The 57140-nt window shown below is 65.1% G+C and carries 55 protein-coding genes and 3 tRNA genes (1 of these 58 running past the window's edge); 29 read left to right on the forward strand and 29 right to left on the reverse strand.

Going from position 1 to position 57140, the window contains the following annotated elements:
- The first annotated feature begins 78 nt into the window (after window positions 1-78).
- The 7 genes from KNN17_RS05655 to KNN17_RS05685 all read left to right on the forward strand — a co-directional run bounded on the left by KNN17_RS05655 (window position 79) and on the right by KNN17_RS05685 (window position 5586).
- Window positions 79-531, forward strand: coding sequence for a J domain-containing protein (locus KNN17_RS05655; RefSeq protein ID WP_241707847.1), 453 nt, complete (start codon window positions 79-81; stop codon window positions 529-531).
- Between the two features lie 244 nt (window positions 532-775).
- Window positions 776-1051 (forward strand): hypothetical protein, encoded by a 276-nt coding sequence (locus KNN17_RS05660; RefSeq protein WP_241707848.1) that lies wholly within the window; start codon window positions 776-778, stop codon window positions 1049-1051.
- A 469-nt stretch (window positions 1052-1520) separates the two neighbouring features.
- On the forward strand, window positions 1521-2276 hold the full coding sequence (locus KNN17_RS05665) for an HAD family hydrolase (protein WP_241707849.1): 756 nt from the start codon (window positions 1521-1523) through the stop codon (window positions 2274-2276).
- Between the two features lie 201 nt (window positions 2277-2477).
- Window positions 2478-3428, forward strand: a complete 951-nt coding sequence (locus KNN17_RS05670) for a hypothetical protein (RefSeq protein ID WP_241707850.1) — start codon at window positions 2478-2480, stop codon at window positions 3426-3428.
- Window positions 3425-3850: a phage holin family protein gene (locus KNN17_RS05675; RefSeq protein ID WP_241707851.1), complete on the forward strand. Its 426-nt coding sequence runs from the start codon at window positions 3425-3427 to the stop codon at window positions 3848-3850. The genes KNN17_RS05670 and KNN17_RS05675 overlap by 4 nt, the downstream gene beginning before the upstream one ends.
- Window positions 3847-4422, forward strand: coding sequence for a DUF3618 domain-containing protein (locus KNN17_RS05680; RefSeq protein WP_241707852.1), 576 nt, complete (start codon window positions 3847-3849; stop codon window positions 4420-4422). The genes KNN17_RS05675 and KNN17_RS05680 overlap by 4 nt, the downstream gene beginning before the upstream one ends.
- A gap of 93 nt (window positions 4423-4515) precedes the next feature.
- Entirely contained in the window at window positions 4516-5586 is a 1071-nt protein-coding gene (locus KNN17_RS05685; RefSeq protein ID WP_241707853.1) for a YihY/virulence factor BrkB family protein, read from the forward strand.
- A gap of 912 nt (window positions 5587-6498) precedes the next feature.
- On the opposite strand, the gene KNN17_RS05690 is transcribed toward KNN17_RS05685, so the two are convergent.
- The 5 genes from KNN17_RS05690 to KNN17_RS05710 form a co-directional block, all read right to left on the reverse strand.
- A complete protein-coding gene (locus tag KNN17_RS05690) occupies window positions 6499-8010 on the reverse strand; it encodes a PepSY-associated TM helix domain-containing protein (protein WP_241707854.1) in 1512 nt (503 codons plus the stop codon).
- Window positions 8011-8169: 159 nt separating this feature from the next.
- The gene (locus KNN17_RS05695; RefSeq protein ID WP_241707855.1) at window positions 8170-8916 is read right to left on the reverse strand and encodes a YcnI family copper-binding membrane protein; all 747 of its coding nucleotides are present in this window, start codon (window positions 8914-8916) and stop codon (window positions 8170-8172) included.
- A 112-nt stretch (window positions 8917-9028) separates the two neighbouring features.
- On the reverse strand, window positions 9029-9637 hold the full coding sequence (locus tag KNN17_RS05700; RefSeq protein WP_241707856.1) for a hypothetical protein: 609 nt from the start codon (window positions 9635-9637) through the stop codon (window positions 9029-9031).
- A 106-nt stretch (window positions 9638-9743) separates the two neighbouring features.
- Complete coding sequence (locus KNN17_RS05705; protein WP_241707857.1) at window positions 9744-10337, reverse strand: copper resistance CopC family protein; 594 nt, start codon at window positions 10335-10337, stop codon at window positions 9744-9746.
- A 239-nt stretch (window positions 10338-10576) separates the two neighbouring features.
- On the reverse strand, window positions 10577-10978 hold the full coding sequence (locus tag KNN17_RS05710; protein ID WP_241707858.1) for a Fur family transcriptional regulator: 402 nt from the start codon (window positions 10976-10978) through the stop codon (window positions 10577-10579).
- Between the two features lie 139 nt (window positions 10979-11117).
- Between KNN17_RS05710 and KNN17_RS05715 the strand changes: the two genes are divergently transcribed.
- The 8 genes from KNN17_RS05715 to KNN17_RS05750 all read left to right on the forward strand — a co-directional run bounded on the left by KNN17_RS05715 (window position 11118) and on the right by KNN17_RS05750 (window position 16794).
- A complete protein-coding gene (locus KNN17_RS05715) occupies window positions 11118-12056 on the forward strand; it encodes a metal ABC transporter solute-binding protein, Zn/Mn family (RefSeq protein ID WP_241707859.1) in 939 nt (312 codons plus the stop codon).
- Window positions 12053-12886, forward strand: coding sequence for a metal ABC transporter ATP-binding protein (locus KNN17_RS05720; RefSeq protein WP_241707860.1), 834 nt, complete (start codon window positions 12053-12055; stop codon window positions 12884-12886). Before KNN17_RS05715 ends, KNN17_RS05720 begins: the two co-directional genes overlap by 4 nt.
- On the forward strand, window positions 12883-13773 hold the full coding sequence (locus KNN17_RS05725; RefSeq protein WP_241707861.1) for a metal ABC transporter permease: 891 nt from the start codon (window positions 12883-12885) through the stop codon (window positions 13771-13773). Before KNN17_RS05720 ends, KNN17_RS05725 begins: the two co-directional genes overlap by 4 nt.
- On the forward strand, window positions 13770-14702 hold the full coding sequence (locus KNN17_RS05730) for a metal ABC transporter permease (RefSeq protein ID WP_241707862.1): 933 nt from the start codon (window positions 13770-13772) through the stop codon (window positions 14700-14702). Before KNN17_RS05725 ends, KNN17_RS05730 begins: the two co-directional genes overlap by 4 nt.
- Before the next feature lie 91 nt (window positions 14703-14793).
- A complete protein-coding gene (locus tag KNN17_RS05735) occupies window positions 14794-15084 on the forward strand; it encodes an ArsR/SmtB family transcription factor (RefSeq protein WP_241707863.1) in 291 nt (96 codons plus the stop codon).
- 37 nt (window positions 15085-15121) lie between these two features.
- Complete coding sequence (locus tag KNN17_RS05740) at window positions 15122-15421, forward strand: hypothetical protein (RefSeq protein ID WP_241707864.1); 300 nt, start codon at window positions 15122-15124, stop codon at window positions 15419-15421.
- Window positions 15422-15634: 213 nt separating this feature from the next.
- Window positions 15635-15961 (forward strand): ArsR/SmtB family transcription factor, encoded by a 327-nt coding sequence (locus KNN17_RS05745; RefSeq protein ID WP_241707865.1) that lies wholly within the window; start codon window positions 15635-15637, stop codon window positions 15959-15961.
- Complete coding sequence (locus KNN17_RS05750; protein WP_241707866.1) at window positions 15958-16794, forward strand: cation diffusion facilitator family transporter; 837 nt, start codon at window positions 15958-15960, stop codon at window positions 16792-16794. The genes KNN17_RS05745 and KNN17_RS05750 overlap by 4 nt, the downstream gene beginning before the upstream one ends.
- 304 nt (window positions 16795-17098) lie before the next feature.
- On the opposite strand, the gene KNN17_RS05755 is transcribed toward KNN17_RS05750, so the two are convergent.
- Window positions 17099-18154, reverse strand: a complete 1056-nt coding sequence (locus KNN17_RS05755) for a M23 family metallopeptidase (protein ID WP_241707867.1) — start codon at window positions 18152-18154, stop codon at window positions 17099-17101.
- A 1141-nt stretch (window positions 18155-19295) separates the two neighbouring features.
- Between KNN17_RS05755 and KNN17_RS05760 the strand changes: the two genes are divergently transcribed.
- Window positions 19296-21230, forward strand: coding sequence for a polysaccharide deacetylase family protein (locus KNN17_RS05760; RefSeq protein ID WP_241707868.1), 1935 nt, complete (start codon window positions 19296-19298; stop codon window positions 21228-21230).
- 718 nt (window positions 21231-21948) lie between these two features.
- Here the strand turns inward: KNN17_RS05760 and KNN17_RS05765 are convergent.
- The 4 genes from KNN17_RS05765 to KNN17_RS05780 form a co-directional block, all read right to left on the reverse strand.
- Window positions 21949-23406 (reverse strand): cation:proton antiporter domain-containing protein, encoded by a 1458-nt coding sequence (locus KNN17_RS05765; protein ID WP_241707869.1) that lies wholly within the window; start codon window positions 23404-23406, stop codon window positions 21949-21951.
- Between the two features lie 130 nt (window positions 23407-23536).
- Window positions 23537-25804 (reverse strand): transglycosylase domain-containing protein, encoded by a 2268-nt coding sequence (locus tag KNN17_RS05770; protein WP_241707870.1) that lies wholly within the window; start codon window positions 25802-25804, stop codon window positions 23537-23539.
- 255 nt (window positions 25805-26059) lie between these two features.
- Window positions 26060-26950, reverse strand: coding sequence for a prolipoprotein diacylglyceryl transferase (lgt, locus tag KNN17_RS05775; protein WP_241707871.1), 891 nt, complete (start codon window positions 26948-26950; stop codon window positions 26060-26062).
- A gap of 62 nt (window positions 26951-27012) precedes the next feature.
- The gene (locus tag KNN17_RS05780) at window positions 27013-28527 is read right to left on the reverse strand and encodes a DHA2 family efflux MFS transporter permease subunit (RefSeq protein ID WP_241707872.1); all 1515 of its coding nucleotides are present in this window, start codon (window positions 28525-28527) and stop codon (window positions 27013-27015) included.
- A gap of 41 nt (window positions 28528-28568) precedes the next feature.
- Here KNN17_RS05780 and KNN17_RS05785 point away from each other — a divergent pair, with 41 nt between their 5' ends.
- Complete coding sequence (locus KNN17_RS05785; protein WP_241707873.1) at window positions 28569-29108, forward strand: MarR family winged helix-turn-helix transcriptional regulator; 540 nt, start codon at window positions 28569-28571, stop codon at window positions 29106-29108.
- A complete protein-coding gene (locus KNN17_RS05790; protein WP_241707874.1) occupies window positions 29105-29308 on the forward strand; it encodes a hypothetical protein in 204 nt (67 codons plus the stop codon). The genes KNN17_RS05785 and KNN17_RS05790 overlap by 4 nt, the downstream gene beginning before the upstream one ends.
- Before the next feature lie 52 nt (window positions 29309-29360).
- Here the strand turns inward: KNN17_RS05790 and KNN17_RS05795 are convergent, their stop codons facing one another.
- Window positions 29361-31163 (reverse strand): chloride channel protein, encoded by a 1803-nt coding sequence (locus KNN17_RS05795; RefSeq protein ID WP_241707875.1) that lies wholly within the window; start codon window positions 31161-31163, stop codon window positions 29361-29363.
- A gap of 47 nt (window positions 31164-31210) precedes the next feature.
- Here KNN17_RS05795 and KNN17_RS05800 point away from each other — a divergent pair, with 47 nt between their 5' ends.
- The 5 genes from KNN17_RS05800 (at window position 31211) to trxA (ending at window position 36869) form a co-directional block, all read left to right on the forward strand.
- Complete coding sequence (locus tag KNN17_RS05800; protein ID WP_241707876.1) at window positions 31211-31720, forward strand: MarR family winged helix-turn-helix transcriptional regulator; 510 nt, start codon at window positions 31211-31213, stop codon at window positions 31718-31720.
- Window positions 31721-31722: 2 nt separating this feature from the next.
- On the forward strand, window positions 31723-32757 hold the full coding sequence (locus KNN17_RS05805; RefSeq protein ID WP_241707877.1) for a cytochrome c oxidase assembly protein: 1035 nt from the start codon (window positions 31723-31725) through the stop codon (window positions 32755-32757).
- Window position 32758: 1 nt separating this feature from the next.
- Window positions 32759-33679 (forward strand): cytochrome c biogenesis CcdA family protein, encoded by a 921-nt coding sequence (locus tag KNN17_RS05810; protein WP_241707878.1) that lies wholly within the window; start codon window positions 32759-32761, stop codon window positions 33677-33679.
- Complete coding sequence (locus KNN17_RS05815) at window positions 33676-34899, forward strand: redoxin domain-containing protein (protein WP_241707879.1); 1224 nt, start codon at window positions 33676-33678, stop codon at window positions 34897-34899. The genes KNN17_RS05810 and KNN17_RS05815 overlap by 4 nt, the downstream gene beginning before the upstream one ends.
- A gap of 1517 nt (window positions 34900-36416) precedes the next feature.
- On the forward strand, window positions 36417-36869 hold the full coding sequence (gene trxA / locus KNN17_RS05830) for a thioredoxin (protein WP_241707880.1): 453 nt from the start codon (window positions 36417-36419) through the stop codon (window positions 36867-36869).
- Between the two features lie 119 nt (window positions 36870-36988).
- Here trxA and KNN17_RS05835 read toward each other — a convergent pair whose 3' ends face one another.
- Window positions 36989-37321, reverse strand: a complete 333-nt coding sequence (locus KNN17_RS05835) for a DUF4913 domain-containing protein (RefSeq protein WP_078105772.1) — start codon at window positions 37319-37321, stop codon at window positions 36989-36991.
- A gap of 308 nt (window positions 37322-37629) precedes the next feature.
- Window positions 37630-37842 (reverse strand): hypothetical protein, encoded by a 213-nt coding sequence (locus KNN17_RS05840; protein WP_241707881.1) that lies wholly within the window; start codon window positions 37840-37842, stop codon window positions 37630-37632.
- Between the two features lie 793 nt (window positions 37843-38635).
- On the opposite strand from KNN17_RS05840, the gene KNN17_RS05845 reads away from it, so the two are divergent.
- Window positions 38636-39745 (forward strand): ATP-binding protein, encoded by a 1110-nt coding sequence (locus KNN17_RS05845; RefSeq protein WP_241707882.1) that lies wholly within the window; start codon window positions 38636-38638, stop codon window positions 39743-39745.
- Between the two features lie 245 nt (window positions 39746-39990).
- Here KNN17_RS05845 and KNN17_RS05850 read toward each other — a convergent pair whose 3' ends face one another.
- A complete protein-coding gene (locus KNN17_RS05850; RefSeq protein WP_078105775.1) occupies window positions 39991-40293 on the reverse strand; it encodes a DUF4193 domain-containing protein in 303 nt (100 codons plus the stop codon).
- A gap of 67 nt (window positions 40294-40360) precedes the next feature.
- Here KNN17_RS05850 and KNN17_RS05855 point away from each other — a divergent pair, with 67 nt between their 5' ends.
- Entirely contained in the window at window positions 40361-40579 is a 219-nt protein-coding gene (locus KNN17_RS05855; protein WP_241707883.1) for a hypothetical protein, read from the forward strand.
- A gap of 178 nt (window positions 40580-40757) precedes the next feature.
- On the opposite strand, the gene KNN17_RS05860 is transcribed toward KNN17_RS05855, so the two are convergent.
- From KNN17_RS05860 to KNN17_RS05880, 5 genes are all read right to left on the reverse strand, one after another.
- Window positions 40758-40831: transfer RNA gene (locus KNN17_RS05860), tRNA-Ile, on the reverse strand.
- A 102-nt stretch (window positions 40832-40933) separates the two neighbouring features.
- Entirely contained in the window at window positions 40934-42130 is a 1197-nt protein-coding gene (locus tag KNN17_RS05865) for a glycosyltransferase (protein WP_241707884.1), read from the reverse strand.
- Between the two features lie 110 nt (window positions 42131-42240).
- Entirely contained in the window at window positions 42241-43146 is a 906-nt protein-coding gene (locus tag KNN17_RS05870) for a DMT family transporter (RefSeq protein WP_078105778.1), read from the reverse strand.
- Complete coding sequence (locus KNN17_RS05875) at window positions 43146-43769, reverse strand: CDP-alcohol phosphatidyltransferase family protein (protein WP_241707885.1); 624 nt, start codon at window positions 43767-43769, stop codon at window positions 43146-43148. Before KNN17_RS05875 ends, KNN17_RS05870 begins: the two co-directional genes overlap by 1 nt.
- A gap of 50 nt (window positions 43770-43819) precedes the next feature.
- A complete protein-coding gene (locus KNN17_RS05880; RefSeq protein WP_241707886.1) occupies window positions 43820-44665 on the reverse strand; it encodes a phage holin family protein in 846 nt (281 codons plus the stop codon).
- Between the two features lie 176 nt (window positions 44666-44841).
- Between KNN17_RS05880 and KNN17_RS05885 the strand changes: the two genes are divergently transcribed.
- The 3 genes from KNN17_RS05885 to KNN17_RS05895 are packed head-to-tail and all read left to right on the forward strand — an operon-like array spanning window position 44842 to window position 46760.
- Entirely contained in the window at window positions 44842-46071 is a 1230-nt protein-coding gene (locus KNN17_RS05885) for a multidrug effflux MFS transporter (protein WP_241707985.1), read from the forward strand.
- Between the two features lie 43 nt (window positions 46072-46114).
- The gene (locus tag KNN17_RS05890; RefSeq protein WP_241707887.1) at window positions 46115-46294 is read left to right on the forward strand and encodes a glycine zipper domain-containing protein; all 180 of its coding nucleotides are present in this window, start codon (window positions 46115-46117) and stop codon (window positions 46292-46294) included.
- Between the two features lie 58 nt (window positions 46295-46352).
- Complete coding sequence (locus tag KNN17_RS05895) at window positions 46353-46760, forward strand: hypothetical protein (protein WP_078105782.1); 408 nt, start codon at window positions 46353-46355, stop codon at window positions 46758-46760.
- Window positions 46761-46867: 107 nt separating this feature from the next.
- Here the strand turns inward: KNN17_RS05895 and KNN17_RS05900 are convergent.
- A tRNA-Asn gene (locus KNN17_RS05900) sits at window positions 46868-46940 on the reverse strand.
- Between the two features lie 227 nt (window positions 46941-47167).
- Here KNN17_RS05900 and KNN17_RS05905 point away from each other — a divergent pair.
- Window positions 47168-47938 carry an MBL fold metallo-hydrolase gene (locus KNN17_RS05905; protein WP_241707888.1) on the forward strand — a complete coding sequence of 257 codons (771 nt, stop codon included), beginning with the start codon at window positions 47168-47170 and terminating at the stop codon, window positions 47936-47938.
- A gap of 129 nt (window positions 47939-48067) precedes the next feature.
- On the opposite strand, the gene KNN17_RS05910 is transcribed toward KNN17_RS05905, so the two are convergent.
- The 9 genes from KNN17_RS05910 to KNN17_RS05950 form a co-directional block, all read right to left on the reverse strand.
- Window positions 48068-48140: transfer RNA gene (locus tag KNN17_RS05910), tRNA-Asn, on the reverse strand.
- Between the two features lie 61 nt (window positions 48141-48201).
- Complete coding sequence (dnaG, locus tag KNN17_RS05915; RefSeq protein WP_241707889.1) at window positions 48202-50160, reverse strand: DNA primase; 1959 nt, start codon at window positions 50158-50160, stop codon at window positions 48202-48204.
- Window positions 50161-50220: 60 nt separating this feature from the next.
- On the reverse strand, window positions 50221-51531 hold the full coding sequence (locus KNN17_RS05920; protein WP_370873900.1) for a deoxyguanosinetriphosphate triphosphohydrolase: 1311 nt from the start codon (window positions 51529-51531) through the stop codon (window positions 50221-50223).
- Window positions 51532-51644: 113 nt separating this feature from the next.
- A complete protein-coding gene (gene dusB / locus KNN17_RS05925; protein ID WP_241707890.1) occupies window positions 51645-52826 on the reverse strand; it encodes a tRNA dihydrouridine synthase DusB in 1182 nt (393 codons plus the stop codon).
- Between the two features lie 58 nt (window positions 52827-52884).
- A complete protein-coding gene (locus KNN17_RS05930; protein ID WP_241707891.1) occupies window positions 52885-53496 on the reverse strand; it encodes a response regulator transcription factor in 612 nt (203 codons plus the stop codon).
- Entirely contained in the window at window positions 53493-54599 is a 1107-nt protein-coding gene (locus tag KNN17_RS05935; protein WP_241707892.1) for a sensor histidine kinase, read from the reverse strand. Before KNN17_RS05935 ends, KNN17_RS05930 begins: the two co-directional genes overlap by 4 nt.
- A gap of 22 nt (window positions 54600-54621) precedes the next feature.
- Entirely contained in the window at window positions 54622-55398 is a 777-nt protein-coding gene (locus tag KNN17_RS05940) for an ABC transporter permease (protein ID WP_241707893.1), read from the reverse strand.
- Entirely contained in the window at window positions 55395-56333 is a 939-nt protein-coding gene (locus KNN17_RS05945) for an ABC transporter ATP-binding protein (RefSeq protein ID WP_241707894.1), read from the reverse strand. The genes KNN17_RS05940 and KNN17_RS05945 overlap by 4 nt, the downstream gene beginning before the upstream one ends.
- A 103-nt stretch (window positions 56334-56436) precedes the next feature.
- Window positions 56437-57140, reverse strand: partial view of a YibE/F family protein gene (locus tag KNN17_RS05950; protein WP_241707895.1) — the 3' end only. It continues 745 nt past the right edge of the window; the window shows 704 of its 1449 coding nt (coding positions 746-1449); the start codon falls outside the window, past its right edge — the gene reads right to left on this strand; the stop codon is at window positions 56437-56439.

Raw genomic sequence — 57140 nt, forward strand, 5'->3', positions numbered from 1 at the left:
GGATGACTCCCGCAACGATGGTCCCCGGCCGAACAGGCCGGGGACCATCCCCCCGCCCACCTGAACCAAGCACCTACGATGAGGAACAACGGCCCGAATCCCTACGACATCCTGCATATCGACCCGACCGCCACGGCGCGTGAGGTGACCCGCGCCTACCGCACGCTCGTGCGCGGCCGGCACCCGGACACCCGGCCTGCCCGTGTGGCTCGTGATCCCGGTCCGGCGGAACCGGAATTGCAGGAGGAGCTCCAGGAGCTGCAGGACATCATGGCTGCCTATGCCATCCTCAGCAACCGGGAAAAGCGGGCGACCTACGACCGGGAACACCGGCAGCCAACTACGGACACGAAGCGGCAGCGGCCGGACGAAGCCTCCGTGTGGACCTCAGAGCAGGTACTACCCGCCGCCTCGCTGCTGATTGGACCGGTTATCCGGGAGCCGCCCGGCGGACGGTCCCCGGGATCGCCGGGCTGGCACTGTTTAAATCTCCCAAACGGTTACACGCTGATCCTGCGGATAGGGCGCTGAGCGCCCAAAGCCACCCACGCAATCACTAGGAGCCTCCATGAGTACCTGAGCTCATTCGACAATCAATTGATGCACGCGTTCTGCGAACGCTTCGAACAGCGCTGGGGCAAAGGAACAGCGCCAAGGAGTTCGCCTAAGGAACCCAGCACTGAATACCGTACCCGGACTGGCCGGAAGCTTCCTGCCATGGTCCGGGCCCTGATGGACAATACCCGGATGAGAAATCAATGACCCGGAGCGCACCATGACCCCTCCACAGATCAGCCAGTTCCTCGAGGATTGCATCATCAAAGATGACACGAACGATTCAGGACTCAACGCCGACGCGTTCTATGGGCTCTACGTCAGCTGGTGCTCCCTTAACCGCAAAGTCCCCCTCCCCGACCACGCCTTTCGCACGGCCCTCCGGATCGCGGGCCTCCAGACGGAAAAGAACGGGAAAGGCAAGAAGGGCGTCTTCCAAGGCTTGCGTATGACAGGGCCGGCAGCAGTGGACTACATCCTCAACAGCAGCGACTAAACCCGGACACCATGGCGCCCACGGCATGGCAAGTAGGGCAGTACGGCGGACTGAACGCGCCCGCCGCAGCGGGCCGGCCGGGCTGCGCTCAACGGTCCGCCGACCTACTGAGCGCCGTACCTGGGAAATGAAGCGCGCCAATGCCCGGTGTCACCCTGTGCCGGGCATTGGCGCAGCTACCGCCGAGAGCGTCTTCCAGGAAATCGCCCTCGCGCCGATCGTAAACCGCCGAAACGGCCCGGCGATTGAGTAACGGCTACTTGTTTCTACCGTGAAGGTCCCGGCTTGTACTCCGTCCGGTGTTCCACGCGGCCTCCGCAATAAGGTCTGGCGTTCCTTTCAGTAAGTATACTTACAATATTGTGCTGCACCCTGGGGCAGCACGGTCAAGGACCGTCCACCCGCGAATGCTTTACCCGGAATCTCCTCATGGCCCGGGGCCGGAGCAGCCAAAGGAAGGTTGCCACTCATGAATGACCAACCGAAAAGCGCCAAAGACGTCGGGGTCCTGTTCGATGTGGACGGAACCCTCGTTGATTCCACCTATTTCCACACAATGGCGTGGTGGCAGGCCTTCCGGCAACAGGGGCTGGACGTGCCGATGGCATCAATCCACCGTCACATCGGCATGGGTGGAGACAAACTGCTTGAGCGGCTACTCCCCGCGGACTCCGATCGGGATATCCGCGCTACGGTCGAGCGCGCTCACGGCTCGATATTCTCGACCTTTTGGCCCGCTATCCGCCCTTTCGAATCGGCAAGGACACTCCTGCAAGGGTGCGTGGAATCAGGGTTGGCCGTGGCGTTGGCTTCCTCGGCAAACGAGCGGGATCTTCAGGTGCTCCGAGGCATTCTCGACGCCGAACCCTGGATCGATTGTGCGACAAGTTCGGCCGACGCCGCCGAGAGCAAACCCTCCCCCGACATTCTTCTGGCCGCACTTGAGAAGCTGCATCTAAAGGCCGCAGATGTGGTATTCGTCGGCGATTCCGTCTGGGATGTCAAGGCTGCCGCCCGGCTCGGCATCGAAACGATCGGCCTCACATGCGGCGGAATCAGTGCAGCCGAGCTTTTTGAAGCGGGAGCGGTCGAAGTCTATTCGGGACCAAGAGCACTCCTCCATCGACTGGACGCCAGTTCCATTGGAAAACTTGCCCGCCGGATTGATGGTGCGGAATCCCGCGGAACCGCACCAAGGGCACCTACGGACAACACGTCGGCATAGTCGCCGCAAAAGCATCCCCATCCTCGGCCAGGAAATGCCCCGCAAAGCGCGGCCAAGCCGTTCCCCGGCGCAGTTCGCGGACCTTTCCCACCGGATTCATGGACAAGGGGTTACGCTCGGAAGGTAAGCATGCTTACTATCTTAACTGCCAGTATTTCTGGTTCTTGATCCGCAGCCGACCTTCTTGGAAAGAGAGCGAAGATGACAGAGAACCAATGGGACGGGAATGACACGCCCCCGCCGGCCACCGAGCGACCAGCGGATGCGCAAGTTCACCCGCCGCAGACCCAGAACAGCGGCATGCCGCCGACGGAAACCATCAAGGACGAAGCAGGGAACGTGGCCGAGCAGGCCGGGGACTCTGCGATGAACGTCGTCGAAACCGCGAAATCCGAAGTTGCGAACGTTGCCTCTGAAGTGAATTCAAGCGCAAGGGATCTGTTGGAGCAGGCCAGGCTGGACCTCACGGACCAGGCCGGAAGGCAACAGCAAAAAGTCGCGGCAGGCCTTCGATCCATCTCGGAGGAACTGCATTCCATGGCCACCGCTTCGGAACAACCCGGCGTCGCAACGGATTTGGTGCGGCAAGCCGCCCAACGGTCTTCGTCCGTGGCGACCTGGCTGGAAGACCGGGATCCGGGCTCCCTCCTGGACGAAGTGAAGACCTTCGCGCGACAGCGTCCCGGCGCGTTCCTCCTTCTGGCCGCCGGAGCAGGCGTCCTGGCCGGCCGCCTGAGCCGCGGACTGAGTGCCGGCGCTGAGCGCACTCCGCAAAGAACGGCCCCCGGGCGGGCAGCCGTCCAGCCGAACCGCAGCGGGGACCGGTCTTTCGTCCCCGGGCCAGGGATGACAGTGCCCCCTCCTCCGGTCCAGCTCCCTGGACCCGCCACGACGACCGCTGGATACCCGAACCCCGGCACCGGCCCGGGGGATGGGACCTTTGCGCCTGCAGGCGATCCCGGAACCCTGCCTCAACCCGCGCCGGTCACCGAGCCGGAAGCCGATCCGTGGCCTGACGGCGGGACAGCCGAGGATCCATTCATCCGTGACCGTTCGCACCGTCTTGGTTCTCCTGCTCCCCTGGCAGGAAACGACGCAGCCGACGGCGGGAGCGGGCCCGGCGTCGAGCCCACCAGCGGTGAGTCGCGATGACCGAGAGCCACATCCCGCCGACGCCCGCGCAGGCCAAAGCGGAATCGACATCGCTGGGAGACCTTCTGGGCGAGGTCACGCGGGACATTTCCACGCTGATGCGCCAGGAAGTGGAGCTGGCCAAAGCTGAACTGAAGCAGTCCACGGCGCAGGCAGGCAAAGGTGCCGGAATGCTGGCAGGCGCCGGCGTTGCCGGACATTTTGTCCTCCTCTTCCTTTCCCTCGCCCTTTGGTACGCACTAGGCGAGCTGATGGGCCTGGGCTGGTCCGCCGTCGTCGTGGCTGTCCTCTGGGCGATCGTGGCCGCTGTACTGGCGTCGATAGGCCGAAAGGAACTCAAAGCCGTCAAAGGCATGCCCCAGACAGCCGCAACAGTCCAGGAAATCCCAGAAACACTCAAACCACGCGAGGAGCAACGATGAGTGAAAACCCGGATGATATCCGTTCCGAGATAGAGGAAACCCGCCGGCGCCTTGGTACCAACGTTGACGCAGTGGCAGATAAAGTGACGCCATCTCACGTAGTCCGACGCCAAACCGAAAAAGTCAAAGACGCCGTCTTCGGCGTGAAGGAGAACGTCATGGGTGCTGCGGATGGGCTGGCAGAAGGCGGGCGATCAGCGTTCGACGACGCCGGTGCGGCCATAGGCGACGTGCCGCACCGCCTGGCCGGCAAGGCCCAAGGCAGCCCGTTGGCGGCCGGGTTGATAGCCTTCGGCGCCGGGCTGCTGGTGGCTTCCCTGATCCCGGCAAGCGATAAGGAAAAGGAGGCAGCTGCGGCCCTGAAGGAAGCGGCCGAACCCCTGACCACCGAACTTTCCGCGGCGGCTCAGGACGTGGCCCGGGATCTCCAGGAGCCGGCCCAGGAAGCGCTGGACAACGTGAAGTCCGCGGCCACTGAGGCAGTCGAAAACGTCAAGGAAGAATCCCAGACCGCCGTTTCCGACGTAACGGACAGCACCACAGCGGCCAGGGACAGGATCCATCCGGCCTGATCCACACGGATCCACCACACGGAGGCGTGCTGTCAGGCCAATGCGGCATACAGGACAGTACGCCTCCAGCCCGCTCTGGAATGAGGGACATCCATGACGACGAACAGCCCCGCCGAAAGCAGCAAGGCCAAGGCAGCAACAGCCCCGGATGCCGATGATGCCAGAAAACCGGACAGGCCCACGGACATCGCCAAGCCAACCTGGACCTACATAACCAAGAGGACTTTCCGGGAGTTCGCCAAGGACCAGTGCCCGGACGCCGCCGCGGGGCTGACCTACTACGCGGTGCTTTCCCTTTTCCCTGCATTGCTTGCGCTCGTCTCCCTTCTCGGTATTTTCGGGCAGGCAGGCAAGAGCACCTCCGCGCTCCTGGACCTCCTCCAAGGCATCGCCCCGGGATCCACCATCGCCACCATCCGCCAGCCCATTGAAGAGCTCACGACCTCGACGTCGGCCGGCTTCGCCCTGGTACTCGGTCTCGCCGCTGCGCTGTGGTCGGCGTCCGGATATGTGGGAGCCTTCAGCAGGGCCATGAACCGCGTCTACGAAGTGGACGAAGGGCGCGGGTTCATCAAACTCCGCGCAACCATGCTCGGCGTCACTGTGTTTGCGGTGATGCTCGTGGCCCTGATCGCCGGCATGCTCGTGCTCAGCGGACCCGTGGCCGACGCCGTGGGGAGGGCAGTCAACCTTGGCGGAGACCTCCTGACGGTCTGGAGCTTCGCAAAATGGCCCGTCGTCGTCCTGCTGGTGGTCTTGATCATCGCGGTCTTGTACTACGTCACCCCTAACGTGAAGCAGCCGCGGTTCCGTTGGATGAGCATCGGCTCCTTCATCGCTTTGCTGGCATTCATCCTTGCATCGCTCGGCTTTGGCTTCTACGTGGCCAACTTCAGCAACTACAACAAGACCTACGGGGCAATAGGGGGTGTCATCGTGATGCTCCTGTGGTTATGGATATTGAACATGTCCCTCCTGTTCGGCGCAGAGTTCGACGCCGAAATGGAACGCGGGCGGGAACTGCAGGCAGGAATCGACGCCGAAGAAGCCATCCAGCTCCCGCCTCGCGGAACGAAGCGCAACGGGAAACTTGAGAAACGGGAAGAAGAAGATGTGGTCGACGGCGAAAGGCTTAGCGCGCGACACACCCGGAACGCGGATTGACCCGGACCCGGCCGGCAGCGGACCCGGACCCGGCAGCAGTGATCAGGGTCCGGATCGACGGATGAGCACCAAACGCCAGGCTAATGGACCAGTCCGCCGTTGGCGCCGGCTTTGAGGATGGCTCGGCGTCCGACCTGCGTCCAGCTCCTGACTGAAGGAGGAGGGCCTGGGCAACCTCACGTGGATCATCGTCATGCTGGTCCCGTCACTGAGCGGTCGGGAACGGGCTCAATTCGATTCCGGTGGGTGGCGACCTTGGAACCCCAAAAGTCAAAAGGGCCCCTGAACTGCGTTTCCGCAGCTCAGGGGCCCTTTTCGGGTAGGGCTACCCGGACTTGAACCGAGGACCTTAGGATTATGATTTGGCGTTTTTCATCAGTATTCGGTGGATGTCCAAATTGCCTGGATTCCGGGGCAGAATGGGCCAAACGTGCGCTTTGGGTGCACATCCTTTTTCATCGTGCTTCGTTGTTTCCGGTGGGTAACCGGTGGGCGAATCGCCCCCCGGCGGGGCATGTCGCAGGATTCCGGCGAACCTCTTGAAGTGGCCCAGATCTACCGCCACCGAGTTTCCGCGGTCATGCCGCCTACGTCTTCGCATATCGGCCCTCGAGCATATCGAATCGGGCGACATCTGCGGATCAGCCTGAGCGCGTGGTTGTCTTCGCGCCTGGAAGCCTGGAGCCCAGCGGCTCCAGCATCCCGACGTCCGGGTGGACGGGTCCGCCCCTACCGGCACCGTCACCTGCTGACAGGTGCGCACACCACGGCCCAGCACACGGGCAGCCAGGAGCTTGCTCGGGGCGCCAGGCCGGGTCATGAAGCAAATTGATGCTGCCCGCAGGGAGCCGGGCCGTGAACGAAGCCCCGGGCAGCTGCTGCCCGGGGCTTCAAGGTTTCAGTGATCAATGGTTATTGCAGGGGCTGTGCCCCCGGCCCGTCGCTTGCTGCGACCAGCGGCATAGCCGACGGTCGGTAACGCCGCCGCTTGACCGCCCCTATGGCTGTGTCGAGGATGATGAAAGCCAGCAGGCTCCAGCCCAGCAGCGGCAGGAGCAACCCTAGGGCGACCATCACGGTGAGCGCGGCGAGGACGCCCGCCCAGTGTGCGCGCAGGAATGCCCCGCGGGGTGCGGGACGGCCGAGGGCCCAGTTGCCGCCGCGGGTTGGGCGGCGCTTCCACCACATCACATATCCCCAGACGACCATGGCGGCCAATCCGACGGCCACGGCGAGCAGGAGAAGCTGGTTCGGGAGCCCGAAGAGCAGTCCCATGTGCGCGGCGATGGTCCACCGGGTGAGTTTGGCGGCCGGGCTGAAGTCGTTGAAGTCAGCCCTGCTGGTGATCGTGCCCGTGGAGGGGTCGATTGCGACGGCGCTGGCAGTGCCTGGCCATTCCCTGCCTGCTTCGGTCACGGTCCAGGCCGTGCCCGGCTTGGCCGGGGGTTTGATGTCGATCAGCGGGGCGGTGATGATGTCGGCCCGGGCAATCCGGGCGACATTGTCGTACAGGGCCGGGTCGATGGCTGGCGCGGCGGACGGCGGGCCGGCGGCTCCGTGGCCGGCGTGCTCACCGGCAGGCGCTGAGGCCGTTCCTGTCAGTGCGGTGGAGATCGTGGGTGTAGCCCAGCCCAGTGCGGTGCGCAGGGTCCCGATGTTGGCCCCGGCGTTCGCGGACCAGGTCAGGCCCGTCGCCGAGAGGAACACGAAGGCAACGAGCAGGACGGTGCCTGTGGTGCCGTGCAACCAGAGCAACCGGGCACGCCCGGACGCCGGGCGCGGCTTCGACGCACCTGCTTTCTTGGCGGTGGCCCGGCGGCGGCGGATCCTGTCGATCCACAGCAGCAGGCCTCCGAGGGCGATCACCCAGAGCCAGGACGCCGCCAGTTCACTGTAGACCCGCCCTGGCTCGCCGAGGCCGAGGGAACGGTGGAGATTGTCTATCCAGGTACGCAGGGGCAACGCCCCGCTGCTGCCATAGGTCGGCAGGTCGCCGCGGATTTCAGCCGTGCCGGGATCAACGAACAGTGTCCGGTACTGGGAATCACCCAGGCTCGAGTCCGCGAAAAGGACCCGTGTGGTGTCCTCAGGCCCAGGGGCCGGGCGGACGGTCACCGGGGCGGCACCGCCAACATGTTCGACGGCGGCCTCCACCTGGGCGGAGAGCGGCAAGGGGTGGGTAACGGCCGGGACGTGCAGCTCCCGGGCATAGATGACCGGTTCGAGTTGCGGGGTCATGGCGTACAGGCCGCCAGTGACGGCGGCGACGAGCAGGAACGGCCCGGCAAGGATCCCGGCGTAGAAGTGGATCCGGAGCAGGAAGGCCCGGAACCAGCCACGATCCATCCCCGGACGGGGCAGATCCGGCCCGGTTTGGGGCGGCGTGGTTCGTGCCCCGGCAGGGGGCTTGGTCAAAAGGGTCATGGGTTTTGGTCTTTCAGGAGTTTTGGCAGGCGGCGCAGGGCACGCCTGGGTGCCGCGCCGCTGTCCGCGGGCGGTTGTAGGCCAGATGTTTGGAGACAACCCGAAGGGACCCGTGCCGGTGGTCCGGCACGGGTTGCTTCGGGTGCGTCTGGTGGCGGGTTAGTTGCTCTTGGCCGGGCGGGTGCGGGCCAGCGCGGTGACTCCTGCGGCCAGGCCGATCAGGCCGGCGGCGAGGCCGTACCAGCCGGCCGTGGATCCGCCGTCGCCGGATGCTTTTGCCGCCGCGGGTGCCGCGGCCGCCGGGGTGGCTGCCGGGGTCGCCGAGGCCGAGGACGTGGAGGCCATCGCGGCGTCATCGCTGGCGGTGGTCACGAACGAGGGGGCCGGGTGCGCGGGCTCGGGCTGGCCCTCGACGGTCTTCTCGTCCCACTTCACGACAGTGCCGTCCGTGTAGGTCTGGGTCGCGGGCAGCGTCACGGTGGTGCCGGCGTCGGGCAGGATACCCACGGAGATCGAGAACGTCTGGTATTCGTTCTGCCCGATCTGGTGTGCTGCGTCGGAAGTCCATACCACCGACGTGACGGCCTTGGTCACGGTGGTGCCGGCAACGGTGACCGGTTTTGGCAGCGTGCTCGTCACGAGCTGGGACGTCCAGCCTTCGACGGGCTTCACGGAAACCGCGTTGAACGGAGTGTCCGTGGGAAGTGACACTTCGAGTTTGTTGGTCTTGGCGGTGGGCGATTCATTGGGGACGCTGAAGGTCAGGTGCGTGGAGCCGCCGGCTGCGGGGTCGTCCGGGTCGACGTGGACGTGCGCGGAGGCGGCGGAGACGCCGAAGGCGAGCAGCCCGGCGGCCATCGTGGCGGCGCAGGCGGTCTTGAGGGTACGACGGAAGGAGGTCTTCATGGCAAGGGTGCCTTTCACAAAAAACGGTCTGGGACCCGGCCGGGACTGTGTCCGGCCGGCATAAGCAGCAGTTCTGCCGCCCGGTCCCTGCCCGTATATGAAAGGGTGGGTTTCAGGCGGCGGACACCAACGCCGGCGGGCCCCGCCGGGACGGCAGTCGAAGTCCCAGACGATCCACGGGTAGAACGGCAGGCACGAAGGACGGTCCTGGAAGCCGCGGCGTTTGGATGGCAGGCGCCTCGGGCAGCTGGACGAGGGGGCGCAGCCAAGCCGCCAGCGCCGAAAGCGCATGTTCACCGCGGGCAAGCACCAGCGCGGTCACCAGTGTCGCCACCGCGTGGGCGGCGAACATCTGCCACCCGCTTTGGTCCGCGGGGGTGGCAGCGGCAGCACCGAACGCTTCCGGGGGCAGTGCGGCGGGCGCATGTCCGGCGTGGCCGGATGCTGGCGGCACGCCTGGGGCAGCCCCGTCGGACAGTGCGTGGAAGGCCCAGTGAAGCCAGGCTTGTCCGGCGCCGAGGATCGCGGCGAGGACGGGCATCGACAAGCGGAAGCGCGTGAACACGGCGACCGGGAGCACCGTCAACGCGCACAGCGCCGCCAGAATGGCAGGCTCGGGCAGGCGACCGCCGCCAGCAAGGTGCCCACCCGCGGCCAGGCCCAGGATGAGGGAGCCGATCACCCCGGTGCGGAGGATCCGGAAAGAAGCACGCGTCGTCATCGGCGGTCCTTTCCGGGTTCACAAGTCAGTGCGGGATTCCCCAAAATTCTACGGTCGCCCCGGTGCCTGGGCGTCAACGGGATCAATCATGACAAGCCAGGTGGTCCTACCCGTCGTCCCCCGACTCGTCCGCTGGTTCGTTGCCTGTTTCATTCCCGGAGAGGCGGCGGCGCACATACATGCCTCCAGCCAGCAGTCCGGCCGCCAGCACACCCGCCACTACTACGGCCACCGGCCAGGGAAAGCCGGTGGACCCGGCAGGCTCGGGAACCGCGCCTGGGCTCGCCGACCCCGCAGTGGCGCCCGGCCCCGCCGTGAAGGTGAAGGACCCCTCGATCGGATGCGTATCCGAGGACACAATCCGCCAAACCACGGTATACCGCCCGGGAGGAGCGTCGGCCTTCACGGCCTGCGAGACAAGGTTGTCCACGATCGACACCGGCCCGTCGGCCTGGTTCGTCCCGTTCGCGTCCTTGACCAGGATCTGGGAACCGAGCGCGATCGGCGTGTTGTTGAACGTCAACCGCACCACGGACGGAACCGTCGCAACCACCGACCCGTTCGCCGGTTCCGTACCCTCAAGCACGTCATGCGCAAAGGCCGATGACACCGGCGACAAAGCAAGAACCCCCAACAGTCCCACCAGGAAGAAGCCCGCTAACGCCCGCGGCAACCGCCCGGCACGGTATCGAGCGCCCATGCCCAACCTCCTCCATCACCGACCCACAATTTCTACCCAGTGTGGAACGAAATGGGCGTTGACGGGCAGTGCGTGCATCAGCGTGACAACATCCCGGACACCGGGCGAGGCGACGTTCCCGGAAAGTGTTCCTTCGGAAGCGTCTTCGCGAGGTATATAAAACCAACCTCGGACGGTTCATGCACAGGACCGTGTCGAGTCAACTTCTCCTCCGGTGTCCGTTGTGACCGGCCCGTTGCTCATCGGGCGTCCTGTGTGCTGCAGAGTGCACAGAGGCCGAAGACATCCCAGGCGGGGTCCGCCTGGACGAAACCCCGTTCTGCGGCAGCCGTGCGGAGGGCAGCGTCGGCTTCCGTGAGCTCCAGTTCGACGGTCCGGCCACAGGAACGGCACACGAGGTGGTGATGGATTCCCTCGGGCGAGTGGCAGGTGTGGTAGAGGGTGGTGCCGTCGGGTCCGTGGAGCACATCGGCGAGCCCTGCTTCGCAGAGTCCGGCGAGATTCCGGTAGACGGTGGAGAGGCCGATCGGTGTGCCCTGCTGCTCAAGGATCCGATGCAGGGCCTGGGCGCTCAGGTATCCTTCCCGCCCCTCCAGTGCCGCTCGCACGGCCTCCTGCTTGCGGGTCTTTCGTCTATTCACGGCCGCGACGCCCCCTTCCGTGCGCTCCGGCCCCCCGACCGAAGGGCGGTTCAGTTCGATTGACAATGATAACCATTCTCATGTAACTAGTTGAGTGTAAGGCACACACCGGCCCCCAGCCCCGAAGAATGGACCCCTGATGTACCGTCGATTTCCCTCTGCTATTTTTGTTGCCGCCCTCGCGGCGATCGCCCTTGCCGGCTGCGGCACGGGGGCGTCCGCTTCGTCTCCGGCCACCGGGAGTTCTGCCGCGTCGGTCCAGGTGATTCCCGTGGCTGCCAGCACGGATGCGTGGGGAAGTATCCTTTCGGAACTCGGGGGGACACACGTGCAGGCGACCTCGATCATCAACAACCCGGACACGGACCCCCACGCCTACGAGCCCACCCCGGCAGACGCGCGCACGATCGCGGCCTCCAAGGTTTTTGTTGAGAACGGGATCGGCTACGACAGCTGGGCGGCAAAGGCCGTGGCCGCGAACCCCACCGCCGACCGATCCGTGGTGGAGGTGGGGGCGGTGACCGGCACCCCGGATGACGGCAACCCGCACCAGTGGTACGCACCGGAGAGCGTGGGCAAGGTCGCGGACGCGATCACTGCGGCACTGAAGAAGGCCGATCCGTCGAGCGCGGCCTACTTCGACGCCCAGCGGGCCGATTTCGATTCAAAGGCACTGGCGGATTACCACGCCACGATCGCCGAGATCAAGGCAAAGTACGCCGGAACGCCGGTCGGGGCGAGCGAGAGCATCTTTGCTCCGATGGCATCCGCGCTTGGGCTGAACCTCATCACACCGGCGAGCTTCCTGAAGGCCATCAGCGAGGGGACGGACCCTTCGCCGGCAGATCTGGCGACGATCAAGTCCCAGATCACGGGCAAGCAGCTGAAGGTATACGTGTTCAACAGCCAGAACTCCACTCCCGACGTCGCCGCGCAGGTCGACGCGGCCAAGGCGGCCGGTATCCCGGTCAGCGCAGTCACCGAGACCCTGAGCCCCAAGGGCGCCACCTTCCAGGACTGGCAGACAACGCAACTCAAGGCCCTTGAGACGGCGCTAGCGCAGGCCACCGGGAAATGACAGATGAACCGGCGGTCCGCTTCCGCGGCGCGGCCGCTGCGGTCGGGGGCCGAACCGTCTGGACCGGCGTCGATTTCACGGTCGACGCTGGCCAGTTCGTGGCCGTCCTCGGACCCAACGGGGCCGGGAAGTCGACCTTGCTGAAGGCCATCCTCGGCCTGGTCCCGGTCAGCTCCGGAACCATCACCGTCTTCGGCAGGAAGCCGGGGCAGGACCGGTCCAGGACCGGCTACCTGCCCCAGCGGCACGCATTCGGATCGTCCGTGCGCATTCGCGGGACCGACATCGTGCGCCTGGGCCTGGACGGCGAACGCTGGGGCACCCCCCTTCCAGGCTGGCTCCGGGGCTCCAAGGGCCGCGGGGCCACAGCGCGGGTCAAGGAAGCCATCCGGGTCGTCGGCGCCGAGAGCTACGCCAACCGGCCGATCGGCCAGTGTTCCGGCGGCGAGCAGCAGCGGCTGCTCATCGCCCAAGCCCTCGTACGCCGCCCGGAGCTGCTGGTTCTGGACGAGCCTCTAGACTCCCTGGACGTCACCAACCAAAGGTCCGTCAGCGCCCTCATCCAAGGCGTGTGCCGCAGCAAAGGTGTCACTGTGATGATGGTCGCCCACGATGTGAACCCGATCCTTCCCTACCTCGACCAGGTGGTCTACCTCGGTCACGGCAGCGCAATCACCGGCACCCCCGAGCAAGTGATCACGCCCGAGGCCCTGACCACCCTCTACAACACACCGGTAGACGTCCTGCGCGACCGGGCGGGCCGGCTTGTCGTCATCGGCCAGCCCGACGCCCCTCCCGAACACCCCCACGGCCCGCAGGTGCATACATGAATCCCGCAGGCTTCCTCGCGGAGCTCTTCGCCTACCCCTTCATGGTCAACGCGTTCCAGGCCGGCACCATCGTGGCCGTCGCGGCCGGAGCCATAGGCTGGTTCATGGTCCAGAGACGGCAATCATTCGCCGGCCACACCCTGGCCGTCATCGGATTCCCCGGAGCCGCAGGAGCGACGCTGCTTGGCCTGAGCCCGGCGGTTGGATACTTCGTGGCCTGCATCGGCGGCGCGATGGTCATTGCTGCGCTTCCGGCCACCGGCCGGGCCGGGAGCGAGCTCGGAGGCGCCAGCGAGGAATCAGCAGCCATCGGCACAGTCCAGGCCTTCGCCCTGGCTTGCGGGTTCCTCTTCGTCAGCCTCTACAAGGGCTTCCTGGGCGGCCTGAACAACCTCCTCTTCGGAACCATCACCGGGGTCACTACCGGCCAGGTGACCCTGCTCGCCGGCGCGGGCCTCGTGAGCCTCGCGGTCCTGGCAAGCATCGCCCGGCCACTGCTCTTCTCTTCGATCGACCCAGCCATCGCCGGGTCACGCGGTGTCCCCGTCCGGGCGGTCTCGGCCGCTTTCCTCGTCCTCCTGGGAGTCGCCGCGGCCGGCACCAGCCAAGTCACCGGGAGCCTTCTCGTGTTCGCCCTGCTCGTCGCCCCCGCAGCCACCGCAACCCGGCTCACTGCCAGGCCGGTTCTAGGGATCGCCCTCTCGATCGTGATCGCCCTGGCCGCAACCTGGGCAGGGGAAGCGATCGCATACTTCTCCCTGTATCCCATCGGGTTCTGGGTTGCCTCCCTGGCCTTCGCCGCCTTCGTGGCAGCCAGTGCCTGGCAGGCAGCCCGCGAGCACCGGGGCCGCCGCCGGGCTCTCTCCAACGCGGGGGTGTGGGCGTGACCGGCATCGCGACCCTCGGCACCGGAGCGTGGATACTCTCCCAGCCCTTCATGCAGAACGCCTTCATCGCCGGGACCGCGGTGGCCCTGCTAGCGGGGCTCGTCGGGCATTTCGTGGTCCTCCGAGGACAAGTATTCGCCGGCGACGCGCTCTCCCACGTCGCCTACACCGGAGCCCTCGCCGCCCTCGCCGCAGGCCTGGACCTACGCCTCGGACTGTTCACCGCGACGATCGGGATCGGGTTCGCCCTCGGCCTGTTCGGCGGACGCGGAGCATCCGACGACGTCGTCATCGGCACGACCTTTGCCTGGATCCTCGGACTCGGGGTGTTCTTTCTCTCGATCTACACCACCCGGAGCAGCACGAGCGACAGCACCGCGAACGTAAAGGTCCTCTTCGGCTCGATCCTGGGCATCAGTTCCGCCGCAGCCCAGTCCGAGGCGTGGACAGCGGCAGGCCTGATCCTGGTGCTGCTCGCCATCGCCAGGCCCCTGCTCTTCGCCTCCCTCGATCCCGCCGGGGCCTCGGCACGAGGGATCCCCGTGCGGTTCCTCGGCCCTTTTTTCCTAGCCCTCCTCGGCGCGACAGCGGCAACGGCCAGCCAGCTCGTCGGCGCGCTCCTGGTCTTCGGTCTCCTCGCCGCTCCCCCTGCGGCAGCCCGCAAGCTGACAGACCGGCCATGGACCGGCTTCTGGCTCTCCGGCGCCCTTGCCGTTGCCGCCGTGTGGGCCGGGCTGGCACTCGCCTACTGGGTGCCCGCGTTGCCCTCCAGCTTCACCATCACAGGTGCAGCTTCGCTCGAATACGCCATCGCGGCAGCAGCATCCTGGATCCTCTCGCGCCGCTCGCCCATCCCGGCGTCGCCGGATTCCTCGAACCCCGAAGCCAGGCAGGACGCCGGCGAGACAATCGGCTCCCGACACCAGTAGCGTGTCGCTTGGTGTCTGGGTTTGGGGGGGGTCCTCGAGCCCTGCGCGGAAACCGTTGCCCTCTGGCATAAGAACATGCTTATATCTTTATATGGGTCCAGACGAGGAGTCCCTTGCCGGGGCGGCAGAGCTGTTCAAAGCTCTGTCGGCCACATCGCGGCTTCTCATCCTGTCCGCGCTTGCCCACGAGCCCTCGTCCGTAAGCGCACTGACTGAGGCGACAAAGTTGTCTCAGCCCTTGGTCTCCCAGCATCTGCGGTTGCTCCGGGGGGTCAACCTGGTCACGGCATCCAGGTCCGGGCGCGAAACGATTTACTCCCTGACCGACCATCACGTGGCCCACGTCATCCAAGACGCCATCACACACAGCCAGGAACGCTAGAGCCGGTCCACGCCCGGCGCAGACAAAGGAGGACACCATGACCGAGGAAGTCAAGGCTGAACATACACTTGCCGAGCACCAGCACGGCGGCCCGGACTGTGGGCACGCCACGGTCCAGCACGGCGACCACGTGGACTACATCCACGACGGCCACCGGCACGCCGAGCACGAAGGCCACTACGACGAACACGACGATCCGGCCGAGCACACCCCGGCCGAGCACCAGCACGGCGGCCCGGACTGCACGCATGACGCTGTCCAGCATGGGGACCATGTGGACTACGTCCATGACGGCCACCGGCACGCCGAGCATGAGGGCCATTACGACGAACACTAGTACTGCACAGTGAGCGGCGCGGCGGCAACGCTCCGTAGCCCTTCACCGTTGTTGGCGTCCAATTTGGTAGCGGAATGGTGCTCTGGGCGCGCAGACCTTCCCCTTCATGGACCACGTTCGCATTGCGACTCACTCAGGTCCTGTTGGCATGGGGGTTGAACTGCCGAATAATACATAGTTGCGTGTATACATCCGTCGATGTACTTTTACTGCATGGAAACCCTCACCCACGCCCCGGTGCTGGCTCGCTTCGGCTACGCCGTCTCCGACCCCACCAGGGCGCGGATCCTTCTGGCCCTGGCGGCGGAGCCCGGCTACCCGTCCGATCTCGCAGTCTCACTCGGGGTATCGCGTCAGAGCATGTCCAACCACCTGACGTGCCTTCGTGGTTGCGGACTGGTGGTGGCTGTTCCTGACGGTCGGCGGACCCGGTATGAGCTCGCCGACGCCCGGCTGGGCAGCGCGATCACGGATTTGCTTGGAGTGGTGCTGGCCGTGGACCCGGCGTGCTGCGCCCCTGACGGCAAGTGCCTGGCATGACATCGAGCAGCCTTTCGTCGCCCTCCGTCGTCCGGCGCGCCGTGCTGAGCCGTCGCGTGCGCCTGTTCGCATCAGCGACCATCACCTACAACGTCATAGAGGCCATCGTGGCACTCTGGGCCGGTGGCGTGGCGGATTCGTCGGCACTGATCGGCTTCGGACTCGATTCGGTGATCGAAGTGGCCTCTGCCGCTGCTTTGTCCTGGCAGTTTTCCGCCAAGGACCCCGAACGACGCGAGCACCTGACGCTGCGCATCATCGCGGTCTCCTTCTTCGCGCTGGCCGCGTTCGTCACCGTGGACTCGCTCCGCTCCCTGACCGGTGGAGGCGAAGCGCAGCGCTCCGCACCGGGCATCGTCATCGCGGCCCTGAGCCTTGCCGTCATGCCCGTCCTGTCCTGGCTGCAACGCCGCACCGGCCGTGAACTAGGTTCACGGACTGCCGTAGCAGATTCCAAACAGACCCTGCTTTGCACCTATCTCTCCGCTGTCCTCCTCGCTGGTCTGGTGCTCAACAGCGCCCTGGGCTGGTGGTGGGCCGACGCGGGTGCCGCCATGGTCATCGCCCTGGCCGCGGCCCGCGAAGGCATGGACGCCTGGCGCGGAGAGGCCTGTTGCGTTCCTCAACCCGGCAATCAGGAATCGGCTGTCGATCCAGACGCAGCTGACGGTTACGGCGTGGTTCAGCCAGACACAGCGAAGTCAGCCGGAAACGACGTGGAACCAGGGAGCAGCACCGGGACAACCAACGGGTGTTGCCCCGAATGTTCAACGGAAACGGCCCACCGCGGCAGCCCGCCATCGCCCCGATTGGGCCTCCGGAAGATCCCGTAGACCAAGGTTTCGCAGTCAGTGCTGCGGGCAGAGCCCCTGTTCAACAAATCCTGGGACCTCCGCCCCCAGCAAGGGGCGTCAATCCTGCCGCCTTAAGCGGTACACACGACCAGAAAGAGACACTTCATGCCCGCCAGTAAAGAACAAGGTAGCCGCGGAACGGGAGCGCCGCCGCGAGCGAGAACTCGCCTGCACTTCTTCCTGCTGCCCACTTGATGCGCCGGCCCCTGCCGCATCGACGCCGCGCCACCACTTAGGGCCCTCAGTCGGTGGCCGGCCATATTGCGCTGACCCGCAGCCGGCCTCAGGAGGGGGCATTCGTATTGCCGGCCGTCCCCGTCGGCGTCGGTGTCGGTGACCCCGTCGGAGTCGGTGTCGGCGAGCCCGACGGCGTCGAAGTCGGCGAGCCCGTCCCCTTCGGCGTCGAAGTCGGCGAGCCCGTCCCCTTCGGCGTCGAAGTCGGCGAGCCCGTCCCCTTCGGCGTCGAAGTCGGCGAGCCCGTCCCCGTCCCCGTCGGCGCCGGCGTCCGTGAACCACTCGGTGTCGGTGTCGGTGAGCCCGTCCCCGTCGGCGTCGGAGTCGGCGAGCCCGTAGACGTCGCTGAACCCGTGGGGGTGGCTGTCGGCGTTCGCGTCGGCGTGCCTGTGGGGCTCTGCGTTGCGCTTGGTGACGCGGGAGGCGGGGTACTCGGCTGGGCCGGGACCTTGCCCTCCTGGACGCCGCCCGTGACGGTCTGTGTGGGCGGCGCGGCCCCCGGGTCAGTGGGCACGGCTCCCGGGACGGACCAGACAGACCCCGGCGAGGTGGCAGTTCCGGAACCTGGCTGATAGCTGACCATCGGGATGTCGCCGAGGGGATCCACCTGCTTGGTGGGCAGGAACGTCCAGTTCATCGGGTTGGTGTAGACGCCGTTGAGATGGGTCTCGAAGTGCAGATGGCAACCAGTCGAGGAGCCCGTGGTTCCGACTTTGGCGATGACCTCGCCTACCCGGACCGATTGCCGGTTGGCGACGGCGATTCCTTGCAGGTGGTTGTACGTGGTGACGAGGCCGTTGCCGTGGTCGATTTCCACGCGATTGCCGCCGCCCCACGGGTGCCATCCCACGGCCCGGACCACGCCGGCGTCGGCTGCGTAGACGAGGGTGCCGCAGGGCGCGGCGAAATCCTGGCCCCAGTGGAACTCTCCCGGCAATCCGGTGAAGGGGTCGATCCTGAACCCGAAAGGAGAGCTCCGAACCAGCACTTTGAGCGGCGCGTACAGTTTTCCGGCGCCCGGCCGGTCGAGGGAGCTCGAAGCGACGTTGAGGTTCCCGGTTCCGTCCTTGCCGAGCGCCTGGACCGCAGAGCGCTCAAACGACACGGCGCCGTTGTCGGACGCCGGCACAGGTCCCGACGACGAACTTGTGGGGGATGTCCCCCGCACTACGGGAGCGGCGCCACCGGTGACACGCCTACCGAGTTCGCCCTGACCAGCGCCAGCAGCAATGATCACGGTGGCTGTGACGAAACTGCGTCGCGAAAGGACGACGCGGATTATCCGGCCCGACTCATGATGCTTACCCACAACCACCCCCGGAAACAGGCGCACTTCCCAGACCGGGAGCGCTCGTCATATTGTCGCCGCATCCATAGGGAATGTGAACACTCGACTTGCTACTTGGCTGGCACACCTGCCACTTATTGGACTACTTCCAGGGTCCTCCTTCCAGGAAGCCCGCGCAGTCCTCACCATGCCTATTCGGCCGTATCCTCAGAGACGGACCCAGCCCGGGCCCTGGCGAAGCAGCTGACTGTGCGGTCGGCTATTGCGCATCCTCTTGGCAATGCTCACAACGGTTTTGGAGTGCTCTGATGTCCCTGGCCGCGGATGTCCTTAAAGCAGTCGTGGTTGTTAGCGGCTCGGTGGTCGTGGCTGTCCCGCCCGTAGGGTGGTTTACGTTCAACAATCCTTCCGCTCGCCCCAGACGTGAGCATCTTCCGGATATGATCCAAAGCCGGCTGGCGTATTCCAGTAGCCCTTAGATTGTGTTTGCCCGGGTTCGCTCAACCGCACCAGCTGGGGAGGAAACCGGGAACGTATTTAGGGATGGTGCCTGATTTTAAGTCCACGAGGTCCATCCGGATGGGGGTGGTTTCGGACCCGGCCGGGCGCGCGCTGGCGATCGCAAGAACGCCTCACACCAACTCTAGGTACCGGTCCCACGTGCAGACAGGCCCCTCGGACCTGAAAACCACACCTCAAGAAGCCGATTTGGACACACTAACTAGCTACATCAGAAGTTCTACCTAACGGAAGCGTCAGATGAACGAGTGTCGGCTACTCGTTTCCATGGCTAGTGCTGGTCGTAGTCTCTCAGGTACGAGTGCGAGCGATTCCCGGGCACCAGTTACCGCCGGTTGGGAACCATGATCGGAATCCCTTTCAAACGGCACCGTCTTGGAACGCCCAGAAGGGATCACCGGGCTGCTTTTGCGTTGCCGAGGCTGGGGAGGAATTGACCATGAAGACCATGAATGAGCAACAGGAGGCGGTGGTACCCCCACGTGATGGCCGCGCGGGACCCGACCACCGGGGATTGCGGAACGATAGACACTTTGGCAAACGCTGGACCGCTTTCGGCAGCACGGCGCTGGTTGTGGCCGGCCTGCTGGCCGCGGTGGGATTCGCCGCTCCGGCACATGCTGCCCCGAACACTGTGGTGTCGCTGACGTTCGATGACGGCAACGCGGACCAATTGACGGCCGAAGCCACGATGAAGAGCCTGGGCTTGGTCGGCACGTTTTTCATCACCACCGGGTGGATCGACCAGCCCACCTACCTGACCACAGCCAACCTGCACCAAATCTTCGCCGACGGCAATGAGATCGGCGGCCACACCGTGACCCACCCGGATCTTGTGTCCCTGATCCCCGCTGAAGCGACACGGCAGATCTGTGACGGGCGCGTGGCGCTGATGAACATGGGCTTTAAAGTCACTAGTTTCGCCTACCCCTTCGCCTCCGAAGACGCGAACACCGAAGCCTTGGTAAAGGGGTGCGGCTTCAACAGCGCCCGCGGACTGGGCGATGCCGCCGGCCCGGACCCGGCCTCGGCGACGCTTCCCGCGGCAGACACCATCCCCCCGGCCAATCCCTACGTCACGGCGGCACCGGATGAGGTAGACAGCACCTGGACCCTGGCGACCTTGGAGAACCAGGTGACCCACGCCCAAACAACCACCGGCGGATGGGTCCAGCTGACCTTCCATCACATCGCCGTCGGCACGGACCCGACTCTGACGATCACCCCGACCCTGTTCAGCCAGTTCGCCAGCTGGCTGGCACAGCAAAAGGCAGCCGGTACGGTCGCGGTTCAGACCGTGGACCAGGTCATCGGCGGGACCCAGCAGCCCGCTGTCCAGGGCCCTGCCGTACCCCCACCGCCCCCTCCGGGGACGAACATGATCCAAAACCCCGGCCTGGAAACCCTGGTCAACACAATCCCGCAGTGCTGGGCAGCCGGCGGGTACGGCACCAACACCCCTGCCTTCGCCGTTGTCTCCCCCGGCCACACCGGTAAGAACGCGGAACAGCTCACCCTGACAGGCTGGGTGTCCGGGGACGCGAAACTCCTGCCCGCCCTGGACCTAGGCGGCTGCTCGCCGACAGGAACACCCGGACATACGTATCAGCTGAAAGCCTGGTATAAATCCACCGCGGCAACCCAATTCGAACTCTATTACCGTATTGGTAACGGGTTCTGGAAGTACTGGACCGCAAGCCCCTTGATCGGCGCCGCGGCGAACTGGACCCAAACCACCTGGACCACACCTCCCCTGCCGGCCGGCGCCTCAGGGATCAGTTGGGGCCTGAACATCCAAACCAACGGCACCATCACCACCGACGACTACGAGATGTACGACGTCGCCGTCGTCCCGCCTCCGCCGCCACCACCGGCCGGCGGCAACCTGGTACAAAACCCCAGCCTTGAAACGGCCGGTACGGGTTCGTTCCCGCAGTGCTGGCAGGCCGGCGGATACGGCACCAACACCGCCACATTCAGCACGGTAGCTACCGCGCACACCGGCACCAAGGCGGAGAAACTCACCATCACGGGATACTCGAGCGGTGACGCGAAACTTTTGCCCACCATGGACACCAGCACCTGCCCACCCGCAGCCGTCGCAGGCCACACCTACTCGGTGCGTGTCTGGTACACCTCCACAGCCGTCACACAGTTCGCCCTGTATTACCGTGACGCCTCCAACAACTGGGTGTATTGGACCTCCGGACCCTGGCTGGCCGCCTCCAGCACCTACACCCAGGCAAGCTTCACGACGCCGGCGCTCCCCGCCGGGGCCACTGCCATCAGTTTCGGGTTGAGCTTGTTCAGCAACGGATCGGTCACCACCGACGACTACGCGATGTACGACTCCGTAGGAGCTCCGCCCCTCTGATGACAGCCTTCCACAGACCTCGGAAACTGCTGAGCGTCGCAGACCGCTGGTGTGACAGATCCTGCGTGAACGCCGAGCTGTGATTCGGGCGTGGCGTCCAGCGGGCGCACCTACATCAGCTTCGGAGGCGATGTCGGGGTCGACCCAGTCTAGTAAATATCCGGGGCGAATCGCCGTGGCTGGGTGGCCGTGCCAAGGTCGAATCGATCACTTGGCCGCGCTCTCAGCCCATCGTCATGCCGCCCCGAAAGACATCTGCACCCATTTGCAAATTCCTGAGCAGACGTTCTACCAGTGGCGGGTGAAGCACGTCGGCCCCCGTGCCTACCGAATCGGCCGCCATCTGTGGATCAGCCGGAGTGAATGCAATTCGTGGTTATCCTTGCGCATGGAAGATTAGGCGCTTTACCAGCGGCTTTTGTCGTTCTGATGCTCGATCATCGCTGGGCGGGTCCTCCGCGCAACCAGGGCGCTGCGCGCCGCTCGCAATCCAAAACTTCCTTCGGCGCTCCGCTCATTTCCTCCCGAAGTTTTGGATTGTTCCCGGTCCCCCAAGTTGCGCTCCTGCCCCTTATGCCCAGCGGTAGATCCTTTGTCACAACGACGCAGAAATCTGACCGGGACGATGTAGCCCGTTCAAGGAAACCGCGTTGAACTATCCGGTGTTCCGGATAATTCCCGATGGTCCATGAGGCCCCGGGCTACGGCTCGCGGGGCTTTACCCGGGTTGTTGGAAGAGTCGTGCGAGCCCGGTTTCCGAATCCGAGAGGGCGAGCACGACGTCACCGGCATGCAGTGTGGTTTCGCCGCGGACTTGGATGAGCTGGCCGTCTCGTCGGATCATGCTGATCCACCCTGATTCGCCCAGGGCCATCTCCGCAATGGTCGAGCCATCCGCCGGGGATCCGGGCTCGACGACGTGGCGGTGCAGTCCGTGCGGTTCGTCGGTGAACCGCAGGCCAATGCCCCAGGGTTCCGGGTCGATGCGGCGCATCGGCACGTGCAGGAGTGCGGCTAGGTAGGGCACGAGTGTGCCTTGAACGATGACCGAGGTCAGGACGACGATGAAGATAATGGAGTAGATGCGTGACGCATCGGGCGGTCCGGCGCTGAGGATGAACATGCCCAGCAGGATCGGGACGGCTCCTTTGAGGCCGGCGAGCAGGATGAAGGCGCGTTCGCCGCGGCGCAGCCGGATGGGTATTGTGAGCAATCCGACAAGGGCGGGGCGGATGATGAGGATGAGCAGGCCGGCAAGGGCCAGCCCGGTCCCCAGCTCGCCGGAGCGGAGGACCTCCAGGAGCGGGACGCTGAGCCCCAGAACTGTGAACGCGACGATTTCGGCCAGGCTGGCGATGCCGGCGCTGAAGCGTTCGATGTCGCGTTTGTGAGGGGCGCGTTGGTCGCCGATGATGATTCCTGCCAGAAACACTGCCAAGAACCCTGAACCGTGGAGCAAGGTCGTTGCGGCATAGATGAAGGCAACAGCCGCCATCGTTCCCACCGAGTGCAGGGCTTCGTTCGGCAGGGCAACCTTGCGCATCAGCGCCAATAAGCCATGTCCGGCCAAGAAACCGATGAGAGCACCGACGGCCATTTGGAGCATGAAGTCCGCTGTGCCGACGGCCACGGCGTCAAGCCCGCCACCTGTGGCGCCGAGCAGGCTGATCATCAAGGCGATGCCGACCGGGTCGTTCGCCCCCGATTCACCCTCCAAGATGGTGCCTGTGCGGCCGGTGATTTCCCGGCCGCCCAGGACGGAGAACACGACGGCGGGATCTGTCGGGGACAGGGCCGCACCGATGAGCAGGGCCGCGCCCCAACCGAATCCAAAAAACGCATGAGCGGCCAGTGCCAGGGCGGCTGCCGTTGCCGCGGTTCCGGCGATCCCGATCCACGCTATGGCCCCGGCTGATTGACGGAACCGGTGCCAGCCGATGTGCATGCCGCCATCGAAGAGGATGAATACCAAGGCAACGGTGACGATTCGTTCATCCACAGTCACCGGGATGTGTTCGAGCCCGGGTACAACATCGGAGGCCAGGGACGCGGCCAAGAGAAACAAGGCCGGCGCGGGTACACGGAGCCGGGCGCTGAGGCGATGGGTCAACACGGCGGCAAGCAGAGCGCCCGCGACCAAGAGCATCATGAGGGAAAACGGCTCGAGGTCGATCACGTGTTGAATGCTACGCCGCGAACGGGCACCGGGAACTGAAGCCGGTGTCAGAAGCCAGAGCTTGACCTGTCAAGAATCGCTGCCACGCTCCGTCGACCGAGGCCCGACCTGGCCTGCCGCGATGAGGGCATCAGCCCTTCCCGTTTCCGTTGCCGGGTTTCGACGGGGCTGTCGGGGCCTGGGGCGCCCTCGGCTGCGGTGCCTGGCTCGGGGTCCCTCCGGTGGCCTGGTCGCTGCTGCGGGTCTGTGCCGCGGAGCCGCCGATGAGGCTCTGCGGCGGGGCGTCGAAGTCGCCGTGGTCGTAGAGACCGACGACCTGCTGCATGTACTGCGCCCACTGTGGTCCGGCGATGTAGGCCCCGTCGACCACGGGGTAGTATCTGCCGTTGACCGTGATGTCGCGTCCGAGCCGGGAGGGACCGCCGTTGAAGGGGTCTCCGAAGAAGGACGCCGTTGCCAGGCCTTTGGTGTAGCCAAGAACCCAGGTCTGGTTGTTGTACTGGTTGGTGCCGGTCTTGGCGGCGTCCGGGACGCCGAGCTTCTGCGGGATGAGCAGGCCGGAGCCCTTGGTGAGGACGTCCTGGAGGACATTGGTGGTCGCCTTGGCGACATCCGGTTTCAGGGCGTTCGGCTGGCACGCCGATGCCTGCCCGCCGATTCTCTTGCCCGAGGCGTCGTCGACTTCGGCGATCGAGATGGGTGCGCAGTACGTGCCGTCCGCGGCGAAGGTAGCGAAGGCGTTGGCCATCGTCAGGGGGGCGACGTTCTGGCTGCCCAGGATATTACCCAGGGTCGAGAGGTCGATCTTCTTGTCGTTCCCGTCGCCCAGGTGCAGGCCGATGGCGTCGGCCGCCCGCTGGACGTCGCAGAAGTCGTTCAGGCCGGCCAGGGACGCGAACGTCGCGGTGTTGATTGAGTTGTAGATGCCCTGCCGGACGGTCATGGGCCGGTACCAGCCGGGTTCGTCGTTCTGCAGGTCCGTGGAGGGTGGAAGAGTGCTGTCGAACCAGCCATGGACGGCCCCGCATGTCGTCTTCCACGGGTAGTTGACGCCGTAGCGACGCCTTGACGCGTCGACAATCTGGTTCGTTGTTTTGCCTTCGCCGAGCCAGGCCGCGAGGGTCACCGGCTTCATGGTCGAGCCGGGCTGCATGCCGCCCACGCCGCCCAGGTCGTTGCCGTTGGCGTCCGCGCGGTCGACGTTGAAGTTGTAGGTCGAGACGAAGCTTGTGCCCTGGCCGGCGAGCGTACGGGAGTTCTGTGCCATGGCGAGGACCTTGCCTGTGCCGGGCTGGACCGTCACGAGGGAGGCGCCCCATTTGTCCGGGTTCGTCCCGGTCGTGGCGTCGACCTGGGCCTGGGCGGGTCCTTGGAGGCGCGGGTCCAGGGTGGTCTTGATGGTCAGGCCGCCGCGCATGATCTTCTGGATCCGGTCCTCCTGTGTCGCGCCATAGGCCGGGTCGTTCTGGATCTGGTGGAGGACGTAATCGCAGAAGTACTGGGCCTGGACGGCGTAGGCGCAGCCCTGCTTGGGCGGGTTGACCTTCAGCTGGATCGGGGTGTTGACGGCGTCGTCGTGCTGCCGCTGGTTGATGTAGCCGTGCTGGAGCATCGCATCGAGCACCAGGTCCCGCCGCGTTTTGGACGCCACCGGGTGCTGGGTGGGGTCGAACAGCGAGGGTCCGTTGACCAGGCCGGCGAGCAGGGCCGCCTGGGGCACCGTAAGGTCCTTGGCGTCAACGGAGAAGAAGTACTGGCTGGCGGCCTGGATGCCGTAGGCGTTGGCGTTGAAGCCGACGATGTTGAGGTAGCCGGCGAGGATCTGGTCCTTCGTGAACTGCTTCTCGAGGCCGATGGCGAGCTTCATCTCCCGGAGCTTGTCGTTGATGGTCTTCTGGCCGTTGAGCACCACCTGGGCGTCCTTGCCCTGGGCGATGAGGTTCTCGTTGAGCACGTTGGTCACGTACTGCTGGGTCAACGTGGAGGCGCCCTGCCGGGCCCCGCCGCTGTTCGTCACGAGGGCGCGCAGGATGCCGGTCGGGTCGATGCCGCCGTGCTGGTAGAAGCGGTAATCCTCGATCGCGACGATAGCGTTCTTGATGTTCGGGGACATCTGCTCGAGGGGAACCTGGGTGCGGTTCTCGTTGAACAGCGTCGCGATCTGGGATCCGTCTGCTGCGAGTACCCTCGTCACCTGCCCGGCAGGTGCCACAGTCAGCTCACTGGGCAGCCCGTTGAAGAACTGGGCCGAGCCGCTCGCTGTGATCCCGGCCACCGCTGCGGCGGGGACCATCAGGCCGGCCACGAGCATCCCGCAGACGGCGCTCACGCCGAGGAAGAGCAGGATCCGGCCGAGCGTTGTTCCCGTGTCCAGGAGCGGGTTCCTGCCGGAAGTCACAGCGGCCGGCGCAGGGCTCCGGGCCGGATCGGACCCAGCACCGTGCGGAAGCATGCCTCGTTCACGGGGCCAAGGCCGAATTCGTATCCGATTGAACATATCTTCCTCAGGTTCTCTGGCGATGGATCGGGTTGGTTGTCGGGCGTCGTGCCCCGCGTCTCTCAAGTGCCCGGGTGGTGAGCATTGCCCGCAAATCGCACACGTGGGCGGGGTGCGGGCTGGGTCGGTTCCGCGCCGTCATGCGGGCTCTGAGGGTCAGCTGCCTGTAGTCAGCGGTTCAGAGGAGTCCGGCGCGGAATCCCCAGGCACGGCCGTCGAGCGTCTGCGCCGGAACAGCAGGACGAACGCGACGGCGCCCGCCAGGAAGATGAGGCCGGCAACCCAGGTGTTCACCCGGAGCCCGAGGATCAGGTTGGCATAGTCGGAGCGCATCAGTTCAAAAGCGAAGCGCCCCGCCGTGTAGCCGGCGACATACAGGGAGAACACGCTTCCCGCCCCGAGGGTGAAGCGCCGGTCCACATACAAAAGAAGAAGCCCGACGACGACGCACCACAGGGACTCGTAGAGGAACGTGGGCTGGAAATAGCCCAGGACCACCGGCGCGCCCGAGGGATCGGTCACCGCCGAGCCAGTTGCAGCATCCATCTGATGGATCTGGAGTTTCCACGGCAGAGCGGTCGGATCCCCGTAGAGCTCGTTGTTGAACCAGTTACCCCACCGGCCCAGGGCCTGGGCAAAAACCACACCTGGCGCCACTGCGTCCAGGAACGCCACCAAAGACACCTTCGCCCTGCGGCAGCCGATCCATGCCCCCACGACGCCCAAGGCCACGGCGCCCCAGATCCCCAGGCCTCCGTCCCAGATAGCAAAGGCATTCCACGGATTCTTTCCCGGAAGGAAGTAGAGCTCGGGATCGGTGATGACGTGGTAGAGCCTGCCCCCGATGATCCCTGCGGGCACCGCCCAGAGGCAAATGTCCAGGACCTGCCCGGGCGCACCGCCGCGGGCGGTCCAACGCCGGGACGTCAGCCAGACGGCCAGCACGATCCCGGCCAGGATGCACAGCGCGTAGAAGTGGATGGTCAGGGGGCCTAGGTGAAAGGCGCTGACGGTCGGCGAGGGGAAGAAGGAATCAGAGGCAGTCATGGAGATTCGGGATCCTGTTCGGGAAGTTAGGGCAAAAACAGTGTTGCTCGGCAACCTTGAGGTCAGCCGGGTTCCGAATGGTCCTCCGGAGCCGGAAGAGCCTTGGGGCGGGCGCGCCGTCCCAGAAACGACAGTATGGCTGCCGCGGCACCGAGCACCGCGAAGAGCGCCACCGCGATCCGGAAACCGAGTCCGGGGACCGCCGGGGCTCCGGCACTGTTGCCCAGGGCGTTGGCGAGGGAGTACGCGACGGCGCCCAGGGCGACGCCCAGGGAGGTTCCGACGCCCCGGGTCATGTTCAAGACGCCGCTGACCATGCCGGCCTGGTGGTCGTGTCCGGCCGCTGCCACGGAGGCGTTGTTGGCTGGGGTGAACAGGCCAAGCCCCAGACCCATGGCCGCGAGGGCGGCTGCCGTGACCCACAGATCATGGGAGGAGAAGACGAGCGCGGCCAGCGCGGCTGCGGCCAGTCCCATGCCTGCGGACGCCGGCAACCGGGCGCCGAATCGGTCCGCCAGCAGACCCGCAACCGGTGCAACGAGTCCCAATGAGACCGGCAGGACCGTCAGCAGCAGTCCGGCCTGGGCCGGGGGAAGGAAATACTCCGATTCCAGATGCAGCGGTGTGACGAACAGGACCCCGAACAGCACGAGATAGCCCAGCAGACCGGTCGCGACGCCCCGGCTGAATGTCCCGGACCTGAACAGCGACAGGTCTACCAAGGGGTGTCTTGCCCGGCGTTCCCGCAGGGCAAAGAGAACGAAAAGAACCAGCGATGCGCCCAGCAGTCCGAGAACAACGGAGTTGCCGAAACCGAGCCTGGCCGCCTCCGACAAAGCCAGGAGCAGGGCCCCGACGGCCGGCATCAGGGCAACCAGCCCCAGCCAGTCCAGCCGGGCACGGGGGGCCTTGAGGTGGGTGCGCGGGAGCAGGAACCAGCCCAACAGCAACCCGATAATCCCTGCGGGGATGTTGACGAAGAACACCCACCGCCACCCACCCAGGCCGATCAGGAGGCCTCCGACCGAAGGGCCCATGGCCAGGCCGATGGCCTGCGCGGCACCCTGGAGGCCGATGGCCTTACCAAGCTTCCCGGCAGGCATGCTCGTCCGGATCAGGGCAACACTGTTGGCCTGCAACATGGCCGCGCCGACCGCCTGGACAGCCCTGGCCACCAGGAGCCAGGTGATGTCGGGGGCAAGCGCGCACCCCAGGGAAGCGAGGGTAAACAGGGCGAACCCATAGGTGTAGAGCAGCTTCCGCCCCACCATGTCCGCCAGTCGGCCGACCGCCGAGATGCTGCCCACCAGCACCAGAAGGTAAATCAGCGCCACCCACTCCACCTGGGCGAGGGTGGCGTTCATGTCAGTCCTGATGGCCGGCACCGCCAGTGTCACGATGCTGGCATCCAGCTGGCCCATGAACGCGCCGATACACACCGTTGCCACGACCAGCCACGGCGCACCGGGTCGTCGCCGGATCCAGTCAGGCCTGGCCGGTTCCCGCCACAGCTTCCCCCAGCCGGTGGGCGGAGCGGAGGAGAAAGGGGCTGTGCCTGAAGAAAGTTGTTCGGTCACAGAACTATTCTATAGGGGGAATACCGGGTTAGGCTAATGGCATGAACACCGTCAATGCGTCCGACCCGGCCACCGACCCGGCGGTCCGTGACTATGCCGGCGCCGATGCCTGGTCGCTGACCGGGGTGATCACGCGTCTGCGGCGGGTCCTGCGCTCCAGCGTGCGGCAGGAGTTCCCCTGGGAATCCCTGCCCATGGCCCAGGTGGAGGTCATGCAACGCCTTGCCGATGAGCCCGGCATGGGGGTCAGTGACCTCGCCGACCGCCAACGGCTGGCGACCAACACCGTCAGCAGCCTGGTCCAGCAAATGGTGACCGCAGGATTCGTGGAACGCACCCCCCGTCCGGGGGACCGCAGGGCCGTGAACCTGATCCTGACGCAGACCGGCACGGAGATACTGGCAGCATGGCAGGCCGCCAACGACCGAAGGCTCGGCCAAGCCTTGGAACGGCTCCCGGAGGCCTACCAGAACGTAATAGAAAACGCCGTCCCTGCCCTGGCCGCCCTCGCGGCGCTGCTGGAAGCCGAGGACCAGACCCGGAACCGGGACCAGGCACGGCAAAGCGGGACACGGCCGTGACGGGCACGCCCCGGCCGCCACGCACCGACAGGTATTGGCCGGTTCTCCTGCTCGACATCACAGCGGTCACTGTTCTTGTCGTCCTCGCCCTGGCACTGCCCGCCGGTCCCTGGTGGTGGAACCTCGCCGCCCTCTGGACCGCCGTCGCCGTACTGCGGGCCCTCAACCAACACCAAAGCCTCGCGCGGGAACACCCCTAGAAACGCGATTATCCGCGGCACAGCACCGTAGGCCGACTCGGCGATAAGACGACTACTTTCCGGGAAGGGTGGATCCGGTCGCGCCGGGACCTGAGAGGATACGCAGGACCGAGGTCTGGTCCAGCCAGCCCCGGAGGATGCCGTCGTCATCAGTTACCGGGGTTCCTGCGCTGGCCGAGGAGTCCAGCAGGGTGTCGAGAACGGATTCAAGGCTCGCGCCGGGCAGGACGGTAGCGGGCATTTCGGCGGCGTCCGAAAGGAGGATCCGCTCCGCGTCCTCGTCGTTGCTGAGGACTTCGGAGAGGGAGTGCACGGTCACTATTCCCTTCAATAATCCTTCCCGGTCCGTGACCGGCAAGGCCAGGTGTCCCTCGGCGAGCAGCCTTCGTGCTCCTTCGGTGACGGCCATGTCCGAAGGCAGCGGCTGCAGCCCGGTGTCCATGATGGCTCCTACGTTCATGCTGCGCAGCAGTTCGGTGCCGGGGTGCCGTTCGAGGTCGATCCCGCGGCGGCGCAGCTTGAGCGTGTAGATGGTGTCCCTGGACAGGGCCTTGGACACTCCGGAGGCGACCACAATGGCCAGCATCAGGGGCAGGATGATCGAATATTCGCCGGTCAGTTCGAACATGATGAGTACCGCCGTGATCGGTGCCCGGGCTGCGCCGGCGAACACGGCACCCATGCCGACCAGGGCGAAGGCCCCCACCTGGCCGTGCAGGGCCGGATCCAGGAAACCGGCAACCTCGCCGAACGCGGCGCCAAGCATGGCTCCGATGAACAAGGACGGGGCGAACACGCCCCCGGATCCGCCGATACCTATGGTCAGGCTGGTAGCGACGATCTTGCCCACGAGCAGGAGCAGCAGAAAACCGACCGCGTAGCTGCCTGCCACCCCGGCCTGGAGGACCGGGTAGCCCACCCCGTACATCTGCGGCAGCACCAGCAGCAGCGACCCCAGCAGCAGACCGCCCGCGACCGGGCGCAGCCACTCCGGGCCGCGCCAGGCCCAGTCGCACAGGTCCTCGATCTTGTACAGGATCCGGGTGAAGCCGATGCCGGTAACGGCCGCCAGCAGGCCCAGCAGGATGAAGAGCGGATACTCGACCCCCGAGGAGACGCTGAAGGCAGGCAATTGGAGGAACGCTTGGTTCCCCAGGAAGGTCCTGCCGATGATCGATGCGGTGACCGAGGCCAGGACCACGGCGCCGAACGCGCCGGCGGCAAAATCGGCCAGCAGCAGCTCCAGGGCGAAGAACACCCCAGCGATGGGGGCGTTGAACGTCGCGGCAATCCCGCCGGCGGCTCCGCAGGCCACCAGGGTCCGGACCCTGGATTCGGGCAGCCTGAGAGTCTGGGCAAGCCAGGACCCCAGGGCCGAACCGATCTGCACGATCGGCCCCTCCCTGCCCACGGATCCTCCGGAACCGATGCAGATCGCCGAAGCCAGCGCCTTGACGACGGCGACCCTGCCCTTGATGCGGCCCCCGTGCTGGCTGACCGCATACATGACCTCCGGGACGCCGTGGCCCCGGGCCTCCGGGGCGAAGCGCTTCACCAGCGGCCCGTACAACAGGCCCCCGGCCGCCGGGGCCAGGACGACGAAGGCGCCTCCCAGCCACGGAACCCACGGATGGGCACTGCCACCCGGAGCGGCCGAGTAGTCGGTGGTGCCGCTAAAGAACAACGTCGCCGCGGTGATCAGCCAGCGGAACCCGACAGCCGCGAACCCGGCCCCGGCACCCACCACGACAGCCATGGCCACCAGCTGGTAGGAGGAGCGCGCCAATGTCCTCCGGAACACAGCCGCCCGGCCGGGCAGGAACCAGCGACTGGAATGAGCGGGCTGCGCGGTCAAGGAAACTCCGATTCATTACGTGACACAACATATGTACTATGACAAGTATGAAGAATACCACCAACGCCGTCGGACCCTCCGGTGATGCACGGACCAGGCACCGGGACGACGCCGCCCTCGAGAGCACGTTGACAGCCTCCCGGGCGCTGCTGGGGGTGATCGCCCGGTCCCTGGCGCCGGTGATGGACACGGTAACGTTGCCCCAGTTCCGGGTCCTGGTGATCCTGTCGAACTTCGGTCCGCTGCGCATGGGTGAACTGGCCCAGCATGTAGGTGCGAAGCAGTCAAGCTTCAGCCGTTTCGCCGACAGGATGGTCGCCGGCGGTCTGATCGCCCGCGCGGCCAGCCCCGACAGCCGGCGCGAGGTGATCATTTCCCTCACCGAGAAAGGCGAAAGGGTCTACGCCGAAGTCACGGATGCGCGCCGGCGCGAGATCTCCTTGGTTCTTCAGGATCTCTCCGGCCCGGATCTGGACGCGGTCCGTGCAGGTTTTGAGGTTTTTGCCCGTGCCGCCGGGGAGCCCTCCGCGGACGAGACCCTCATCCTGGGGATCTAGGGGTGGCGCTGCTGGCCGCCATGCCGGACCCCGGTGCCGGGGATCCGGGAGCAGCGATGACCGGGCCCATGTGGATGCCGGACCCGCCACCCACGCTGGAACGCGTGCTGGCCTGGCACCCCCAGCCCGTCCCCCTTCTGCCGTTGTTCGTCCTGGTCCTGTTGGTCCTTTACGGCCTCGGCGTCTTCATTCTCTTCCGCCGGGGTGTGCGCTGGCCGCCTGCCCGGATCATCTGGTGGCTTCTGGGGACGGCGACCGTACTGCTCGTCACCGCCACCGGGATCGAGGGCTACGGGATGGAGCTGTTCAGCATCCACATGGTCCAGCACATGGTCCTGAACATGCTCGCCCCGGTCTTCCTGGTCCTCGGGGCCCCGGTGACCCTGCTGCTCAGGGCATTGCCGGCAGGGCCGGGGCGGCGCGGCCGTGTCCGCAGGATCGTTCTGCGGGTCCTGCACAGCCGGGGCGCCGCCGTCCTGATGCATCCGGCCGTGACGTTCGCCCTGTTCATCACCAGCCTGTACGGGCTGTATTTCACACCCGTCTTCGACTACCTGATGGGCACCTGGTGGGGGCACAACCTGATGCTCGTCCACTTTTTACTCATCGGATTCCTCTACTTCTGGGGGATCATCGGCGTCGACCCCTCCCCGCGGAAAGCCCGGGGCGGGCTGCGCGCCAAGGCCGGGCCGGTACTGCCCGTGCTCGAACTGGCCGCTACCGCGCCCTTCCACGCCTTTTTCGGGGTTGTGGTCATGATGTCCACGACGCTGCTGGTGAAGTTCTACGCGATGCCGATGCCCGGCTGGCACGTGTCTCCGCTGGCTGACCAGGCCGCCGGCGGCGGCATCGCCTGGGGATTCACCGAACTTCCCACCCTCCTTGTCCTCGGGGTGCTCGTGGTGAAATGGCAGAAATCGGACCAACGCACCACCGGGGCCGCAGAGAGACGTGCGTCCCGTGAAGGCGACACCGAACTTGCCGACTACAACGCCTACCTCCTCTCCCTGGAGACCCGCAACGGGGGCCGGCGCTGACATGACTCCTTCCGGCACCGGCGCAGGAGCGGTCCTGTACGCATTCACGCTCGGGCTCGTCGCTGCCGTGAACCCCTGCGGATTCCCGATGCTCCCGGCCTACCTCGCACTGTTTTGCGGCAACCGTCCCGGCCGCCTGGGATCCGGGACGGCCCGGGCCCTGCTCGCCGGGGCCAGTGTCAGCGCAGGGTTCGCGGTGGTGTTCGGCGTCCTCGGGTTCCTCTTCGAAGCCGGGGCCCGGCTCGCGACAGGCTGGCTGCCTCCGATCATGGCCGCAGTGGGCCTGCTGATGGCCGTCGCCGGAGTGTCCACCCTGTTCGGCCACCCACCGGTCCTGCGCCTTCCCGCCCCGCGGATGCGCGCCGGAAGGTCGATTCTGGCCATGGCCCTTTACGGGGTGGCATACGCGACCGGGTCCCTGAGCTGCTCGCTGCCGCTGTTCCTGGCCGCGGTCGCCGGGTCATTCACCGGCCAGGGCTTCTTCGGCGGACTCCTGAGCTACCTTGCCTACGCGCTAGGCATGGCCTTGTTCGTCACCGCCGCCGCCGTCGTCGCGATGGTCCTTGGCGCCGCCGCAGTGCGGCGCATCGGGGCCGCCGGACGCTGGCTTGGGCTGATCTCGGGAATCACTTTGACCCTCTCGGGCGCCTATCTGGCCTATTACTGGCTGACCGAGCTGCTGGATCCGGTGGGGGTCTCGACCGTCACGGCTTCCGTTCAAGGAGCTTCCGGCTGGCTTGCCTCCCTCATCGGCGCGGCACCGGCCCTGTCCGCGCTGGTGCTGGGCGTCCTCGTGCTCGGCCCGATCGCCTTGATCATCCGCCGGATCCTCACCGAGCCGCACCCTCAACCAGCGCCGCAGCATCCACCTGCAGCACCAACGACCACGTCCCAACAGGAGAAAGGGAACACCGGACCATGAGAACCGCCCCGCCATCCACCGATCCAGCCACGAACAGGCGCCGGCTGATCGCAGCCGCGATCTGGGCCATTGCCGGCCTCGCCATCGCCGCGTCCGTTGCCGGAATCTTCCTGGTGGCCCCGTCCAAGCCAGGCACGACGGCGGCCACCCCGGCCCCCGTGACGGTCGAACCGGGCATCGACGCCGCCACGGCCCGACTCCTGCAGCTGGACGTTCTGCACCCCCCGCTGGATAACGCCCCGGATTTCACCCTCACCGCGCAGGACGGCAAGCCAGTCAGCCTCTCCCAATACCGTGGAAAGTCCGTCGTGCTCTCCTTCAACGACGACCAATGCCAGGACCTGTGCACTCTCCTGGCCCAGGACGTCACCGAGGCCAACCGCGACTTGGGCGCTGCCGCGGCCGACGTCGTCTTCCTCTCCATCAACGCCAACACTGCGCATCCGGCGGTCGGGGACGTCAAGGCCTGGACCGAGGACCATGGACTCGCCTCCGAGACCAACTGGGTCTTCGGCACCGGAACTCCCGATCAACTCACGGCCGTGGCCGCGAAATACCACGTACCGATAGGCGTCGACCCGCAGACCCATGACGTTGTCCACGGATCCGAACTGTTCTTCATCAATCCCGCAGGCAAGGAAGCGGCGATCGGGCAATTCGGCACCGAATCCGCGAACACGGCCCTCTTCGCCCACGGCATGGCCCAAATGGCCGTGGACCTCGTTCCCGGACGTCCCGGTGCCACGGTCGGCGGGCCCGCATCCTCCAGTGCCACCGCGGCGAAACCCGCCGAACTGGGGCAAGCCGCCCCCGGCTTCACCCTGCCGAGGCTGGGCAACCCAGGAACCCGGACCTCCCTGGACGGAACGAAAGGCAAATACACGGTCGTCAATTTCTGGGCCAGCACCTGCACCGCCTGCACGCAGGAAATGCCCGATCTCCAACAAGCCCACCAGGACCTGGGATCCTCCACAGCATTCCTGGGCATCGACGTCGCAGACCCAGCCGGCCAGGCAACGGACCTGGCCGCACGCAGCGGCACCACCTACCCGCTGCTGGCCGACACCAACGGAACCACCGCCGGGGCCTACCAAATATCAGGCCTGCCGTTCACCGCCATCATCGCCCCGGACGGAACACTGCTCGTCCGCCACCCCGGAACGTTCACCGCCGAACAGCTCGAATACGTCCTGCACACCCTGGAAAACAACCCACAATAACGACAGGCCCGCACGGGCATGGATCGCTCAATCAGCGGCAGGAGCCCCCATGGCGATGCGGTTCCGATAAGGCCACACCTGGTCCTCGATGTAACAACCCTGCGGGTCGCTCCTGGGGTGGTGACTCTGAGCCTGCTGATTCTGTTCTGCTTTTCCTCGAGCCGCACCCGATCGCCCTACAACGGCTGGTGGTGCGTTGCCTTGCTGCTTTTCCTTCTGGGGAACATCGCGTTCCTTTCAAGGGAACGGAACAGCAGATCTGGAACAACGAGACGGCGCGCCTCCCGGCCGCCTCCACCACAGGCCGCCAGCGTCGCTCGAATTCCGGCAGGGCCGGCCCGATCCGCCTGCGCGAGGCCACCGGTCCCACGATGTCCCGCGGCAGCGCGGCACCGGCGATAGCGAGCGAGCCGCCTTGGCCAGCCAGAAGCGACACGGCTCCACAGGCGTCGCCCAGGAGAACAGTCCGCCCGTCAGGGGGACCTTGGCCCCTGTTGGAGTGGCTGGCCCGGTCGTACACTAAGAGCGCCTGCAGGTAACCATCAGATGACGCCGGGTTGTTCAGGACATGAGAATGTCCGAGCCTTCTCTTAGCGAGATCGCGAAGGTACCTGCAGGTTCTGCGGGTAAGACTGCAGGGCGGTCCCGGAGCGACATTAGCCGCGGGGCTCAAGCGACCGTTCATAAAGGACGCCGACACTGGGAAATTTGGCTCTTGCGTCACCAGAAAATCAGGCGTAACACTGTTAGTACGTTCTTCGAAAGAAGAACGGGAACGGACAACAGGGGAACCCTGGAACACACAGTGGATCTGATCCGCCTTGGTCTGCCGGTGACGAGGCAGGAAGCACCAGGACTCCGCAAGTTCGGGAGATGATGTTCGTCATAACAGAATCAAAACAGTCGAAGCCCCTTCAGCATTGCTGGTGGGGCTTCCCCTAGTACTACCCTTCAACGTCCAACTCCTGAGCCCCACAAGCCGACATTCGCCGCCCCACATCGGGGACTTGCCCGGCCAGAGTCGAATGCCGGTCCTGACCGTCCTGGTCAGCTTCTGCCGCGGCGAAACCTACCGCCTGGCGAATTACTCTGACCCGTCAACCCCAACAATGGCTCATCGTCGGGGCCTTTCGCCCCTACAGCACGGATGGGTCACGGCAGATACTGGGCATGGGCCTCTTTTCGGACCTAATGCCGAAGCCGGTTCCACGGTCACAATGAAAGGACACCACGATGGCACGATGCGACGTTTGTGGAAACGACGATCCAAGGACTTTCACGGTCACCAGGGCTGACCAAAAGGGCACGTTCGACAGCTTCGAATGTGCCATCCATATGATGGCACCGGCGTGCGAACATTGTGGCTGCCGGTTGTTGGGACACGGCGTCGAGACCGACGAAGGAATCTATTGCTGCGAGCATTGCGCGCGCGAAGCGGGAGCACAGCATCGGGAAAGATCCCATGCCAATACTGACCTCGTTGTTCCGGCCGGCCCGCCGTCTGAAAGCCGGCAGGAATGACAGAAAACATCACCGTCTGCCCGCACTGCGCAAAGTCAAACAGGGTTCCGTCCAGCGCCGGCGGCCAGCCGCGATGCGGGCACTGCCATCAGTTGTTGCCTTGGATCGTTGCCGCCAGCGACGGCGACTTCGCCGAAGTCGCCGAGGGGGCAACTCTTCCGGTACTTGTCGACTTCTGGGCTGTGTGGTGCGGCCCGTGCCGGACAGTCAGCCCGGTGCTCGATCAATTGGCGCGGGAACGGGCCGGAAGGGTGAAACTCGTCAAAGTCGACGTGGACAACTCCCCCCATCTGGCTTGGCGTTTCGGCATTCAGTCGGTGCCCACGCTCATGATCCTGATCGGCGGAAAGGTCCTCGCGCGCCGCGCCGGGGCCGCACCGGCAGCAGCCCTGCGCTCATGGATTAATGGCGTTCTTTCCCAAAATCACATAGTCAGCAAGAGTGGCTGAGTCTGCAGGACCGGGTCCGCGATCTGGAAACGGCCCAAACCTCAGCGACGTACTTCCAGACGCCCATTACAGCGGCGTCCGGCAGGCTCGATCAACCCGTCCCGGGCCATAGCCGGGCATCAAAACCATCCGGGCAGGGGTTCCTCGCACGGCAGGGGATCGAGTTCGGCAAGATGGCCGCCGTCCGGGCTGCACCCCTTGAACGGGCCGTCAACCGAGAGCAGCACCGACATGTGATGGTCCGCGTGGTCGCGCCACCACACGCTCATGCCTGTGGTTTCGTCGAGGCGCAAGAATTCCCACGCACGCCACAATGCATCCAAACGACTGATTGCTTCGGCATGCTTCCACCATTGCGGGCACCAAATCACACCGCCGCCGACAATGAACTTCCTGCGATAGGTTGTGGCCAGATTGTCGCTGACAAACTCGGCAACATTTGAATAGAACATGGGCTATTCTCCCATCAACGACACCCCATTCCTAAGCACCGACCACACCGTGATGGTGATACATCTCGGGATCGGAAAGAAGACGCGAGAACCGATGGCAGCCATTCGAGATCCTCAGAACCTGGCCGCCGGAAGGAAGCAATAAGAGATTCGCAGGCAAGGCAGTGGATCCTCGGTACTGGCCAGAAGAAGCAGCAGGGACGTGCCGCCGGTGGTCGGGCACCCCTTAGCCGGTTGCGTATCGAAGCGGATCTTTTGGATCCCCGCTAGTTTGTCATCTGTGCCGCGCTTCGTGATCTCGTTTCCAATCACTTCGCGCTGGGCCGCGATCGCGTCTGTCGCGCGCTTTTCAACTCGGCTTCAGTCTCGTCAAGCTCCATATCTTCCCCGCTCAGGTCAGTCACATCAATCTCAAAGCCCACAAAAATTCCGAACGTATTGTGCTTCTTGATGGCGTCGTCCCCGCCGTCGGCCGACGGCAGCAAGATCACTGCCAGGGCTAAGAGTCTTTCCTCGTCCAACTCCTCAGTTAGAACTGCCCCTCGAGCAGTGAGAAGAGAATGACCTCGCCACCTCGCCGGACTTCTCTTCTGGGGTGCGGAACTGCTGCGACTGAACCCTGGCTGCAACTTCCATCATTCGCCCTGGGTCCCCAATGAGCTTTTGATAGTCGAGACGCGAAAGCACATTCGCAACGCTGTTGTTTTCAGTTCACGGTAGAGGCCCGGAAGGAGTTCGGGGATCCTGTCATCGCGACCTCCTTAGCCCTTAGGATCAGTTGGTTAGAGCGAAGGACTGAACATATTTTGGACTCGGCAACTTTTTCGTTGCCGAGTCCAGCTATTTCCAGACGTTCCCCCTGCCGGGGAACGTCTGGAATTGCGACACTTGATGTCAGGCTGGGGTCTAGGAGTTTCACAAGTCGTTGCCAGAGAAGGAAGCGATGAGCCCTATTCTGACAGCTCCACACCAATCACCTGACGTCCAGCTGGGGTGCGGGCTCTGAGGACCTTCCGCCCCGTCAATTCAGGTGACTGATGCCTCCCCCGTGTTTTGGCCATGTCCACAAGTTGGTTGGCCGTTGGGCGGCTCCGCTGACGCCGGCCAGCGGCCCACGCGCTACATCCCTCGTGCCGCGTGTGAAGAGGAGAGCCGGCATGCCGATTCTCTGCGCCGAGGAACGGATCGAGTGTGCCGCGCATCAACGCCCAAGGAAGATCAAATGGGCTAGCATGTTGGTTATTCACCAAACTCACCATACTCGCCAAATTAACCAAATTCACCCCGATTCACTTGTTTCCTGGAGGAAGTAGCGTGCCCACGACGGAGAACCCGTTTCGACCCACGGCCGGCGCCACACCACCCGAGGTCATCGGCCGTTCCGGGCTTCTGGACGAATTCGAGTACGGGTTGGAACTTGGCTCGGGCGCGCCAGGCTTGCTGTCCATCTTCACCGGCGCCCGAGGCATCGGCAAGACCGTCATGCTCGGCGCAGCCCACGACGTTGCCCGCGAACACGGATGGGCCGTCATCGCCGAGACTGCCACCACTGCGTTCATGGGCCGCATTGGGGAGAAGATGCGTAGATTGACTCAGGAACTGGCCGACCAGCCCGAATCGCGCCGCCGCATCACAGGATTATCGATCGCCGGCTTCAGCATCACCTCGCAGCTGACACCCGAACGCCAGGTCGACTGGCGGGAACTGGGAGAAGCTCTGCTGGCGCTCCTGAACGAACATGGCACGGGCCTGCTGATCACGGTGGATGAGATTCACGCAGCTGACCGCGCCGAGCTTGCCCAGCTTGCTGCCAACGTTCAGCACTTCATCCAGGATCGGCTGCCCATCGCGTTGATCTTCGCGGGATTGCCCTCAGCGGTATCAGACCTGCTGAACGAAGGTGTAGCGACATTCCTTCGAAGGGCCGACAAAATCGACTTGCATGCCCCGGCCGTGCGCGACGTCGAGAAGTCCTACACCGGCACGTTCGCCGCCGCTGGCATCAGTATCCCGCCGGAACAGATCCAGAAGGCAGCAGCTGCCACGGGCGGCTACCCCTTCCTGATCCAACTCATCGGCTACTTCCTCTGGCGTGAAGCTGAGAAGGAAAACGGCCCGCTCTCCCCCGACGCAGTCGACAGAGCGATCGCCGCCGGCATCCGGCGCAACGAACGCGTTGTCATCGAAGCAGCCCTCGCAACCGCCTCAGCCAAGGACCGCGAATTCCTCCATGCAATGTCCACCGATGACGGGCCGTCGACGACCGCGGACATCATTCACCGAACCGGGTCCCGACCAACCCTGGTTGCGAAATACAGGAACCGCCTCATCGATGCAGGACTCGTCGAATCAACCGGGCACGGAAAGGTTGACTACGCCATTCCTGGGCTGCGGGAGTACCTCCGCAAGAACCCCGGCTCCTGAGTCCGTAAGGATACTCCCGTGGTCAAAAGCGCTCTGGACTACCGACACGACAGTGAGCAAATTGGGAAAGCACCCACGAAAGACGGTATTTCGCCAGCGACCGGCTCCCGGAATGAGCGAAGCCCCGGTCAAATAGCGGTTGACCGAAGCTCCACGAAGATCTTCCCCGGGCCGCCTTGAGGTTTGCTGGGAAAGCTGAGCGTGTCCCCAAGCACAACCACGCTCAGGCCATAAAGGGGACTGTCTTAGCCCTCGCACTCGATGCAGTATGCGTGTCCGTCGCTTTCACGAGCGAGTTGGGACCGGTGCCGAACCAGGAAACAGGAGTAGCAGGTGAACTCATCTTCCGCTTGAGGAACTACTTGGACGACCAGCTCTTCGGAGATAAATTCTCCGCCTGGCGTGAGGCCCTCATCGAGGGCATCAGCTTCGTCGAGTTCGTTGACGACGCTGCGGGCATCCGGGGCGGCGGCGGACTGCAGAGCCTCCAGGGAGCGGTCTTGGGATTCCTTGACGTCGGAACGGACTTCGTCATAGTCGGTTGCCACTTGTTGGTTCTCATTCCTTACGGTCGTTGAAACTCGTCACTCTGACGACTCTGAAACGTTCACCACGATGCACTCGTTCCCTTGGTCGAAGATCGGCTTGGCACCATCGACCGGCCCGCTCAACTGCACTATCGGTTCAAAGCACGCCCCAGCCGGCTGCACCTTCGGCGCGGGCCAGTACAAGGATGCCGTTGACGGCGCCCTTGTGTCCGAGCGCGCAGACCAGGACCGGCCCGGCTTCTCGGCGACCGCGAGGTCCTCGTCCTCGTCCGTGAAATCCACTTGAGCGAAAACATGACCAGGAAGCACTACCTCCAGAAGACACACGAGGCGCCGGATAACACCTCGCTGCTCGAGGCGTTCGGCAATTAGTTCAAAACGTTTCCGGTGGGTGGCTACCTTGGAACCCCAAAAGTAAAAAGAGCCCCTGAACTGCGTTTCCGCAGCTCAGGGGCTCTTTTCGGTAGGGCTACTCGGACTTGAACCGAGGACCTTAGGATTATGAGTCCCGCGCTCTAACCAGCTGAGCTATAGCCCCGAGTCGGCCAGGGGCCGCCTTGTCAGCGTCCTCCCGGCCAAAACACTCTAGCAAAACTATTCGGCTCCCAACGCCAAGCTGGGGTCAAGCCGATCCGCGTGGCTAGATGACCTTGTCCTCGTAGCCCGCTCCGCGGTAGAGGTCCTCGAACGTCTGGAGAGTGCCTTGGATGCTGTGTGGTTCCACCATGGCGCGGCTCGCCTTGCCCATGGCTTCGAGTTCGCCGGCCGGCAGGCGGAAAAGCTCTGTGATCCTGGCTGCCAGCTCGTTGCTGTCCCCTGGCGTGAACAAGTGTCCGTTTTCGCCGTCGCGCACAAGGTGCGGCAGGGCCATCGCATTGGCGAGAAGAACCGGCGTCGACGCCGACATCGCCTCGAGCGTCACGAGGGACTGCAGTTCGGCGGTTCCGGGCATGCAGAACAGATCAGCTCGAAGGTATGCCTTCCTGAGTTCCTCATCGCTTGCGAGCCCCAGGAACTTGACCCGCCCGCTCAGGCCCAGGCGTTTGGCTTGTGCCTCCAATGCGGGACGGACCTCGCCGCCGCCGACGATCTCAAGATGCACATTGAGTTCGGCAGGTGTCTTGGCGACCGCATCGATCAGGACGTCCACATGCTTTTCTTCAGCAAGGCGGCCGACGAAGAGAACGGTGGGGTCGGGATTCCGCTCGATCTCTTCGCCCGGCCCAAGTTCATAAGCGGCTGCGTCAATACCATTGGACAGAGGCAGGACCTTGCGAAGGAAAGCGTGCTGGTGCATGGCCTTCGCAGCGAGCGGCGTGGGGGTGGTGACGACGTCGGCCTGGCCCATGACTTTGCCCATGTCTTTCCACGACACTCGCCCGATGATGTCCTTGAACCACTGCGGGAACGGCAGGAACGGATTAAGGTTTTCGGGCATGAAGTGGTTGGTGGCGATGATCCGGATGCCGCGTTTCTTCGCCTCGTAGAGAACGTGCTCGCCGATCGAGTAGTGGCTCTGGATATGAACGACGTCGGGCTGGACCTTGTCGAAGAGCAGCCGAATGTCGTTCTTGATTTCCCAGGGGTAGCAGATGCGGAAGTATTCGTGCGTGAAGACTCCGTGGGACTTCAGGCGGTGGATCGTGCCTTCATCCCCGAATTCGGTGAAGCTCTTGCCGTTGTCCGCCCGGCAGGCCAGCACATGGACATTGTGTCCGCGCGCCTTCATGCCTTTGGCAAGCCGGTACCCGAACTGAGCAGCACCGTTGACCTGCGGGCGGTAGGTCTCGGCCGCAATCAGGATGGTGAGGGGTTTGTTGGTTTCGGGAACGGTCACGTGGAGAACTCCTGATGGTCACGGTGCGAACATCGCAAAACGCCTGGCCCTGCGGTGTCTTCGCCGGTTGCCTGCCGCGGGTGTGCGGGGCACGGTTGTCGAACGTTGCCCTAGGCCTTCCGGCTTGCAGCCGCCTTCGCGTCACGCTTTCGCTTGGTGACCTCCGGATGGTGCCGGCTCAGGGCAATAACCCCCACGATAGCAAGGGAAGCGGCCACAGCCATGCCGATTGCAAGCACGGCGTGGACATCGGGACGAAGCTCACCCAAAATTGCGATCCCGATGGCAATTCCGACAATGGGGTCCACCACGGTCAACCCTGCGATCACCAAATCCGGCGGCCCGCCCGAGTAGGCACTCTGCACGAACCAGGAGCCGAGGCCGCCTGCCGCGGCAATGGCGACCACGGTGTACCACTGCACATTGAGCAGAAAGTGCCCGTTGGGGTCCAGCAGGTGCCGGCCGATGATACGTGTCAGGACCGCGACGAATCCGAACAGCACCCCGGCTCCCAGGATGTACACGAAAGCACTCAAGCGGTGACGGAACATGACGGCCAAGGTTCCGAAGAGCCCGACGGCGAGGGTCAACAGCAGCACGATGGTTATTTCGTCCTCGCCGCTGACGTGATGGTTCTCCTGGGTGGCGTTGACGGCCAACAGGACGAACATTGCCGAGCCGGTCACGCAGGCAGAGATCGCCACCACGGTGCCGCGGTTGATGCTGAGTCCCTGGTCCTTCGCGTTGACCACCGTGGTGATGACCAAGGCGATGGCGCCGATGGGCTGGACCACCGTCAAGGGTGCCGACACCAACGCAATGGCGTTCATGCCCATGCCCAAGGCAAGGAGCAGAAGGCCGAACATCCAGCGCGGATTTCGGAGGAGCCTCAGGAAACCATGGGAACTCAAGGCGAGGCCACCGGTATCGGCTTTGACCGCGCTGCCCTGCCGCTGGGCCCCAATGGCAAGGCAGAAGGCGCCGAGCACCGCAAGAAGGACTGCCAACCAGACCATCAGCTGCGGCCGCCGTCGTGGGCTTTGAGCTCTTTGCCCTTGCGGAGGATTGCCCAGAAATAGTTGTAGGCCGCCACCCAGTGTCCTGCCAGACCCAAGCCCAGGCAGATCCAGGCGATCACGAAATAGACACTGGCGAAGGGAACCGCGAGCTTGGAGAGGACCAGGAGGGGCGTGCCCAGGAGCAGGAACGCGGTGCGGATCTTCCCGATCCGGCTCACCGGGAGGTCGGGGTGGCTATGGAAATAGAACAACGAGGCTGTGGCCAGGACGACGTCGGGCACCACCAGGGCGGCCAGGTACCACCAATCCACCACCCCGGCGATGGCGAGCGTGACAGCGACCGTGATGAGTGCCAGGCGGTCCGCGACGGGATCGAGGATGCGGCCCAGTTTGGAGGTCTGGTTGAAACGCCGTGCGACGTAGCCATCCACCCAGTCGGTACCGCCCATGATGGCAAGAACCAGGACCGCGAAACCGTATTCCCTTTGCCAGAGCACCAGCCACACGAACAGCGGGACGCCCATGAAGCGCAAGACAGTCAGGAAATTGGGGAAGGTGAAGATGAGATCGTGGTCGATCTGTGGCTGGCCCCGGCGTGCGCCTGCACCGATGAACTTCACCTGTCCCCCTTTCCGTAGTCCGCAGCTGACGCTGGTGATTGCCGTCCCGATTACTTGAACAGCTTCCGTAGGCCGACTGCGGCCACCGTGGCGGAAGCGGCGAAGAGCAATAGCTCCTTCCAGCGCGCGGCGAGCCGTTCCCGCAAGCCGGCCGGAACCTTCTCACTGAAATCTGTGAACTTGTCGGCAGCGAACCGGCGTCCGTCGTCGAACTTGTGCCCCGCAACGTCGAGGAGGACCTTTCCTTGGGTCTTGACGTCGAGCTCGACGCCGAGCTGATCGCGAACGTCGGCGAGATGCTCACGGCGCTGCTCCAGACGGCGGAGCAGCTCGGCTTCGCTCGGGGCGGGGGGCTGCTCGGCTTTGCGTGCTTCTTCCTTGGCGGCCTTTTCGGCCTTGGCCTTCTCTGCCGCAGCGGCCTTCGCTGCTTCCGCCGCCTTGTATGCCTCCGACGACGGGTCAAGGACGCTCGCGTCGAACGACGTACCCTCCTTGACTATGCCCAGATCGTGCTTGATGCTCCGCATGGTCTTTTCGGGTACCAACGGCATGGCCGCCTTGAACGCACGGAAGGCGACAAGGGCTCCGATGAGAATGATCACAAGGAACGCCGCCGCCACCACAAGCGCAGCCAGCCACGGGGGCATGACGGTGGCCAGGCCCAAGATTGCCGCCACCACCAGGGCAATGACAAGCAAGGACAAAAAGACCAGCGCAACGCCAACGAACGCGCCGGCAACTCCCAGGTGCTTTCCCTTGCCCTTGAGCTCGAGCTTGGCCAAGCTGATTTCGTCGTTGAGCTGCCTCGGCGCGAGCCGGGCTGCAAGCTTCAGGGTATTCGGCAACGCCGAAATGCCCGGGCGTTGGCCGGCCCGGCCGCTGTGACGTCCACTCATAGGTCCCGCCTCACTGCTTCCTTCTTGCTCCTACCCGCTCCTGCACGCACACGATGACAACCGCCCACGCGCACCTGTCCACAAAACTACCATTCAGCCTCAGCCTCAACTTCCGGGACAGGCCTGCGGCGCGCCCCGCTATCGCTGATAAATATGATCTGTGGCACATAGGATTGATAATCGTGAACACTCCCCCTGTACCGGGCGATTCCCTCAGTCGACGCGAAAAACTCCTCTATATCCTGCTGCTTGGCGCCTTGACCGCGTTGGGTCCATTTACCGTGGATCTCTACCTACCGGCGTTTCCCGCCCTTGAGCGTCATTTCGACGTATCAGCGGCTGCGATCCAACTCACACTGACCGGCACCACGGTGGGCTTCGCAATCGGTCAATTGGTGGTGGGCCCGTTCAGCGACAAGTTCGGACGCCGCATGCCCTTGATCCTGGCCACCGCACTGCACATCGGGTCTTCCCTCGGCGCAGCGCTGTCCACGGATATCAGCACGCTTGCCCTGTTCCGCGTCCTGATGGGCGTGGGTGCCGCCGGCGGTGGCGTGGTGGCCATGGCCATGGTCAGGGACCTCTTCGCCGGCTATGCGATGGTGCGGATGTTCTCCCGGATGTCCTTGGTGAATGGCCTGGCGCCCATCCTGGCTCCGATCATCGGTTCACAACTGCTTTTGGTAGTGCCATGGCCCGGGATCTTCTATTTCCTGGCGAGCTACGGATTCCTGGTAATCGTTGCCGCAGTGTTCCTCATCCGGGAAACGTATCCCGCTGAGCTCCGCCGGCAGACGACCTCGACGGCGGCCCAACGCTACAGGGCCGTGTTCGCCGACCGGATTTTCGTCGGGATGCTCCTCGTAGGCGGGTTCAACTTCGGCGGCCTGTTTGCCTACCTTTCCGCGTCCACTTTCCTGTTCCAACAGGTCTACAACTTCTCACCTCAGGAATACGGCCTGCTGTTTGGTGTCAACTCGCTGGGCATCGTCGCCGGCGTCCAGATCAGTTCCAGGGTTATCCGACGGGTGGCACCCCAATGGATCATCGCTTTTGCCACAGTCTGGATGCTGCTGATGGCAGTGTTGATCGTGGTGTTCGACCTGCTCCACTTCGGCCTATGGGGCGTCATGGTCCCGCTGTGGTTCTACATCCTCGCCACCGGATTCATGTTCCCCTGCGTCCAGGTGATTGCCCTGGCCAACCATGGTGCACAGGCCGGGACGGCAGCTTCCCTGCTGGGTGCCTCCAACTTCCTGATGGCCGGAATCATCCCGCCCGTGGTCGGCTGGCTTGGAGTCGGCTCAGCCATTCCCATGGGTGCCGTCCAGGCCGTGTGTCTCGCAGGCGCCGTGGCGGCGCTGTGGCTCGTCGTGCGGCCGCGGTCCGTCCCCTCCATCCACTGATGTGTGACGGCGGGCCGTCCGCAAGGCGAAGTAGGCTCAAGTCATGACGCGCAAACCGCACCGCAACGGCAGGGGCCTTTTCCTCGGGGCGATGCTTGGCGCCGTCGTCGGCTTCCTGCTGGGCCGCGGGGCCGGAAACCCTGTGTTCGGAGCCCTGCTGGGCGCGGTGATCGGTTCAGCACTCCTCTACCGGATCAATCCCGGGCCGTGGAAAAAGGACTAGGGGCCTTCCGTTGCTGCGGGGCCTGTTGCCGGTCATGGCCCGGCGATAAAGTTGAGATGTGCCCCGTTGGCAGGAACTGCAGCCTATTCCAGCTCCATGGCAGCGCAAGGATGATGGCATCCTGCCGCTGTGGTGGGATCGTCTATGCACGGTGACTAGCCCGCAATCGGCAGCCCTCTATGCGGCCGGCCTCTTCACGGAGGACCGCCGCCGCCCGATTGCGCAATGGTTCAATCCGAGCAACGGCGCGGCCCTGCTCGTGGCTCCCGAGACCTCTCCCGAATGGCCTGTCCAGCGCTTCGGAATCTTCTACGCACCCCCAGGGGGCGGATTCACCCGCGTCCACTCCGCCGCCCACGAATGGCACCCGAGGGAACCGCGGACCCCGCCCACCGAAGATGACGCCTTCCAGTCCGCCGTGGCTGAGGCAGCGAGGTTCCTCCAGGTGGAGATGGACTTTGTCTGAAGTCGTGACGGCGGAATTCTGCCCGTTCGAATAATCGCGCAAAATCAGGCAAAACGAAGCAAAAAACAGGCCCCGCACCAAATAAAACCGGTGCGGGGCCTTTCGCGCTCCTCCGACTGGACTTGAACCAGTAACCCTTCGATTAACAGTCGAATGCTCTGCCAATTGAGCTACGGAGGAATGAAGCGGTTATGACTTTAGCAAAGGTTTTGCCTCAAGTGAAATCGAGCCCCGGGCACTGCGGGAAGGACGGCAAGATACCCCTCCCGGGTATCTTCGATGGTGCCATGCCGACTCCCTCCCCGAGGATAGGATGGTCCGGCGCGCACGAGGCGCTCACGATCCGCGCACGGGGCTCGCGAGGTGCGTCCACGGCGCATCCGTGACGCACAGGAACAGAAGGAAGCATGTCGAAGAACTGGTCAGCCGAGGACAACGTGAAGGAAGTTGCCGAGGACGTCTTTTTCGTCCAAGGCCCGGCAGTCAATTGGACCATCCTCACGCGGGGCGAAGAATTCACCCTCATTGACACGGGCTATCCCGGGAACTGGCCGCTGCTCCAATCCAGCGTGAATTTCCTGGGACTGGCCATGGAAAATGCCGCCGGAGTTCTCCTGACGCATGGCCACTCTGACCACATCGGCAATGCGGCGAGAATATCCGCAATGGGCATTCCGGTATTCGCGTCCCAGGCGGAGTTGCCGAACATCCGCCGGGAGGTCCTCGAGCAGGTCACCATCAAGGATCTCGGTGTGCGGATGCTCCGGCCCAGGGTCGGCGCGTGGGCCCTGCACGCCGTCCGATCCGGGGGCCTGTCCGACGTCGCGGTCCCGGGCGTCGCTGCGATGACCCCGGACACCCTGGACGCGCTCCCGGGATCTCCCCGGATCATTGCCACGGCAGGGCACACCAGCGGCCACGCGTCTTTCTTCATCCCTTCAGCCAAAGCCGTGGTCACCGGGGACGCGCTCGTCACAGGCCACGCCGTCAGTCCGGTCTGCGGGCCACAGCTGTTGCCCGCCGTCTTCCATCACCTCCCGGCGCAGACCGTGGCCAGCATAGGGATACTCGGGGAGTTGGGCGCCGAAACGATCCTCCCGGGCCATGGACCGTTGATGAGCGTGCCCGACGGGACAATCGAGCTCGTCTCTGACGGCACGTACTCCCCTTTCGGCTGAGTCGGCGGCCCTTCCGGCCGGGTACGCGCACCGCAGCTTGAGTGGACGAGTGGAAGACCCGGTCCGACACAAATGCATAGACGCCAAAAATCCCCGCCCTCTGCTGAGGACGGGGATTTTTGAGTAGCGCTCCTCCGACTGGACTTGAACCAGTAACCCTTCGATTAACAGTCGAATGCTCTGCCAATTGAGCTACGGAGGAATGAAGCGTGTACAAGCCTAACAAAGGGCTGACGGGAAACGAAATCGGCGCCGGGGAGGCCCTAGCTGTCCATGCGCAGGGCGCGGCGCTGCATTTCCAGCTGCATGAGTTCCCGGTTGAGGCGTTGGAACTCTTCCGGCTGGGCCGAGGCGTCCAGGCGCTGCAACTGGCCCATCTTGTCCGCTTTGACCCTGGTGATCTGCAGCTCGAAAAGGCGGGCCAAAATGTCGCGGCAATACCGCTGAAGCGCTTCGGGCGTGCTGGCGGGCAATGGAACCACGGCAAGCTCGGAAACCAGGCCCTGGAGCGGCTCCGGAACCTCCTGCCGGATCCCTTCCACCCAGGCCACAGGGTCCCCCGCGTGGACCAGCCCGGCAGCCCGGATGGCGGTGTGCACAGCTGAGTAGGCAGGAGTGACGAAGTGGCAGGCCTCAAACCGTTCCCAGGCTCCGCCGCCAAGGGCAGCCTCGCCCCCAAGAACAGCAGGGTTCTGGATGACCACTTCGAGCGCCTGCCGCTCCATGGCGGCGATGGGATCCCGGGGATCCGGCCGCATGAAGGCGATGTGGGCGTCCGACGGCGGTGCTGCCGCCGGCTGGCCGGCTTGGCCCGGCTGCGTGCCCTGCCCGTGCCCCGGCGTTCCTGGAGTGCCCGCAGTTCCCGCGGCGCCCGTTGCCGGTACGCCCGAGGCGGCACGTTTGGCGGCCAGGCCCACTGCGCGGCTGACTTCCTCGATGGGCATGCCGAGCCAGCCCGCCAACTCCCGCACATAGGCCGGACGGATGCCGGAATCCCGGATCTGGGCCACGACAGGGGCGGACTCCCGCAAGGCGGCCACCCGGCCTTCCACGGTGTCCAGGTTGTGGCGTTTAAGGGAGGCCCGGATGGCGAATTCGAAGAGGGGCCGGCGGGTGCCGATCAGGTCCCGGACGGCCGCGTCCCCCTTGAGCTGGCGCAAATCGCAGGGGTCGGCTCCGCTAGGTTCCACGGCAACATAGGTCTGGGCGACGAAACGCTGGTCCTCCTCAAAGGCGCGCAATGCCGCTTTCTGCCCGGCGGCGTCGCCGTCGAAGGTGAAGATGACTTCTCCCCCGGTGCCGTCGTCGGACAGCAAACGGCGCGCGATCTTGATGTGGTCTGTGCCGAAGGCCGTACCGCAGGTGGCCACGGCGGTGCCGACGCCGGCAAGGTGGCAGGCCATGACGTCCGTATACCCCTCCACCACCACCAGTTGCCGGTCCTTGGCGATGTTCCGTTTGGCGAGGTCGATGCCGTAGAGGACCTGGGACTTCTTGTAGAGCACGGTCTCCGGAGTGTTCAGGTACTTCGGGCCCTGGTCGTCCTCGTAGAGCTTGCGGGCACCGAAGCCGATGGTGTCGCCGGCGATGTCCCGGATGGGCCAGATGAGCCGGCCCCGGAAGCGGTCGTAGATGCCCCTGTTGCCTTCGGAAAACATCCCCGTCAGCTTCAGCTCAGCATCCGTGAATCCGCGTCCCCGCAGGTGTTTCAGGAGCGAGTCCCAACCCTGCGGCGCATAGCCGACGCCGAACTGTTCGGCCGCGGTCCGATCGAAGCCGCGGCCGTGGAGGAAGTTCCGGCCCTCGGCGCCACCCGCAGTGAGAAGTTGGGCACGAAAGAACTCATCAGCGATCTTGTGGGCATCGAGCAGCCGTTGGCGCTTGCCTACCTCTTCGCGGTTGGGACCTGTGCCGCCGTCTTCATAGCGAAGCTCGTAGCCGATCCGGGCAGCGAGCTTCTCCACGGCCTCGTGGAAGGAACTGTGATCCATCTTCTGGACAAAGGAGATGGCATCGCCGTCTTCTCCGCAGCCGAAGCAATGGTACCGGCCTACTTGGGGACGGACTGTGAACGACGGCGAGCGCTCGTCGTGAAAGGGACAGAGACCTTTGAACGTGCCCAGGCCTGCGCCCTTGAGGGTGACGTAGCCGTCCACGACTTCCTTGATATCGGTGCGCTGGCGTACTTCGTCGATATCTTCACGTTTGATCAGGCCAGCCACGTCACCATCCTAGTCGCTCCGCACGGGCAACCGTGGGCCGCCGTCGGTGTCGCCCGGGGCCTACCAGAGCGACGGCAGGCTGCCTACAAGCCGTTCGTACATCGCCAGCGCCGAAGCGTCCGTCAGCGACGCCACCTGGTCGATGACGACGCGAAGACGGGCGCCGTCGTCGGGCGCGTCCCGCCAGTCCGCGGCGAACATCGGTTCAAGATGCCGGTCTCCGCTCGCGTTCAGCACGCCGACGAGGGCGTGCAGGACTTCGCGCTGGCGCTCATAGACGGGCTGCCGATGGTCAGTGGAGATCACGAACGTCGTGGCAAGTCCCTTCATGGCCGCGATCTCGGTGACCGTGTCCTCGGGGACCATGAGTTCCGCGGCGTATCGGGTGAGGTGGTCCGGGCCGAAGTGCGCCCTCGTGGTCTCCAAGGCGCTTTGGCAGAACCGGCCGATCAACTGGCTGGTCATGTCCTTCAGCGCGGCCATCGACTTCCGGCTGCCGTCGGCCTCACGCACCCACACGCTGGTGGCTTCGAGGCGGGCCAGCGCAGCGTCGATTTCAGCGGGATCATTGTGGGGCAAGTACCACTGCTTGGTGTACCCCACCACGCGGGCCCGGTGGTCCGGATTGTCCAGCCACTTCAGCTGGAAATGGCCGGCAACGATGGCGTCCTCGACGTCGTGGACGGAGTACGAGATGTCGTCGGCCAGGTCCATCACCTGGGCCTCGATGCAGGAGCGGTTGCCCGGCGCTCCGTCGCGAAGCCACGCAAACACGGGCAGATCGTCTTCATAGGCACCGAATTTGCTGCTCCGCTGCCCGTGGATGACGGGGGCGTCGACGGCGGACCACGGGTACTTGGAGGCGGCGTCAAGGCTGGCGCGGGTCAGGTTCAGGCCCGCGGGCCGGCCGTCGGCGGCAAGGACCTTGGGCTCAAGGCGGGTCAGCAGGCGCAGGGTCTGGGCGTTGCCCTCGAAGCCGCCGATTCCGTGGGCTACCTCGTTGAGCGCGGATTCCCCGTTATGCCCGAACGGCGGGTGGCCAAGATCGTGGCTCAGGCACGCCGTGTCCACAACATCCGGATCGCAACCGAGCGCGCGGCCCAACTCGCGGCCCACCTGGGCCACTTCAAGGCTGTGCGTCAGGCGGGTGCGGACAAAGTCGTCGGTGTCCGGGGCCACCACTTGGGTCTTCGCCCCGAGCCGCCGGAGTGCTGACGAATGCAGCACCCTTGCCCGGTCCCTCTCGAAGTCCGAGCGGTAGGTGTTCTTGCGGGGTTCCTGGACCCAGCGTGCCGAGTCGGCTTCCACATAGCCTGGAATGCCCGTTGCGTTTTCGGCCGGGCGTGCTGCAGACATCGCTTCAGTTCCCATGGGTATCTGCCTCCTCCGCTTGCCGTGCGCCGGTGTCTCTTCAGCCGGTGCCTATGCAGCAAGTTTTCCACGACTCGGGCCGTGCGCGTGCACGCGCCGGTCCGGGCCGCGCCCTAGCCGCCTGAGACGTCGAGTTCGGCTGCGGCGATATCGCGGGTCTGGTCCGCGTCCATCTGGCGGCTGAGCAGCCAGTCCTTGGGCAACGCCGGCTTCTTGGGGGAACCCGCACGCCCGCGCGGGCCTTCCGAGTCCGTTCCCGGATACGGCAAGTCCATGTCCAGTTGGTCCAGCAGTTCGCGCAGTACCTCGAGGGTCGGCACGGTGGCCAGTTTGGCGCGCAGTTCCCCGCCCACGACGTAGCCCTTGAAGTACCAGGCCATGTGCTTGCGGATCTCGCGCAGCGCCTTGTACTCGTCGTTGCCGAAGGTTTCGATCATGAGCTCGGCGTGGCGGTAGACGCCGTCGGCCACTTCGCGCAGCCCGGGACGATGGCGGTGATCGCTTCCCTCAAACGCGGCCTGGAGGTCGCCGAAGAGCCACGGGCGGCCCTGGCAGCCGCGGCCCACCACGACGCCGTCGATCCCGGTTTCGCGCACCATGCGGACGGCGTCTTCGGCGGACCAGATATCGCCGTTGCCCAGAACGGGAATGTCCGGGAGCGCCTCACGCAAGCGCGCGATGGCGGACCAGTCGGCCTGGCCGGAGTAGAACTGCGCGGCCGTGCGGCCGTGGAGCGCGACGGCGGCAACGCCGGAATCGCGGGCGATGCGTCCGGCGTCGAGGTACGTGAGGTGGTCCTCGTCAATGCCCTTGCGCATCTTGATGGTCAGCGGGATATCGCCCTTGGACGCTTCCTTGACGGCCGTCTGGACGATGGAGGTGAAAAGGTCGATCTTCCAGGGCAGTGCGGAGCCGCCGCCGCGCCGGGTGACCTTGGGCACGGGACAGCCGAAGTTGAGGTCGATGTGGTCCGCCCGGTCTTCTTCGACGAGCATGCGCACGGCCTGGCCCACGGTGACAGGATCCACGCCGTACAGCTGCACGGAACGGACCTTTTCATCATCGTCGTGGGAAATGATGCGCAACGATTCCGGGGTGCGCTCCACCAGGGCACGGGAGGTCACCATCTCCGCGACGTACAGGCCGCCGCCGTATTCACGGCACAGCCGGCGGAAAGCCGAGTTGGTGATTCCGGCCATCGGCGCGAGGATCACGGGGGTGTCCACGGTGATCCGGCCGAGCTGCAGCGGGGGCAGTTCGAGCTTGGGCGAAGGGGGCGTTGCTACTACAGTCACCCGTCCATTGTCTCAAAGCGGGGCAAATCGGATGGCCCGTCCGTTCTCGCGGCGCTGGCTAGAGCAGCCAGCCGTTGTCTTCGGCGATCCGCACAGCCTCGGCACGGGTCCGTCCGCCGGTCTTGGCCATCGCTGCGGACAGGTAGTTCCGCACGGTCCCTTCGGAAAGCATCGCCGACTTCGCGATATCGGCCACCGTGCCGCCGTCGGACGCTGCCTTGAGCACCTCCACCTCACGTTCGGTCAACGGGCTGTCCCCCGCGGTCAAGGATTCCGCGGCGAGCACGGGGTCCACCACCCTGAGCCCCTGATGGACGCGGCGCACCGCTTCGGCCAATTGCCGCGCCGGCGTGTCCTTGACAACGAATCCGGCGGCGCCGGCCTGCATGGCGCGCTTGAGGTAGCCGGGCCGCCCGAACGTGGTGACCATGAGGACGCGGCACGACGGTGCGGCCCGCCGCACGGCCGCTGCCGCGCTGATCCCGTCGAGGCCGGGCATCTCGACGTCGAGCATCGCCACATCCGCGGAGTGCTCGACGACGGCGGCCGCCACCCCTGTCCCGTCGCCCAGTTCGGCGACCACCTCGATATCCGGCTCCAGGCCCAGCAAAGCGGCCAGTGCCCCGCGCACGAGTGCCTGGTCATCTGCGATCACCAATCGGATGCTCATACCTCCACCGCCAATCTGAACCCTCCCAGGTCACTTGGGCCAATGTTTACCGTTCCCCCGGCGGCACCCACGCGTTCGCGGATCCCGGCCAGTCCGTTCCCGGAGCGGCCCCCGGAGGCCGGTCCGACGCCGTCGTCCTCCACCAGCACGCTCGACGCCGTCAACTGGACGCGGCAGCGCGCGGCACCGGAGTGCCGCACGACGTTGGTGATGCCTTCGCGCAGAACCCAGCCGAAGAGCTCCCGGTGGCGTGGCGGAACCTGCTCCACGGTTCCCGGCAATTCCGCGTCGATCCCGGCCGATTCCAAGGCCGTCCGGGCGACGGCGAGTTCCGCCAGGACGTTGACGCCGCGGTAACCGGCCACCGTGGCCCGGACGTCGGCGAGCGCACCCCGGGCCAGGTCCTGCACCGCGGAGATCTCGGCGGCCGCCCGGTCCCGGGCAGGGTGGTCGCCGTGGACGGTTTCCAGCATCCTGCCCGCCAACTCGGCCTTCACGGCGATGACCGTCAGGGAATGCCCCAGGATGTCGTGCATGTCCCGGGCCACGCGGCTGCGCTCCGCCGCCACGGCTGCGTCGGCCAGTTCAGTCTGCGCTTCCCTGAGCCGTGCTGTCTGCCGGATCAGCCGGGCGAAGGCGGACATCATGAGGCCGAGGGACAGGATGATCCCGGCCTGGAGCAGGGCCTGCTCGCCGTTGCCCGTCACCAGCTGCGTGGCGAAGGAGACGAGGGCCAACGCGACGATGAGGAAGAAATCGGTGCGCGGCGGAAGGGACGTCATCGCGATGGCGCAGGCGAGGAACGTCCAGGTCCATAAGGCTTCCCTTCCGATGATGAGGACCATCAGCCCGTTCAGCGCGAGCAGGATGCAGACGGACACGATGCCGGCGCGGACGCCCAGGCGCCAACTGACCTGGGGCAGGAAGACGTAGGCACCGAAGAACACGATCAACGACGCCGACGCCGCCATTTTCCAGGCCAGCGGCTCGTCCACGGACCACACGATGTTCCACGTCGGCCACGCCCAGAGGAGGATGGAGAGTCCCGCACCGATGAACCAGCCCCGTGGCCCGGGACCACGGAACATGGCTTTGCTGGTCATGCTGCCCACCCTGGCGGCCTGTTCAGACACGTTTCGTGTCGCGGCGGAATGCCATGGCGGCCCCGGCCACGAAGATCGCGAGCCAGATGAGCACGTTGAGGATCCACGCCCAGTCGAACTCGCCGGTGATGGGGCTCCGGGCCAATTGCCCGATCCCGTAGGCGGGCGTGAACTTGGCGATGTTCCCGAAGGTCTCCCCCATGATTTCGATCGGCATGAACAGCCCACCGAGCATGGCAAGGATGGCAAGGGCCGGGCCGAGGATCTGCATGACGTTCTGGCTCGGCATGAGGTATCCGACGAACAAGCCGAGGGCCGCGAACACCAGGGAGCCCAGCCAGGCTACCAACCCTGCCGTCAGCCAGGTCCGGGCATCCATGGTGACACCTGCCAGGGCGCCGATGACGAACTGGGCCACGACGGCAACGAGGGACAGCGTCAGCGCGGCCATGGCTTTCACCGCGATATACGCACCGGGCAGGAGGGGCGTGAGGCGAAGCTGGCGGCTCCAGCCTTGGGCACGTTCCACTGCCACCTGGCTGCCGGCGCCGGTAGCGGCGGTCATCGCGGCGTAGACCGTGAGGCTGATAAGGATGTACTGGCCGTAGCTGTGCCCGTTGGGCAGGAGCTTGTCCTTGTTGGACAAGCCGAAAATGAAGAAGAAAACGGCCGGCATGAACACCGTGAAGATGATGGTCCGGCGGTTCCGGAGCATCCGCTTGATCTCGATCCACAGGAACGTGCGGTTGACCCCGCCGGCGGACGGTTTCCGTTCCTGGACGACTGCTGCCGTGCTCATACGAGGTCTCCTTCAAAAGTGATGCTCGTGGACTCCGGAACGGCATCGTCTCCGGTGAGGGCGACGAAAGCCTCCTCGAGGTTGTTGGCCGCCACTTCGACGTCGTGGGCGCCCGTGTTGTTGAGCAAGTACCGCACGACGGCGTCCGAGTCGCCCGTGCGGACGGTGAGGCGGCCGCCGTCGTAATCCATGCTTTCGACGGGCGGCAAGCCGGCCAGCAGTCCGCGTTCGGTTGCCGGAAGCGAAGCCTTGACGGTGCGGCCCGAGGCAAGGTTCTTGATCTGGGCGGCGGTGCCGTCCGCAACGATGCTGCCTTGCCGGACCAGGACGATCCTGTCCGCGTAGGCGTCGGCTTCTTCGAGGTAATGCGTGGCGAAGATGACGGTCCGTCCGCGCTGGGCGTCGGTCCTGATGGCGTTCCAGAAGTCTCGTCGTCCCGCGACATCCATGCCGGTGGTGGGCTCGTCCAGGATGAGCAATCCGGGATCGGAGACGAGGGCCATGGCGAAGCGCAGCCGCTGCTGCTGGCCGCCGGAGCACTTTTCGACCTTGCGGTCGGCAATCTCCAGGATGCCCGCCCGCGCCAGGACTTCGTCCACGGGGCGGGCGGAATCGAACATGGCGGCGTTGAGCTGTACGGTCTCGCGCACAGTGATGTCCCGCAGCAGGCCGCCGGTCTGCATCACCGCTGCCACCTGGCCGCGGGCGATCGCTCCCCGCGGAGTGTGGCCGAAGATTGAAACGCTTCCCTGGTCCGGGGCGCTCAATCCGAGGATCATGTCGATCGTGGTGGTCTTGCCCGCCCCGTTGGGACCGAGGAACGCCACCACCTCCCCCGGCTGCACGGTGAGGTCGAGGCCGCGTACGGCGTGGACCTTCCCGAAGCTCTTGTGCAGTCCGGCGGCGTGGACGGCCGGCACACTCGCTGTTGTCATGACTCTCCTTGGCTTGGTTTACTCCACTACCCATCAAAGCCGGGATCCGCGTCCGGCGCCGGGGCGTGTGTCACCAATGCGGGATGACAAATGTCATCGGGGGCTAGCGACGCTCGGCTTCCCTGCGTGCCCGCCTGGTCATGACAACGGCGGCGAGCTCGCCGGTGTCGAAGGATTCGAAGGCGTCGGCGGGCCCGGCGGCTTCAAGCTCCCGGACGTCGCCGTCGTCGTGGGCTGCTTCCGAAACCGCCGCGCCGGCGGCCCCGAGCCGCTTCGGACCGGTCGCCTTGACCACCAGGACTGCGATCAAGGTGGTCACCGGGATGGCCAGCACGAGGCCGATGGAGCCCACCAGCGTGCGGATGACTTCCTCGGACAACTCGGCACTGGTGAGGGCATCCACCAGCGGGCGGTCGTACAGCATGACAATGATCAGGATGGGCAGCGCGGCACCGGCGTAGGCGAAGGCGATGGTGTAGACCGTGGAGGCGATGTGGTCCCGGCCGATCCTCATGGCCGAGGTGAACAGCTTGCGCGCCCCGGTCTCCGGCGCCAGCTCGTAGAGTTCCCACACGGCCGCGGACTGGGTGATCGTCACGTCGTTGAGGACTCCAAGCCCGGAAATGATCAACCCGCACAGGATGATCCCGGAGAGCGAGATCTTGTCCGACATGTTGACGAGCGTGGCGCCCTCGCTCGTGGCGATCCCGGTCAGGTTGGCTGCATCCGTGGCCCAGGCGGCCAGCAGCGCCGTGATGCCGAGGCCGAAGATCGTGCCGAGCAACGCGGTGGAGGTCTTGGCCGAGA

The sequence above is a fragment of the Arthrobacter bambusae genome (assembly GCF_022606295.1).
In the GTDB taxonomy this organism is placed as follows: Bacteria; Actinomycetota; Actinomycetes; order Actinomycetales; family Micrococcaceae; genus Arthrobacter; species Arthrobacter bambusae_A.

Bases quoted from the DNA above. Each gene is read 5' to 3' on its own strand.
- KNN17_RS05655 (WP_241707847.1), top strand. From the start codon at position 79: ATGAGGAACAACGGCCCGAATCCCTACGACATCCTGCATATCGACCCG.
- KNN17_RS05660 (WP_241707848.1), top strand. From the start codon at position 776: ATGACCCCTCCACAGATCAGCCAGTTCCTCGAGGATTGCATCATCAAA.
- KNN17_RS05665 (WP_241707849.1), top strand. From the start codon at position 1,521: ATGAATGACCAACCGAAAAGCGCCAAAGACGTCGGGGTCCTGTTCGAT.
- KNN17_RS05670 (WP_241707850.1), top strand. From the start codon at position 2,478: ATGACAGAGAACCAATGGGACGGGAATGACACGCCCCCGCCGGCCACC.
- KNN17_RS05675 (WP_241707851.1), top strand. From the start codon at position 3,425: ATGACCGAGAGCCACATCCCGCCGACGCCCGCGCAGGCCAAAGCGGAA.
- KNN17_RS05680 (WP_241707852.1), top strand. From the start codon at position 3,847: ATGAGTGAAAACCCGGATGATATCCGTTCCGAGATAGAGGAAACCCGC.
- KNN17_RS05685 (WP_241707853.1), top strand. From the start codon at position 4,516: ATGACGACGAACAGCCCCGCCGAAAGCAGCAAGGCCAAGGCAGCAACA.
- KNN17_RS05690 (WP_241707854.1), bottom strand. From the start codon at position 8,010: ATGACCCTTTTGACCAAGCCCCCTGCCGGGGCACGAACCACGCCGCCC.
- KNN17_RS05695 (WP_241707855.1), bottom strand. From the start codon at position 8,916: ATGAAGACCTCCTTCCGTCGTACCCTCAAGACCGCCTGCGCCGCCACG.
- KNN17_RS05700 (WP_241707856.1), bottom strand. From the start codon at position 9,637: ATGACGACGCGTGCTTCTTTCCGGATCCTCCGCACCGGGGTGATCGGC.
- KNN17_RS05705 (WP_241707857.1), bottom strand. From the start codon at position 10,337: ATGGGCGCTCGATACCGTGCCGGGCGGTTGCCGCGGGCGTTAGCGGGC.
- KNN17_RS05715 (WP_241707859.1), top strand. From the start codon at position 11,118: ATGTACCGTCGATTTCCCTCTGCTATTTTTGTTGCCGCCCTCGCGGCG.
- KNN17_RS05720 (WP_241707860.1), top strand. From the start codon at position 12,053: ATGACAGATGAACCGGCGGTCCGCTTCCGCGGCGCGGCCGCTGCGGTC.
- KNN17_RS05725 (WP_241707861.1), top strand. From the start codon at position 12,883: ATGAATCCCGCAGGCTTCCTCGCGGAGCTCTTCGCCTACCCCTTCATG.
- KNN17_RS05735 (WP_241707863.1), top strand. From the start codon at position 14,794: ATGGGTCCAGACGAGGAGTCCCTTGCCGGGGCGGCAGAGCTGTTCAAA.
- KNN17_RS05740 (WP_241707864.1), top strand. From the start codon at position 15,122: ATGACCGAGGAAGTCAAGGCTGAACATACACTTGCCGAGCACCAGCAC.
- KNN17_RS05745 (WP_241707865.1), top strand. From the start codon at position 15,635: ATGGAAACCCTCACCCACGCCCCGGTGCTGGCTCGCTTCGGCTACGCC.
- KNN17_RS05750 (WP_241707866.1), top strand. From the start codon at position 15,958: ATGACATCGAGCAGCCTTTCGTCGCCCTCCGTCGTCCGGCGCGCCGTG.
- KNN17_RS05760 (WP_241707868.1), top strand. From the start codon at position 19,296: ATGAAGACCATGAATGAGCAACAGGAGGCGGTGGTACCCCCACGTGAT.
- lgt (WP_241707871.1), bottom strand. From the start codon at position 26,950: ATGACTGCCTCTGATTCCTTCTTCCCCTCGCCGACCGTCAGCGCCTTT.
- KNN17_RS05785 (WP_241707873.1), top strand. From the start codon at position 28,569: ATGAACACCGTCAATGCGTCCGACCCGGCCACCGACCCGGCGGTCCGT.
- KNN17_RS05800 (WP_241707876.1), top strand. From the start codon at position 31,211: ATGAAGAATACCACCAACGCCGTCGGACCCTCCGGTGATGCACGGACC.
- KNN17_RS05810 (WP_241707878.1), top strand. From the start codon at position 32,759: ATGACTCCTTCCGGCACCGGCGCAGGAGCGGTCCTGTACGCATTCACG.
- KNN17_RS05815 (WP_241707879.1), top strand. From the start codon at position 33,676: ATGAGAACCGCCCCGCCATCCACCGATCCAGCCACGAACAGGCGCCGG.
- trxA (WP_241707880.1), top strand. From the start codon at position 36,417: ATGACAGAAAACATCACCGTCTGCCCGCACTGCGCAAAGTCAAACAGG.
- KNN17_RS05835 (WP_078105772.1), bottom strand. From the start codon at position 37,321: ATGTTCTATTCAAATGTTGCCGAGTTTGTCAGCGACAATCTGGCCACA.
- KNN17_RS05855 (WP_241707883.1), top strand. From the start codon at position 40,361: ATGCACTCGTTCCCTTGGTCGAAGATCGGCTTGGCACCATCGACCGGC.
- KNN17_RS05870 (WP_078105778.1), bottom strand. From the start codon at position 43,146: ATGGTCTGGTTGGCAGTCCTTCTTGCGGTGCTCGGCGCCTTCTGCCTT.
- KNN17_RS05880 (WP_241707886.1), bottom strand. From the start codon at position 44,665: ATGAGTGGACGTCACAGCGGCCGGGCCGGCCAACGCCCGGGCATTTCG.
- KNN17_RS05890 (WP_241707887.1), top strand. From the start codon at position 46,115: ATGACGCGCAAACCGCACCGCAACGGCAGGGGCCTTTTCCTCGGGGCG.
- KNN17_RS05905 (WP_241707888.1), top strand. From the start codon at position 47,168: ATGTCGAAGAACTGGTCAGCCGAGGACAACGTGAAGGAAGTTGCCGAG.
- KNN17_RS05920 (WP_370873900.1), bottom strand. From the start codon at position 51,531: ATGGGAACTGAAGCGATGTCTGCAGCACGCCCGGCCGAAAACGCAACG.
- KNN17_RS05930 (WP_241707891.1), bottom strand. From the start codon at position 53,496: ATGAGCATCCGATTGGTGATCGCAGATGACCAGGCACTCGTGCGCGGG.
- KNN17_RS05935 (WP_241707892.1), bottom strand. From the start codon at position 54,599: ATGACCAGCAAAGCCATGTTCCGTGGTCCCGGGCCACGGGGCTGGTTC.
- KNN17_RS05940 (WP_241707893.1), bottom strand. From the start codon at position 55,398: ATGAGCACGGCAGCAGTCGTCCAGGAACGGAAACCGTCCGCCGGCGGG.
- KNN17_RS05945 (WP_241707894.1), bottom strand. From the start codon at position 56,333: ATGACAACAGCGAGTGTGCCGGCCGTCCACGCCGCCGGACTGCACAAG.